Annotated in this window: 70 protein-coding genes and 3 pseudogenes (2 of these 73 cut by a window edge); 16 read left to right on the top strand and 57 right to left on the bottom strand. The window is 39.1% G+C overall.

Annotation, left to right across the window (positions count from 1 at the left end; translation table 11 throughout):
- The 4 genes in view from C6347_RS16000 to C6347_RS15990 are tightly spaced (at most 23 nt apart) and all read right to left on the bottom strand, a layout consistent with a single transcriptional unit that may run on beyond the window.
- Window positions 1-341, bottom strand: the 5' portion of a protein-coding gene (locus C6347_RS16000; RefSeq protein WP_106071831.1) for a LysM peptidoglycan-binding domain-containing protein. Its footprint begins 322 nt before the window's first position; the window shows 341 of its 663 coding nt (coding positions 1-341); it begins with the start codon at window positions 339-341; its stop codon lies beyond the left edge, outside the window.
- Entirely contained in the window at window positions 334-5310 is a 4977-nt protein-coding gene (locus C6347_RS15995) for a transglycosylase SLT domain-containing protein (protein ID WP_106071830.1), read from the bottom strand. Before C6347_RS15995 ends, C6347_RS16000 begins: the two co-directional genes overlap by 8 nt.
- 3 nt (window positions 5311-5313) lie before the next feature.
- Entirely contained in the window at window positions 5314-5466 is a 153-nt protein-coding gene (locus C6347_RS19510; RefSeq protein ID WP_008361258.1) for a hypothetical protein, read from the bottom strand.
- Window positions 5467-5489: 23 nt separating this feature from the next.
- A complete protein-coding gene (locus tag C6347_RS15990; RefSeq protein WP_106071829.1) occupies window positions 5490-5939 on the bottom strand; it encodes a phage tail assembly chaperone in 450 nt (149 codons plus the stop codon).
- A gap of 79 nt (window positions 5940-6018) precedes the next feature.
- Between C6347_RS15990 and C6347_RS19565 the strand changes: the two genes are divergently transcribed.
- The gene (locus C6347_RS19565) at window positions 6019-6180 is read left to right on the top strand and encodes a putative holin-like toxin (protein WP_106048466.1); all 162 of its coding nucleotides are present in this window, start codon (window positions 6019-6021) and stop codon (window positions 6178-6180) included.
- A 283-nt stretch (window positions 6181-6463) separates the two neighbouring features.
- On the opposite strand, the gene C6347_RS15980 is transcribed toward C6347_RS19565, so the two are convergent.
- The 15 genes and pseudogenes from C6347_RS15980 to terS form a co-directional block, all read right to left on the bottom strand.
- Complete coding sequence (locus tag C6347_RS15980) at window positions 6464-6907, bottom strand: phage tail tube protein (protein ID WP_106071828.1); 444 nt, start codon at window positions 6905-6907, stop codon at window positions 6464-6466.
- A 1-nt stretch (window position 6908) separates the two neighbouring features.
- A complete protein-coding gene (locus C6347_RS15975) occupies window positions 6909-8255 on the bottom strand; it encodes a phage tail sheath family protein (RefSeq protein WP_106071827.1) in 1347 nt (448 codons plus the stop codon).
- Window positions 8256-8257: 2 nt separating this feature from the next.
- Window positions 8258-8482 carry a YqzN/YkzM domain-containing protein gene (locus tag C6347_RS15970; protein WP_106071826.1) on the bottom strand — a complete coding sequence of 75 codons (225 nt, stop codon included), beginning with the start codon at window positions 8480-8482 and terminating at the stop codon, window positions 8258-8260.
- Window positions 8469-8924, bottom strand: a complete 456-nt coding sequence (locus C6347_RS15965) for a phage tail terminator family protein (protein ID WP_106071825.1) — start codon at window positions 8922-8924, stop codon at window positions 8469-8471. Before C6347_RS15965 ends, C6347_RS15970 begins: the two co-directional genes overlap by 14 nt.
- A gap of 4 nt (window positions 8925-8928) precedes the next feature.
- Window positions 8929-9435, bottom strand: coding sequence for an HK97 gp10 family phage protein (locus C6347_RS15960; protein WP_106071824.1), 507 nt, complete (start codon window positions 9433-9435; stop codon window positions 8929-8931).
- Window positions 9432-9788, bottom strand: coding sequence for a DUF3599 family protein (locus C6347_RS15955; RefSeq protein WP_106071823.1), 357 nt, complete (start codon window positions 9786-9788; stop codon window positions 9432-9434). The genes C6347_RS15960 and C6347_RS15955 overlap by 4 nt, the downstream gene beginning before the upstream one ends.
- The gene (gene yqbG / locus C6347_RS15950; protein ID WP_106071822.1) at window positions 9785-10177 is read right to left on the bottom strand and encodes a protein YqbG; all 393 of its coding nucleotides are present in this window, start codon (window positions 10175-10177) and stop codon (window positions 9785-9787) included. Before yqbG ends, C6347_RS15955 begins: the two co-directional genes overlap by 4 nt.
- Window positions 10178-10182: 5 nt before the next feature.
- Entirely contained in the window at window positions 10183-10560 is a 378-nt protein-coding gene (locus C6347_RS15945; RefSeq protein WP_106071821.1) for a YqbF domain-containing protein, read from the bottom strand.
- 5 nt (window positions 10561-10565) lie between these two features.
- Window positions 10566-11494 (bottom strand): annotated as a pseudogene (locus tag C6347_RS15940) (phage major capsid protein).
- Window positions 11495-11517: 23 nt separating this feature from the next.
- On the bottom strand, window positions 11518-12684 hold the full coding sequence (locus tag C6347_RS15935) for an XkdF-like putative serine protease domain-containing protein (protein ID WP_106071820.1): 1167 nt from the start codon (window positions 12682-12684) through the stop codon (window positions 11518-11520).
- 19 nt (window positions 12685-12703) lie between these two features.
- Window positions 12704-13582, bottom strand: a complete 879-nt coding sequence (locus C6347_RS15930) for a hypothetical protein (RefSeq protein WP_106071819.1) — start codon at window positions 13580-13582, stop codon at window positions 12704-12706.
- Window positions 13583-13624: 42 nt separating this feature from the next.
- Window positions 13625-14542 carry a phage minor head protein gene (locus C6347_RS15925; RefSeq protein ID WP_106071818.1) on the bottom strand — a complete coding sequence of 306 codons (918 nt, stop codon included), beginning with the start codon at window positions 14540-14542 and terminating at the stop codon, window positions 13625-13627.
- Window positions 14539-16059, bottom strand: coding sequence for a phage portal protein (locus tag C6347_RS15920; RefSeq protein WP_106071817.1), 1521 nt, complete (start codon window positions 16057-16059; stop codon window positions 14539-14541). The genes C6347_RS15925 and C6347_RS15920 overlap by 4 nt, the downstream gene beginning before the upstream one ends.
- A gap of 5 nt (window positions 16060-16064) precedes the next feature.
- Window positions 16065-17357 (bottom strand): PBSX family phage terminase large subunit, encoded by a 1293-nt coding sequence (locus tag C6347_RS15915; RefSeq protein WP_106071855.1) that lies wholly within the window; start codon window positions 17355-17357, stop codon window positions 16065-16067.
- An 11-nt stretch (window positions 17358-17368) separates the two neighbouring features.
- Window positions 17369-18256: a phage terminase small subunit gene (terS, locus tag C6347_RS15910; protein WP_106071816.1), complete on the bottom strand. Its 888-nt coding sequence runs from the start codon at window positions 18254-18256 to the stop codon at window positions 17369-17371.
- A 124-nt stretch (window positions 18257-18380) separates the two neighbouring features.
- Here terS and C6347_RS15905 point away from each other — a divergent pair, with 124 nt between their 5' ends.
- Entirely contained in the window at window positions 18381-18656 is a 276-nt protein-coding gene (locus C6347_RS15905; protein WP_106071815.1) for a hypothetical protein, read from the top strand.
- A gap of 4 nt (window positions 18657-18660) precedes the next feature.
- Here C6347_RS15905 and C6347_RS15900 read toward each other — a convergent pair whose 3' ends face one another.
- The gene (locus C6347_RS15900; RefSeq protein ID WP_106071814.1) at window positions 18661-18909 is read right to left on the bottom strand and encodes a hypothetical protein; all 249 of its coding nucleotides are present in this window, start codon (window positions 18907-18909) and stop codon (window positions 18661-18663) included.
- 201 nt (window positions 18910-19110) lie between these two features.
- Here C6347_RS15900 and C6347_RS15895 point away from each other — a divergent pair, with 201 nt between their 5' ends.
- Window positions 19111-19665: a hypothetical protein gene (locus C6347_RS15895; RefSeq protein ID WP_106071813.1), complete on the top strand. Its 555-nt coding sequence runs from the start codon at window positions 19111-19113 to the stop codon at window positions 19663-19665.
- Between the two features lie 22 nt (window positions 19666-19687).
- Here C6347_RS15895 and C6347_RS15890 read toward each other — a convergent pair.
- The 6 genes and pseudogenes from C6347_RS15890 to C6347_RS15865 all read right to left on the bottom strand — a co-directional run.
- A pseudogene (locus C6347_RS15890) lies at window positions 19688-19990 on the bottom strand (DNA (cytosine-5-)-methyltransferase); the annotation flags it as partial.
- 22 nt (window positions 19991-20012) lie between these two features.
- Complete coding sequence (locus C6347_RS15885; RefSeq protein ID WP_041506882.1) at window positions 20013-20357, bottom strand: hypothetical protein; 345 nt, start codon at window positions 20355-20357, stop codon at window positions 20013-20015.
- Window positions 20358-20448: 91 nt separating this feature from the next.
- The gene (locus C6347_RS15880) at window positions 20449-20631 is read right to left on the bottom strand and encodes a hypothetical protein (protein ID WP_106071812.1); all 183 of its coding nucleotides are present in this window, start codon (window positions 20629-20631) and stop codon (window positions 20449-20451) included.
- A 465-nt stretch (window positions 20632-21096) separates the two neighbouring features.
- Window positions 21097-21501 carry a hypothetical protein gene (locus C6347_RS15875; RefSeq protein WP_106071811.1) on the bottom strand — a complete coding sequence of 135 codons (405 nt, stop codon included), beginning with the start codon at window positions 21499-21501 and terminating at the stop codon, window positions 21097-21099.
- Between the two features lie 73 nt (window positions 21502-21574).
- A complete protein-coding gene (locus C6347_RS15870) occupies window positions 21575-21958 on the bottom strand; it encodes an immunity 22 family protein (protein ID WP_106071810.1) in 384 nt (127 codons plus the stop codon).
- Between the two features lie 4 nt (window positions 21959-21962).
- Window positions 21963-23585 carry a ribonuclease YeeF family protein gene (locus C6347_RS15865; protein WP_374955742.1) on the bottom strand — a complete coding sequence of 541 codons (1623 nt, stop codon included), beginning with the start codon at window positions 23583-23585 and terminating at the stop codon, window positions 21963-21965.
- Between the two features lie 346 nt (window positions 23586-23931).
- Here C6347_RS15865 and C6347_RS15860 point away from each other — a divergent pair, with 346 nt between their 5' ends.
- Complete coding sequence (locus C6347_RS15860; RefSeq protein ID WP_258182079.1) at window positions 23932-24912, top strand: hypothetical protein; 981 nt, start codon at window positions 23932-23934, stop codon at window positions 24910-24912.
- 24 nt (window positions 24913-24936) lie between these two features.
- On the opposite strand, the gene C6347_RS15855 is transcribed toward C6347_RS15860, so the two are convergent.
- The 17 genes from C6347_RS15855 to C6347_RS15780 all read right to left on the bottom strand — a co-directional run bounded on the left by C6347_RS15855 (window position 24937) and on the right by C6347_RS15780 (window position 34321).
- Window positions 24937-25464, bottom strand: a complete 528-nt coding sequence (locus C6347_RS15855) for an SMI1/KNR4 family protein (protein ID WP_106071853.1) — start codon at window positions 25462-25464, stop codon at window positions 24937-24939.
- 102 nt (window positions 25465-25566) lie between these two features.
- The gene (locus C6347_RS15850; RefSeq protein WP_106071809.1) at window positions 25567-25950 is read right to left on the bottom strand and encodes an ArpU family phage packaging/lysis transcriptional regulator; all 384 of its coding nucleotides are present in this window, start codon (window positions 25948-25950) and stop codon (window positions 25567-25569) included.
- Window positions 25951-25974: 24 nt separating this feature from the next.
- Window positions 25975-27210, bottom strand: a complete 1236-nt coding sequence (locus C6347_RS15845) for a putative phage abortive infection protein (protein ID WP_106071808.1) — start codon at window positions 27208-27210, stop codon at window positions 25975-25977.
- Window positions 27211-27275: 65 nt separating this feature from the next.
- Window positions 27276-27476: an XtrA/YqaO family protein gene (locus tag C6347_RS15840; protein ID WP_075623131.1), complete on the bottom strand. Its 201-nt coding sequence runs from the start codon at window positions 27474-27476 to the stop codon at window positions 27276-27278.
- A 71-nt stretch (window positions 27477-27547) separates the two neighbouring features.
- Window positions 27548-27832: an HIT family protein gene (locus C6347_RS15835; protein ID WP_106071807.1), complete on the bottom strand. Its 285-nt coding sequence runs from the start codon at window positions 27830-27832 to the stop codon at window positions 27548-27550.
- A 132-nt stretch (window positions 27833-27964) separates the two neighbouring features.
- Complete coding sequence (locus tag C6347_RS15830; RefSeq protein ID WP_106071806.1) at window positions 27965-28405, bottom strand: RusA family crossover junction endodeoxyribonuclease; 441 nt, start codon at window positions 28403-28405, stop codon at window positions 27965-27967.
- Between the two features lie 378 nt (window positions 28406-28783).
- Window positions 28784-29587: an ATP-binding protein gene (locus tag C6347_RS15820; protein WP_181185476.1), complete on the bottom strand. Its 804-nt coding sequence runs from the start codon at window positions 29585-29587 to the stop codon at window positions 28784-28786.
- Complete coding sequence (locus C6347_RS19300; protein WP_181185475.1) at window positions 29577-30530, bottom strand: hypothetical protein; 954 nt, start codon at window positions 30528-30530, stop codon at window positions 29577-29579. The genes C6347_RS15820 and C6347_RS19300 overlap by 11 nt, the downstream gene beginning before the upstream one ends.
- Window positions 30531-30743: 213 nt before the next feature.
- Entirely contained in the window at window positions 30744-31544 is an 801-nt protein-coding gene (locus tag C6347_RS15810; protein ID WP_106071802.1) for a PD-(D/E)XK nuclease-like domain-containing protein, read from the bottom strand.
- Window positions 31504-32424 carry a hypothetical protein gene (locus C6347_RS15805; RefSeq protein WP_106071801.1) on the bottom strand — a complete coding sequence of 307 codons (921 nt, stop codon included), beginning with the start codon at window positions 32422-32424 and terminating at the stop codon, window positions 31504-31506. The genes C6347_RS15810 and C6347_RS15805 overlap by 41 nt, the downstream gene beginning before the upstream one ends.
- Before the next feature lie 107 nt (window positions 32425-32531).
- Complete coding sequence (locus C6347_RS15800; protein ID WP_106025170.1) at window positions 32532-32753, bottom strand: YqaI family protein; 222 nt, start codon at window positions 32751-32753, stop codon at window positions 32532-32534.
- Window positions 32754-32785: 32 nt separating this feature from the next.
- Window positions 32786-32977: a hypothetical protein gene (locus tag C6347_RS15795; protein WP_025092874.1), complete on the bottom strand. Its 192-nt coding sequence runs from the start codon at window positions 32975-32977 to the stop codon at window positions 32786-32788.
- Between the two features lie 189 nt (window positions 32978-33166).
- The gene (locus C6347_RS19295) at window positions 33167-33337 is read right to left on the bottom strand and encodes a hypothetical protein (RefSeq protein WP_181185474.1); all 171 of its coding nucleotides are present in this window, start codon (window positions 33335-33337) and stop codon (window positions 33167-33169) included.
- The gene (locus tag C6347_RS15790) at window positions 33338-33607 is read right to left on the bottom strand and encodes a hypothetical protein (protein WP_106071800.1); all 270 of its coding nucleotides are present in this window, start codon (window positions 33605-33607) and stop codon (window positions 33338-33340) included. It lies immediately after the preceding gene.
- A 2-nt stretch (window positions 33608-33609) separates the two neighbouring features.
- Window positions 33610-33876, bottom strand: a complete 267-nt coding sequence (locus C6347_RS15785; protein WP_223253298.1) for a helix-turn-helix domain-containing protein — start codon at window positions 33874-33876, stop codon at window positions 33610-33612.
- A gap of 63 nt (window positions 33877-33939) precedes the next feature.
- On the bottom strand, window positions 33940-34089 hold the full coding sequence (locus tag C6347_RS19290) for a hypothetical protein (protein WP_181185473.1): 150 nt from the start codon (window positions 34087-34089) through the stop codon (window positions 33940-33942).
- 13 nt (window positions 34090-34102) lie between these two features.
- On the bottom strand, window positions 34103-34321 hold the full coding sequence (locus C6347_RS15780) for a helix-turn-helix transcriptional regulator (protein WP_041506867.1): 219 nt from the start codon (window positions 34319-34321) through the stop codon (window positions 34103-34105).
- 173 nt (window positions 34322-34494) lie between these two features.
- Here C6347_RS15780 and C6347_RS15775 point away from each other — a divergent pair, with 173 nt between their 5' ends.
- The 4 genes and pseudogenes from C6347_RS15775 to C6347_RS15760 all read left to right on the top strand — a co-directional run.
- Window positions 34495-34842: a helix-turn-helix domain-containing protein gene (locus C6347_RS15775; RefSeq protein WP_047947373.1), complete on the top strand. Its 348-nt coding sequence runs from the start codon at window positions 34495-34497 to the stop codon at window positions 34840-34842.
- 96 nt (window positions 34843-34938) lie between these two features.
- Complete coding sequence (locus tag C6347_RS15770; RefSeq protein ID WP_181185472.1) at window positions 34939-35409, top strand: ImmA/IrrE family metallo-endopeptidase; 471 nt, start codon at window positions 34939-34941, stop codon at window positions 35407-35409.
- A gap of 99 nt (window positions 35410-35508) precedes the next feature.
- Window positions 35509-36168, top strand: coding sequence for a hypothetical protein (locus C6347_RS15765; RefSeq protein WP_073979761.1), 660 nt, complete (start codon window positions 35509-35511; stop codon window positions 36166-36168).
- Window positions 36169-36189: 21 nt separating this feature from the next.
- Window positions 36190-36588 (top strand): annotated as a pseudogene (locus C6347_RS15760) (sigma-70 family RNA polymerase sigma factor); the annotation flags it as partial.
- Window positions 36589-37038: 450 nt separating this feature from the next.
- On the opposite strand, the gene C6347_RS15755 reads toward C6347_RS15760, so the two are convergent.
- The 7 genes from C6347_RS15755 to C6347_RS15725 all read right to left on the bottom strand — a co-directional run bounded on the left by C6347_RS15755 (window position 37039) and on the right by C6347_RS15725 (window position 44405).
- Window positions 37039-38052 carry an NADP-dependent oxidoreductase gene (locus tag C6347_RS15755; RefSeq protein WP_106061271.1) on the bottom strand — a complete coding sequence of 338 codons (1014 nt, stop codon included), beginning with the start codon at window positions 38050-38052 and terminating at the stop codon, window positions 37039-37041.
- Between the two features lie 373 nt (window positions 38053-38425).
- Window positions 38426-39178 (bottom strand): SDR family NAD(P)-dependent oxidoreductase, encoded by a 753-nt coding sequence (locus C6347_RS15750; protein ID WP_060596636.1) that lies wholly within the window; start codon window positions 39176-39178, stop codon window positions 38426-38428.
- A 186-nt stretch (window positions 39179-39364) separates the two neighbouring features.
- Window positions 39365-40150: an SDR family NAD(P)-dependent oxidoreductase gene (locus C6347_RS15745; protein ID WP_106071799.1), complete on the bottom strand. Its 786-nt coding sequence runs from the start codon at window positions 40148-40150 to the stop codon at window positions 39365-39367.
- A 338-nt stretch (window positions 40151-40488) separates the two neighbouring features.
- Window positions 40489-41547 (bottom strand): alkene reductase, encoded by a 1059-nt coding sequence (locus C6347_RS15740; RefSeq protein WP_060596634.1) that lies wholly within the window; start codon window positions 41545-41547, stop codon window positions 40489-40491.
- A gap of 14 nt (window positions 41548-41561) precedes the next feature.
- A complete protein-coding gene (locus C6347_RS15735) occupies window positions 41562-42410 on the bottom strand; it encodes an alpha/beta fold hydrolase (protein ID WP_106039706.1) in 849 nt (282 codons plus the stop codon).
- 109 nt (window positions 42411-42519) lie between these two features.
- The gene (locus C6347_RS15730; RefSeq protein ID WP_060596632.1) at window positions 42520-43095 is read right to left on the bottom strand and encodes a TetR/AcrR family transcriptional regulator; all 576 of its coding nucleotides are present in this window, start codon (window positions 43093-43095) and stop codon (window positions 42520-42522) included.
- A gap of 473 nt (window positions 43096-43568) precedes the next feature.
- Complete coding sequence (locus C6347_RS15725; RefSeq protein ID WP_034661397.1) at window positions 43569-44405, bottom strand: helix-turn-helix transcriptional regulator; 837 nt, start codon at window positions 44403-44405, stop codon at window positions 43569-43571.
- A 104-nt stretch (window positions 44406-44509) separates the two neighbouring features.
- Between C6347_RS15725 and fabF the strand changes: the two genes are divergently transcribed.
- Window positions 44510-45742 (top strand): beta-ketoacyl-ACP synthase II, encoded by a 1233-nt coding sequence (gene fabF, locus C6347_RS15720; protein ID WP_003217365.1) that lies wholly within the window; start codon window positions 44510-44512, stop codon window positions 45740-45742.
- Between the two features lie 701 nt (window positions 45743-46443).
- On the opposite strand, the gene C6347_RS15715 is transcribed toward fabF, so the two are convergent.
- A complete protein-coding gene (locus C6347_RS15715) occupies window positions 46444-46869 on the bottom strand; it encodes an NUDIX hydrolase (protein WP_106036891.1) in 426 nt (141 codons plus the stop codon).
- A 152-nt stretch (window positions 46870-47021) separates the two neighbouring features.
- Here C6347_RS15715 and C6347_RS19505 point away from each other — a divergent pair, with 152 nt between their 5' ends.
- Window positions 47022-47153: a hypothetical protein gene (locus tag C6347_RS19505; RefSeq protein WP_003217310.1), complete on the top strand. Its 132-nt coding sequence runs from the start codon at window positions 47022-47024 to the stop codon at window positions 47151-47153.
- Window positions 47154-47199: 46 nt separating this feature from the next.
- Here the strand turns inward: C6347_RS19505 and C6347_RS15710 are convergent, their stop codons facing one another.
- The 4 genes from C6347_RS15710 to C6347_RS19500 form a co-directional block, all read right to left on the bottom strand.
- Window positions 47200-47391 (bottom strand): hypothetical protein, encoded by a 192-nt coding sequence (locus C6347_RS15710; protein ID WP_060596631.1) that lies wholly within the window; start codon window positions 47389-47391, stop codon window positions 47200-47202.
- Window positions 47392-47492: 101 nt separating this feature from the next.
- Window positions 47493-48905 (bottom strand): polysaccharide deacetylase family protein, encoded by a 1413-nt coding sequence (locus C6347_RS15705; RefSeq protein WP_106071798.1) that lies wholly within the window; start codon window positions 48903-48905, stop codon window positions 47493-47495.
- A gap of 158 nt (window positions 48906-49063) precedes the next feature.
- Window positions 49064-49618 carry a hypothetical protein gene (locus C6347_RS15700; protein WP_034661402.1) on the bottom strand — a complete coding sequence of 185 codons (555 nt, stop codon included), beginning with the start codon at window positions 49616-49618 and terminating at the stop codon, window positions 49064-49066.
- A 137-nt stretch (window positions 49619-49755) separates the two neighbouring features.
- Window positions 49756-49974 (bottom strand): GNAT family N-acetyltransferase, encoded by a 219-nt coding sequence (locus C6347_RS19500; RefSeq protein WP_258182077.1) that lies wholly within the window; start codon window positions 49972-49974, stop codon window positions 49756-49758.
- 411 nt (window positions 49975-50385) lie between these two features.
- On the opposite strand from C6347_RS19500, the gene C6347_RS15690 reads away from it, so the two are divergent.
- The 5 genes from C6347_RS15690 (at window position 50386) to C6347_RS15670 (ending at window position 54281) form a co-directional block, all read left to right on the top strand.
- Window positions 50386-50712, top strand: a complete 327-nt coding sequence (locus tag C6347_RS15690) for an uberolysin/carnocyclin family circular bacteriocin (protein WP_034661404.1) — start codon at window positions 50386-50388, stop codon at window positions 50710-50712.
- 297 nt (window positions 50713-51009) lie between these two features.
- Window positions 51010-52551, top strand: coding sequence for a hypothetical protein (locus tag C6347_RS15685; RefSeq protein ID WP_258182076.1), 1542 nt, complete (start codon window positions 51010-51012; stop codon window positions 52549-52551).
- Window positions 52514-53053 (top strand): stage II sporulation protein M, encoded by a 540-nt coding sequence (locus tag C6347_RS15680; protein ID WP_223249893.1) that lies wholly within the window; start codon window positions 52514-52516, stop codon window positions 53051-53053. Before C6347_RS15685 ends, C6347_RS15680 begins: the two co-directional genes overlap by 38 nt.
- A 21-nt stretch (window positions 53054-53074) precedes the next feature.
- Window positions 53075-53620 carry a hypothetical protein gene (locus C6347_RS15675; RefSeq protein ID WP_066030632.1) on the top strand — a complete coding sequence of 182 codons (546 nt, stop codon included), beginning with the start codon at window positions 53075-53077 and terminating at the stop codon, window positions 53618-53620.
- Window positions 53613-54281 carry an ATP-binding cassette domain-containing protein gene (locus C6347_RS15670; RefSeq protein ID WP_106071797.1) on the top strand — a complete coding sequence of 223 codons (669 nt, stop codon included), beginning with the start codon at window positions 53613-53615 and terminating at the stop codon, window positions 54279-54281. Before C6347_RS15675 ends, C6347_RS15670 begins: the two co-directional genes overlap by 8 nt.
- A gap of 53 nt (window positions 54282-54334) precedes the next feature.
- Here the strand turns inward: C6347_RS15670 and C6347_RS15665 are convergent, their stop codons facing one another.
- The gene (locus tag C6347_RS15665) at window positions 54335-54628 is read right to left on the bottom strand and encodes a spore coat protein (protein WP_034661411.1); all 294 of its coding nucleotides are present in this window, start codon (window positions 54626-54628) and stop codon (window positions 54335-54337) included.
- A 220-nt stretch (window positions 54629-54848) separates the two neighbouring features.
- Here C6347_RS15665 and C6347_RS15660 point away from each other — a divergent pair, with 220 nt between their 5' ends.
- Window positions 54849-55061: a hypothetical protein gene (locus tag C6347_RS15660; protein ID WP_060596628.1), complete on the top strand. Its 213-nt coding sequence runs from the start codon at window positions 54849-54851 to the stop codon at window positions 55059-55061.
- A gap of 36 nt (window positions 55062-55097) precedes the next feature.
- Here the strand turns inward: C6347_RS15660 and C6347_RS15655 are convergent, their stop codons facing one another.
- Window positions 55098-55653, bottom strand: the end of a protein-coding gene (locus tag C6347_RS15655) for a sugar porter family MFS transporter (RefSeq protein WP_066030630.1). The gene runs 785 nt beyond the window's last position; 556 of the gene's 1341 nt are visible here — the last part of the coding sequence; its start codon lies off the right edge, out of view; it ends in the stop codon at window positions 55098-55100.

Genomic DNA, 55653 nt, shown 5'->3' with positions numbered 1-55653 from the left:
TTAAAGTTTTCTATGCTGCATTGCATATTGATTTTGGTTCCAGTAACGATAAAGCGTACAGGCTTTTTTGACTTCATGAATCGCTCTATTTTGGCAATTGCATTCTCTGGTGATGGAATGCTTTTATATTCAGCGATCGGTGTATACTTCTTCGGAAAAAAGGCTGTAAATGAAATTTGGCGAGCCCCTGGTACATCCAAGAATGTGAGCTCGCCAAATTTTGATACTTTGATAGATTCATTTTGTACGTTGTTGTTCAGTTCAAGTTTTTCAGGAAGAACAGGGAATCGCAGTTTGTCCTTCCCTTGCGAAATCCACAATTGATATTTTGATTTAGCCATCGATCACGACTCCCTTCGTTCCAGTGTTGATTTCATTTTCTAATTCATCAACCAACATCTGTTTGATCTTTTCAACAAGTGAATCTGCATCTTGGCCATTATGATAATGCTGCTCACCATTAAAATTAATGATGATCTGTTTTGATCCACCAGAAGCAGACGGTGTATTTGCTGTACCTGCTGTTACTGTTTGCACCTGCCCTTGTGAAAGCTCAGATGATGTAGCAGTGGCCGGATCGTAAACATTCATTCCTAAAGCCTGTGCAGCTTGAGCCAACAAGTAGCGGCCACGAATACCACGCTCTTCAGGAATAATCCATTCACGCTTGTTTCCTTCACCAACTCTGGCGATTTGTTCTTGCGTAATTAGACCACCGTTTGCATAACCCTTATATGGTCCACCGTTTCTGATACTTCTCAACCCAGGCGTATTATAGACACTTCCATATCTGCCTTTAATGTAATTGATAGCAGCTGCAGCATTATGAATCGGGTTCCAGATGTCGTTCATGCCGCTTGCCTTATTAGAATTAAAGGTCGGATCAATGGTTTGCATTAATCCTTTAGACGGCGTTCCTCTCTTGGCGTTGGAATCCCATAAATTGATCGCTTTCGGGTTTCCACGTGACTCATTCTGTGCGATCGTCATCAAACCAGGTAGCCAGCTCATCGAAGTGCCGGTTGCCATTAGAGCAGCCATAAGCCATTGTTGAACACTCAGGTTAGATGCACCCATTCCACTAAATGCAGCGATCAAGGAACCGGCTTGATTCTCTGCAAATTTCTTCACGTCAACTGAGTCGAGCCCTTTAACAACACCAATCGATGCAAATTTCCCGAGACTCATCATGACACGTGAAGGAGAATGAATGTCTAATTCTTCGCGGAAAGCTTGCTCCACTTTCTTGGCCATGTCCTTGGCTGCTTGTGTCACTTCACTTCCTTTTGACCTCATACCGCTATTAAATGCGTCAATTAGTCCAGCGCCCCAGGTAGGTGATACTTGTCGAGCGGATAAGAAAGGTTGTCTTACATTTTGATCTAAGAATTGACCTGTGCCAGTTGGTGTCATGTTTTGACCTGCAGCAAAGCCGGTGACAGTTTGAGCTCCATAAAGCGGTGTTGATGCTTGAATTTGAGAAAATGGTTGATTAATATTGGCCTGTTTCCACTGATCAAGTGAAACGACTTTGCTGTTTAACCCTTTTTCAAAGTCAGTGCTAAACTGTTCCCCGTATTTAGATGCGTTGGCCGCGTCTCCAATTGATACCGATCCACTTGCAGATGTGGAAACTGATGAAGCGGCTGCCGGTCTCATAGGAGATGATGAGCTTGCTGGAGAGGTTGGTGATGCACCGTTTGGCACAACAGACATTCCAAGGTGAGAAGCAGCCTGAGCAAGCAGCATCTTTCCGCGTCCTCGGTTATTTTGAGTTGGAATAACAAATTCGTTACCTGCTTCACCGACCCATGATAAGGTTGGCTGGGTGATATAGCCGCCTGTGGCTTTCTGATCTGGCTTTTTCCCCTTAGTAGGGATTTTTTTATACCCTGTCTTTTCTTCACCTTTTTTTTCAAAGATGGTAAATACCTTTCCGCTTACTCCCTTGACTTTATCAACCACATTGCCAACAACACCAAAGATGCCATCCCACGTATTTTTTAGATTCTCAGCATGTTTTTTTAATGGATTAAAAACATATTTTTCAAACCACCCACTCACTGTTTTCCAAATACCCTTGATGATTCTCCATGCATCCTGAAATTTCTCCCACACGAAGGTAATCGCTGGCTCTGCATACTTTTTATATGGTTGCCACACATACTCATCAAACCATTTCGCAAGTATAATCCAAGTGGTTTTAATCCAATTCCACGTGCTTTTAAACAGGTTCCAAATAAACATGATAGCTGGCAATCCAACATTGATGAAAGGCTGCCATACGAAGGTATCAAACCATACCGCAAATGTGCCCCATACGAATTGAATCCAATTCCAGAACTCCGTCAACTTAGTCCACACCCAGACAATGGCTTCAATTGCCACTGATCCAAATGGTTCCCAGACATATGTCATAAACCATGCCGAGAAAACAGACCAGGTGATTTGTATCCAGTTCCATAATTCAACGATCTTGTTCCAGACAAGGGTGATCGCAGCGACCGCCACTTGTCCGTAAGGAGTCCATACATTGTCCATGAACCATGTTGATGCAGCTCCCCATACGGTACTAATCACTTCCCACGCAACGACAAAAACACCAACTACAAAGTTGATGATTGGAACTGCAAAGTTATAAATAGGCAGCCACACGTTATTCATGAACCACGAAGAAAGCTGACCCCATTTCTCTGTGATCCATGTCCATGTGTCACTGAAGAACGTTGTAATAGGTGTTAGAACATTATCATTGAACCAACCGGAAACAGTGCTCCATGTTTCTTTAATCCATTGGACTGCATTTTCTGCACCTTTGACAATCTCATCCCATTTCTTTTGGATGGTTCCGTTGTCGAACATCTTTCCAATCCATTTGCCAAGATCACCGCCAAAGATGCTGCCTAATACTCCACCGATAGCTGTTCCGATACCAGGGGCGATCATTGTTCCGATTGCCGCTCCACCGATACCGCCACCTAGATTCCCGACAAATCCACCGATCTTCTCGCCTTTATTGTCATTATTCATGCCTAGCAGTTCTGTAGCTGCTATAGCTGTCCCGAGAATAGGAATACGTTTCCCGATGCTCTTTGCGCCCTTACCGACTTTACCTAAGAATCCACCGCCACGCCCTTGGTTTGGTGTCGTTGGTCTTACTGGCTCACCTCTATTGATCCAAGGCTGACGATATTCAGGAGTTCGTGGGTTCCTTGGAGGACGCCCTGCTCTTCCAGCTCCGCTGATTACACCACCGCTTGTTCCTGATCCCATTCCTCCTCTTAAACCTTTGCCCCATTTATAGACAGCAAAAGCTCCGGAAAGAATGGATTTGAGCGGCTTTAACAACGTGGCCACTTTTCCAAGGAATGCGAGTGCAAATGCATTGGCAATCAAAGCACCAGCAATTGAGCCTTCTCCTGTGAGAGCATTCAAGTTGATCTCACCGATCTTCTTGGTGATACGAATTCCTAATTGCGCTGGATCAAGAGCTTCTAAAAATGATTCGATGAATATCCTTCCTGCTTTTGCACCAGCGTCTACGAAAGAATCATCCGTCGATTTATCATCAATACCAAGTAGACCATTAATCACACCGTTTATGATGCCACCATAGGTCTTACCAACATTCTCGGCCATTTTGAAAAGACCAGGTTTCCCCGTCTTCTCCCACCACGCTCCGAAAACATCTTTCGTGTTATCAAGGACGAGCTTCCAGCGAGTTTCAAAGTCCATTTTTCTGTATTTTTCTAACTGTTCAAAGTGCTTCTTCAGCTTAGGGTTGTCTTTAAACTTAACCTTCAGTTCTTGCGTCTGCTTTTTGGTTAATTTCTCACCAGGAAACAAGATTTTGAACTGATCACCAATAAATCCGAATACGCTTTTGGTCGGATCAAGGAAACTGTTAGCAAATTTCTTGCCCGCCTTTTCAGCTTTATTGGAAAGATCGGTCAGTACAAAGGAGTATTCCCCACGCCACGTTCTAAATGCTTCTAGTGCAGGTTGGAACGCAGCTGCAAGTCCTTTACCCCAAGGCATCAAAATAGAGTTGTTGATGAATGATTTGACACCAAGGAATAAGTTGGCCAAGTTATCGGACATTTTGATCATCATGTCGTTGTATTTGCCAAATTCCTTCGTTACTTCTGGCCAAGTTTTATTTATGTCCTTGCCGCTCTTTGCAAGTTTTTCGAGCTTACCTCTGGCATCACCAGAGATCGCCCCCATTTCTTGAAAAGCAGCCGTTGCGTCACCGATAGGACGCCCCGATTTAATGCCGTCATATAAACGTCCCATCCATAACGCAACTTCGGAAAATGGCCGTTGAACACCTGCAGCAACATCCCCAACTAGCTTCATGCCTTCTGTGGTCGATAGAGCATTCCCTGTAAATACTTGGAGAACACGACTTGACTCAAATATCTCGTCACGTGTAAATGGCGTTTGACCAGCAAAAGCTGTCAATTCATCCAGTCGTGCATCTGCTTTTCCTCTGCTACCTAGCAATGTTTCAAACGCAGTGGTCATGTTTTGGCGATCTGCGACCATTTTGAGCGGCACAACAATACCGCCTGTTGCACCGGCACCGACTCCAAGCAAACCAAGTGTGCTGGTGACAGCTGACACGATCCCCCGTAATGGCTTTGTGATTAGGTCAAGGACCTTAATTGTGGTTGTGTAAGTCCGTCCCAAATGGGTATTCGCAAATGAGACAGCCCCACGTACTGGAGCGGTGAAACGATCAATAGCGTTGATCGCCACCCTGTATTCTGTACCCAAGGTATTCCGAGTATAAGACGCTATACGGCTGACTGTACGCCGGACCATATCAACGGCTCTGATTGTATAGCTGTAGCCTCGGCCAAGCTGACGCGCTGCATATGAAGCAATACGTCTGATCCCTGCGGTTGCACGATCATGAACCGTTATGGCAAACCGCTCTACTTTCCCAAAGTTACGGTTGATATAACGGCGCAGCCGAACAAGACCTGGTGTTGCCTGATCTTTAATGCGCATCAGCACACTATGAGTACGCGGCATCTTGCGTTGTAAGAAGCCATTGAACTTTCGTAGTGCTTTTGTTGCCAGATCATTTACTTCAATCGTCAGCTGATAAGTTCGAGCAAGATCACGCAATACAAACCGCTGCACACGTCTTAATGCAATTGTGGCATTGTCCCTGATTCTTAAAGTGATTGGCCGCTCTGATCTGCGGCGCAATCTATCAAGTCGTTCTAGGTCCCCTCTGATCAAACGCAATTTACGCGTGATCCGGTCTTGTAATTCAAACCGAGCGGTTAAACGGGCCATGTCTTATCCTCCTTTCTTCGATTCCTTTTCAAGCACTTCTAATTTATGGGCTATTAACCCAAACAAAAAGCCCTTGAAACGCCTTGGCGCTTCATAGACCTCTAAGAGTTCAGACGGGGAGTAATGAAGCTCATGCATGCAGTAATACAGATACACAGCCTCTTTGTTCCCGTCCTTTATTAGTTTTTTGCTTCTGTTTCAAGGTCCTCAATTTCATCTTCAAAACCGTTAACCTCAATGGCTTTGTTTAACCAGTTCGCATATTCACCACCGACAGACAGGACACGCTTTGCCACTTCAACTGGATCTTGTGTGCTGTATGCCTCACGCAATTCCTTTGATTTGAAATCAGGGTAAATGGTTGATTCAACCGCAATACGTGCATAGAAGCGTTGAGAATCCAAGTCTTTCACACGTCCACGCCCTTTAACATTTTTGAACGTTGTGTTTTCCTTCTCCAATTCGTCAATACGTTCAGTTGTAATGGCTTTGAATACGAATGGGATCACTTTACCTTCTTTATCAACGAAACGCTTTGAGATAATGGATTTGACTTCTTCCGCTTCTGTTGTTTGTCCTGGCATAAAGAATGAAAGATCATATGTGTTCTTTGTTTGTTTTTCGCTCATGTTTAAAAACTCCCTTTGATTTGTTTTTTTGAATACAAAAAAGCACATCCATTTTTTGAATGTGCTTTCCAATCTTTTCATGTATAATATAGATCGTACATATGAACGGCTTATAAGGGCGGCCTGGCTCACCCCAGATCGAAAGGGGGTGATGCTCATGTCAACGTTCCAAGCGATTTCCCTAATGCTTTTGTTCGGGATGTTTATCCTTGCCTTGTTGACGTATATAAACAAAAAATAGGCCTCCCTTGATCCTGGTAAGTTCGTAGGGATAACCTATTTCCTGTTTAGCTTCACCATGTAAATAAGCCAGCCCTCTTGTGGGCCTCATTGTACATTGCCGGGATGTTAGAGCATCCTGGCTTCTTTTTATTTTATGCAAATTGCTTTGCATGTAAACATAGTATCATTACTGTTATTAAATTTAAAATCAAATTTGATAACAATATTAATAACATTATTGTTTTCAGTATAACATAACGATAATTTTTTAAACAAAAAAGTGTTACTTTTTTTATCTCATTTTAGAATGTATCCTTCAGCTTTTCAGGAAGATCAAAGTCCTCAAACGTGAAAGGAACCTCTTCTTCCAGTGCTTCCGAATCCACATCAAGACCCGCGATCTTTGCAGAATCAAAGTTCACATCAAACAATGTGACACGCTCTGTGCCTCGGCCTGATGATTTGTCATCCAGTACAGCTTGAATCGTAAAGTACGGGTCTTGCCCTTTCTTTACATAGTTCGACATTAATTGAACGAAACGTGATGTGACTTTATAGAAAGTCGCTGTGCCAGTGCCATTCGCACCGGTTGTCTTGTGACCGGTCATACGACGGCCCATAACGTTAACTTCTGATTTATTCTTCTCCACGTTTGCTTCAAACGTTTTGATGAAAGCCAATTCCTCACCATCGAGGAAAAGACGCCCTTCCTTACCTGAAATGGTATTCTGCGCTTTAAAAGCCATCTTATTTCACCTCTACATTGAAATAGAATTTTTCAGCTGCATCAACAGGTTGAACAGCTAGATCAATTAAGAAACCGTCACGATCTTCATTTAAAGCGATCGTAATATCCATTTCAGAATCAAAGCCAGTGATTCCAGATCCATCTTGGAGCTGCGTGAGATATTGTGTGATGAGTGTTTTCACCAGCTGCAGCCCATCATCAGATGCAGGAATGTCATTGCCGTTGGCTTTGCGTAACTTAATCAAATCCTTCAATTCACGTGTCAGATCGTTGTTAATCGCATCGAGCACACGAATGATCTTGTTTTTACCGAATGTCTTGTTTTTCTCCGTTGTATAGCTTGTCAGAGAGTTGATGTCCTTCTCAACGCTTACTGTTCGATCTCTCGCATCAAACGTGAACAAGAATTCCCCTTGTGATAAGCGGTATTCCACTTGGTCATTATCAAGACGTTCTAACGTATCCACAGCCCCTTCATATTCAACAAAGGTTAATGACTGATTGAAGTTGGCTCCTGCAGATGCACCGGCCACCCATGCAGTTGCTTTGGCTGGCGTGATCTCTGTGCCATCTTCCAGCACGACACCGCTTGTGACATTGATAATTCCTTCATGATCAGCTGCATAGTTAGCCACAACGCCTTGCACCTTACGCCCTTGATCATCACGCAGCCGCTTGATGAAAGCCACAAATGTCGCTTTTAGCTGCTCGCTAGTGTTATTAGGCAGCGCGATCACGTCAAAGTATTCTGTTTCAGCTGCTTCAAGGAATGCTGTGTAATCTGCCACGCTTGGAACACCGTTTTTCCCACCGCTCAGTGTTACACCAGCAGTGATTGTCACTTCACCTTCACCAGAGAATGAAACATATTTGTTTTGCTTCAGCTCTTTGACATCAGTGACAACCTGCTTATCAACAATGTCTGTACCAACGTAAGTCACAACATCACGCTTGGAGCTGTCCAATACGTTTTCAGTGACTTGGATCGTGACCTCATTGCCCTTTTGTCCGCCATAATTGGCAAGCACGTTGAAATTCTCGCTGATCTGAGCCTTTGCAGGTTCACCCTCATTCAATCGATAAAGCAAGACTGTTTGTGCTTTTTTCTTGGCTTCTCGGAAAAGAAGCAGTGATTTGTCATCGATGTTTAATCCGACTTTTTTATTTAAGTCCTCGATGCCTGAGATAGAGATAAACGTCTTCGGCTCTCCCCAGCTCATTGTGATTGGAAGTGCAACGGTGCCGCGATCACCTAACGTGATACGCTGCTGTGCTGTGGTTTTGAAATTGAAGTAGATACCAGGACGCTTTTTCTCTGTACCTGGTGTAAAAGTACCTCCATTCATGCTTAAACCTCCTTAGACAAAAAAGCATCAATCTGCTTCTTTGCTTCTGTTTTTGTAATTGGTTGATCTTTGATATAAAAAAGAGCATCCTCAAGGATTTCAGGCTTTACGCCAAACAATTCCTTGCTGTGCTCTTTCAAGGCTTCAAATGAGAACCCTGGTTCCTTTGGAATAACCGGAGCGGCTTTCTCTTCTTTCACCTGTGATTCATTTTTAGTCTTGCTCACGTTTGATCACCCCGTCTGAAAAATTTATGTCATCAAGGCTTGGCTGCTCGTCTCGGTTGTACCAATAGGCACTATCCCAAGTCAGCACGATTGTTGCCACACCTTGATCAGCAATCCTTGTTTCTGCTCTCTTAATGCGGACATATTGATCGAGCGGTTCACCTTCCTCACTGACCATCTGAATGATATTCCGATCAGCTGATAGGGCATCAACGATTGTTTCTGCCGCATCATGAGCCTGTCCAGAATCTTTATGAAACACTTTAATATGCAGCGTATAGGTTTTAAGGAACGTTGAAACAGTATCGTTTCTTGTATTGACCCATGCTGCTGGAAAGTACATGGATGGGACCTGAAATTGTTCAGGAATTTTCTTTTCGTAAACCTTCACCGGAAACTGCTTGTAACAATAATTCATGATGGCGCCGACTTCTTGATTCATCTAATCACCGCCCAAATTGTTCATCGATCCATTGCTGCAACTTGCGATCTAGTGATTGTTCAAACATCTGCCCGAAGATGCTTAGAGCATTATCCCAATAGCCGCTGCCCTCAACCCACTGGAACTTTAAAAGCATTCCTGTTTCAGCGTTTGGATCGTATTCAAAGCGGTCACCAACCCATCTGCCAGGAACCCATCGTCTATCCTGATTTTTACTAGGATCAATTGTAAAGTGTCCATCGTTTGTGTAAGATGCATATTCCAAGTTGGTCCCTACATCCAAGGTAAGACCACCGCTGCTCATAGAAAATACGTTTTCTTGGTCTCCCTTTTGGAATGAGTTGAGCAAACGGCGAGCATCCACCGTTTTTGTTCGGATAACTTCATCTTGAACGATGTCTAGGAACTCATAACCCATCGCTTCCAACCATTCTTCATATTCAGCTTGCAAGCAGCCATTAACAGCTGCATTCAAGTCCTCAATGAATTGATCAAGACCATCAATCCTCATAGGCTTTCACTCCTCATCGCTACCACCTCAATGTGGTGATTTTTGATCTGTCTGGGCTTTTGGAGTTTCAATGTCACGCCTTCCCATACCACTTTGTCATTTACTCGGACATCAGCGGTAATAGGAAAATGAACAAGGTACGATTGATGAATGGTTACGTTTGGCTCCTGCTGTGTGATGGATTGGTTTTTCTCCGTAAAATAACATGGCTGCGCAACTTGATCAGGCTCATCAGGATATGAAAAGACCGGCTGCGCATCTTGGACAGGTATTCCATAGAGATTGCCTGTTTTTTGTTCTTCCTGCAGGTGATATATGTCGCATCGATCCGTTAATAATGATTGATAGCTCATAGCGATCTCAACCTTAATTTGACGCTGCCTGGATCTTCTGGCGGTTCTCCCGGCTCAATGAAATCTATCAACAGGTTATACACATCTGGCTTTGAAACGGCGTTCCCATCTGCCAAGGTATATGAATAGTCACCAATCTTTTCAGATTTATAACCCTTTATGATTGATTCATCCCCGTTGATCAGCGCGAAGAACTGTGCCATTTTAATCAATGCGATTCTTGCTTTTTCATGGAGCGGCTGATATTTTTCATTTGTGAAATCATGACCTACGATCTTAAATACCTCAGCTTCAGCCTCGATGATGTCACTTTCCAATAGTTCATCTGAGCGGTTTTTAACAGATTCAAAGACTGTATATGCCCTAACATCTTCAAGAGATATCAGCATCAGCCTTACTCTCCTGCTTTTTCTTGTTGCTTGAGGATGAAGACAATTCTCTCACTCTTATCTTTGAGCTGAGTCGGATCGCCGCCAAGATCAATAACAATGGCTTCTTGTTCAGTTTTGTTCATGCCCTTCAGTTCTGATTCAGTGTAGATTTTTTGTTCTTGTTGTGGTTCTTCTTCCTCTTCCACAGGCTTATCATCTTCTTTTGGTTGATCATCCGTTTTTGAATCATCAACAGGAGCATTCACTTCCTTACAAGCGAAAAAATCATTGCCATTGAGATAATGAAAAACCTTATTCTCGATCTCCTTAACTTGATTAAGAAGAAAGACATGCCCCATCACAGCGTATGTCTTTCCCTTGATCAATTCAGCTGTATACATATTGATCACTCCTTGACCTTGATGATCTTAGCAACAGCATCCTCTTCCTCAAATTTGCTGTCGAGCTTCGCAGTCAACACAATGATGAATTTACGTCTGCGAATATCCTTATCAACCTCGATACGAATATTGCGAGAGAAGCCAAGGATAATGTTTTTCGGATGAGTAAGTAAGATGTCCGAAACATCTGTGCCGTCCTCTCCCATTTCATATGGCTGCATGTTTGCAATACCTTTGACCGGCACACCAAATGCAGAAGAAAGTCCACCTTGTACAGCTGCATCCCCTAGATTCGTTTGGCGATCGCTACTTTGTCTTTCCATTCGACCTCTTGTCCTGGGGAAGTATAGAAGCGGAATTCTTGTGGAATACGCAAATATTTAGATGGAACTGCTTTGTATCCTTGTTTGAATACTTGGCGTGTAAGTGGTTCGCCAGCTACATCTACGATATGAGATGTTGCTTGCTTACGAATACCATCTAGCTGCGCAAGGTAAGCATCAGATGACGCTGTATTACCATTAAGAATTAATTCTTCAATGTCTACTGCCGCTCGTTCCGCCAACATTTGCATGATGGTATTTTGTAAATTATCACCCTCGATGTTATTTTCAAGCGTGTCATATGTGATATTTACTTCAGCGATGACTTCTTTTGCATTAAGTTCCACAGTGCTTGTTGTTGGCGCAACACGGTCTTTTGCCTCAAGCGCTTTGCCTTCTTCTCCTGCACGCAAGATACGTTGGCCAAAACCGATTTTTTCAATTTTTTGCGAATCGCTTTCCATTGGAATGACACGTGCATCTTGCAGCAGGGTTGGTGTGTTTTGCACCATACGAATAAATGTAGATGCTTGCGTCGGATTCATGAGACCGCCTGTCTTTAATGTACCAAGCGTCACTTCCGCTTTGTTAATTACCTCTTGATTTCTCACTCTAGTTCCTCCTTTTTCTCGGCTTAAAGCAAGCCGTTCCATAACGCTTCTGATTTTTGTACGTCTTGTTGTTGTGCATCCTCTACACCATTACCTTGCGGACGTGCTTTTTCAAGCGCTTCGACTCTTTCAACAACTGGAGCCAACGCCTTTTCTACAACTGCGGCCATTTCTTTTGCGACAGCTTCATCTGGTTGATTTTCTTGCGGATCAGTTTGCTGCTCGCCTTCTCCTTTTTCAAGGTCTTCCAGTCGTTTTACAACCGGTGCAATTGTGTCATCTAGCATCTTTTGCAGATCTTCTTTTTTCACTTCTTCGTTCTCCTCCTTCTCTTCCGCTTGACTCAACAGATTGTCGATAGCGGCTCTTGCATTTTTCAATTCAGTTAAGTTAGCAGCTGAAAACTTTCGGCCAGCTTTTGCGACTTCTTCAGGTGGATCAGTTTGGATCCCCGCTAAGTCATCAGTAAGCAAAATCTCTTGTGTAATTTCCACAAAGTCTTCCAGTGCTGCTCTTACTTTTTCAGGATCAGTTTCTAAACCATCATCCTCGTAAGAATCCCATTTATACAAAACGGAATTCAGCGCATCTTGTGCCGCCCAAAACTCACGACGCATGCGGCCTTTGTCGTATCTGTTCTTTACTTCTCCTTTTGATAAAAAGAAGTTTTTGAGCAAAGAAAAAAGCCCCTTCTCATCAGAAGCTGGCTTGTGATCCTCTTGTTTTCCTATATCCGCTGTTCCGGCCATTGAATATCCGGTGATCTCGCCCTTTTGAATCTGTTCCCAGATATCATCAGATGCTTTTGTCACAAGGACCCACGATCCTTTCTTGATAACTTCACCGCCCATTTCAAAGTCAGACGGTGCAATGTACGATTCAACGACTTCCCCGACACCGCCTTGGAAATCATGCTGCTTGTCGATCTCACGTGCATCCTTCAAGAATCCGTGAGCCGCTTTCTCAATTTCTTCTGGTGTCATAAAGTCTCCATGTGCATCAGCTACGTTTGGTTCGTATACAATTCCATACACAAGACGTTGCACATCATCAGCCTTTGCAATAACCTTGATCTCTTTTTGAAAGTCATTTTCTTTTTCTGACTTAACGAAAAAAAACTGCTTTTGATTAGCAGCTTTATCTACGTATGAAACGTGTGTGATTTTTGCATTTATCAATTCGCGTGGCAATTCATTCACCTCCTTTCAGTTAGTCATTTTCTTCTATACTGGTTGCTCGTGCTCTTTCTTCTTTACGAATAGCTTTCTCCATTTTTTTCTCTCGCAATTTCACAGCAACTTTTTTCCATAAATAAGTTGCACCTAGCGTTAAATGATCGCTAATGGTTTTCTTTTGTTTTGTATCATCTGCAATGATACGGTTAAAAAATATAAAGATATTTAAGAAGAGAAGTGAAATAAAGAAAGGGCCAACTGTATAGCGTAATTTGTCTTTAAAATCTGCATTTATTAATGTAACCTTAGGATTAAGTTCATCACCTATTACAAAAAACACAAAAACGAATATTATACATGTAACTGCATAAAACGTATTTTCAAAAAAAGCAGAGATTCTAGCAAAAAATCGAAATATATAATTCATACCCACAGTTCTTTTAAACCAATTGTGATCCTTATATATAGCTTCAAATAGCATCCAATACTCTTCTTTTAGATAATATTCTAGGCTATCGAATTTACTTAATAATATTCTCAAACTTTTTTCATCAAATTCTATTAGATATTGTCTAAAGGCTTCATGAGAATCAATAAATCTGTTAATCAAACGTCTATTCCCAAGTTTTGAAACATTTATTGTTTCAGGATTATAAGTGTCAAAAAACTTCTTGATATTCTCCATTTTATGATAGGTATCTTTTAAATTTTTAATATTTTCCATCTTATAAAACATAGGTTCTATCAAATTATATAAATTACTTTCAGCATTTTTATAGAACCTATCTAAATCTTTATGTTTAATAGTGTAAAAATAAGCAATAGTAGCAGATAAAATTGCAGTAATTAAGGATAATATAGCTGCAATTACTGCTATATTATCTTTTACGATCTCCCACAGTTCTGAAATCATTTTATAACCCCATTTTTTAAATAATGAGGATATTATACTATTTCATTCCATGTTTTGTAAGACCCTTCTTCTAATCTCTTCTTTTTCCTCAGCTGACAAACCCAAAATGACTGGGTCAACCACAGGACCAACCGCACAATGACAGTTCACTCGCTCTTTTGGAGAAAGCTTGGTATCTCTCGGAAACATGCACCGCTCTCCGCTGCCTGGTATCTCAAATTCTTCATCGAGAGGGATGATTGTTCCATCCAGCTGCACATGACTTTCTCTCGACTGATTCTTCTTCCCACCGCTATGCTTCCATCGCTTTGCCGTAACCGCCGGTGATTGTACATATGACTCATGTTGAGCGACGGAAGAAGCAGTCAACACTTCAGTTACAGCTGTGACACGTGCACGCTTCCGGCTGAATTCAGGAAGGTCCTTCAGCTCCAGTTCGATCTCCTGGATGGAGCGGCCTTCTTTTATCCCCTCTTTCAGCGTTTGCTCAATGGACGTATGAGTCTTCAGCTGCATCAGCTGCGCCAATTCCTGTGACCATGATTCAATCCACTGTTCAGTTTTCTCAGAAAGCACCTTGAATGGAATATCTGCATCGATTGAATGCATGATTTTCTCGGCCAGCTGCGTGACAGTCAAAGTCAAGAATATGGCCGTTTCTTTTCCGAACAGCTCCGCAAATTCATCAGCTGCAAACAAGTCATTTTGAAAGAACGCTAGAATTGATTCTAACGTCTCTGAATCGTCCTTGGATATAAAACCATTCAGTGCATTCAAAAACGTCCTGCGTTGCAATCTGAACAATCTAGCGATAGTTTTCTCGTACTCTTCCACCAAAGAGGGTATATCCTTCAACTCAGGAAAATCAGCCACTACCGCTTTGAGTTCCTCGACCTCATCTGCCTCCGCTTTTTGTACAAAGGTATTGATGTTTTTTATCAGCTGATCGATTCTGCTCATTTGCGGATCTCCTCTAGTTCATCCCTAAGGTCTTTGAGGATAGATACCAATTCATTGTTAGTACCCGCAGACTTTTGAAGAACCGTATCAAGCAAGCTAGTTGATGCCTTTGGCTTCGCCTCAATTGGTCGGTGGTATTCTTCCTCTGGCCATTCTTCTAATGTTTTTCCTAGAATACGGCCAGCTAGATCACGCAGATCATTCGGTGAAACCGCTCCTGCTTGAATAAACGGTGTAAGAACCTTTGCAATTTCGAGCGGATCACGAAAATCAGGACCATTTAATATGAGTCGCACATGCCAGAGATCGAGATCAGGAAGGAAGAGTGTATTGAGCTTGCCAGTGATGATCATTCGCTCCGGCTGAAATACCTGTTCTTCAGTTGTCTTACGAGCGGTGTCAGCTGTCGCTTTGTTATAATCCTGTGACTCGCCTGTGTAGATCGGCGGCAGACGGAATGAGGAACGTATCTTGTTTCTCGTCTTCTCATCATATTCAAGGAACAGCGCATCCTCTTGGAGAATCTCGGCCAGTGATTTTATATCCACCTTTACATTAGCCGGCTCTTCATCGTTTGATAGCTCATCCTTCTTCGGAATCCCTTCCACTTCGAGTAACAGGAATTTATGTGCATTATCTGATCCCTCAATGCCGTTCATGTATTCCTGCAGCTGCTCATACGAAGATTCAGAAAGCATTCCATTCTCTACAGTAATTGCAGCCGGCACATGCCGCCCTTGTTTAAAGTACAGATAGTTCAGCTCTTCAGCTTTGCGGGCTCCATACATATTGACGATGTTACCAATCCAACGAGGAACACCATATGTACCGCTGCCAATCTTGAAGTGAATGACTTCGCTTGCTACAAGTTCAGGGGGAGTTTTTTCGCTATATTCTCCCGTAGCAGCGTTCATTGTCCTTGGATCGCCGTACTCCTTAAAGAAAACTTTTTTAGTGTTGACCTGTTGCACATACTTCCTGAATCTTTTCTTCCGTTGCAATGACTTCACTTGTCCGCTTTCTGTGTATCGGAATTCGACATCAACAGGATCACTCAGCTTACAAACTCGTAAGTATTGTGCATCCAGGTACTCAATACCTGCAGGCTTCCCTGTACCTTCTCGAAGCACTTCGACAAATCCATTACCTGTTTTCTCTCGATCTTCAATCACATAACCAAGAATCACGTCAGCAGACTCATCATAGTTCATGTATTTCGTAAACTCTTCGAGTCTTGTCCATTCCTTCTCGGCTGTCTTCTTTTTGACCGGTTTCACATCTTCCGCATTAAAATCAAAGGCGTATTCCACCCCAAATCCAAAACCTAAAATGTTTGTTCGATACGCATCGATACATTGCTGAAGAATGGTAGAATACTCCGCTATTTGTTTGAGCTCCTTGATATTGTATGGCGGCTCAATAACACCATCAGCCTCATAATTAAAGCCATCCTCATGAATTTGTTTGGTCGTTTCAGAAACAGTTGACTTAATCACAGTCGCTTTCACTTTATTCATCAGCGTTACCTCCTTTCTCTGTTCGGGCGTGTCCGCTCTTTTGGTTTCTCTTTCAGATCGGTGACCTCATAATCATCTAGCGCATACCAGATGGCCGATAACGTATGAGGGTCAATCTTAAATTCATCTTCTATGATGTTACCGTTCTTGTCTGTCTTGTATGTGAGCGGCTGAAGCTCATAGATCGTGTTTTTACATGAATCGGAACAAATGATTTTTTTGAAACGCTTGATCTTCTTGGTGTACTGCAAGCGTGATCCCTGGAACTTGCGAGCAGCCACCATGTTGTATCCCATCTTCCTGAAGTATGCGATTGTTTTCGGTTCAGCTGCATCCGCTTTGATCAGCTCTTTTGTTTTGGTAAATTCGATGAGCTCTTGTACAGTTTCATCATCGGTTGTGCCCTTTTGGTAATACTCCCAATAGATGTATAGATATTTCTTCTCGTGATCGACAGCCAGTCGAATCAAAGCGTTATATGACTCTACGAAACCAAAGTCCATGCCCGCTCTAAGCAAAGGACGATTAATATTTGAGATGGCCAACATCACATCTTCATGCGGCTGCACCTCAAATTGTGGCAGCACACGTATTCCGTTAATGCCAAAATGACCTTTTCGGGCTATGCGATAAAGGTCGGGATCGTATTCTTTTAGCTCGTCCAGCTGCTTCACATAGCTTTTAGGGAGAAATAGGTTATCTTCAGCTGTAGAATGATGATAGTACGTATCATTGATAGCGATGGTGCGCTCTTTGTATAAAGTCTCGTCATCCAGGATAAATCGGTTGTTCTGATCATTCTTAAAGAAATGACGGTATGTCCAATTATCCTGGCCGACAGGGTTCGTTGATAAGATCATGTGCAGCTGCAGCGTCGGATGACGCAAACGACCAAGCAGCTCCTTGAACCCCTCATACTTCACTTCTGAACATTCTTCAATCCATATGATTGAGATGTTGTTGATCGACTTCAGCTTGGCAGGCTTGTCCAAACCTTTGAAAATGATCCGGCTGCCATTGTGAAATTTAAGCATGAGAGGTGATGTCCGGCACTGAATGACATGATCGAGTCCAAGATCATTCACGATCTCTTCAAATAAAGAAAACGTAGAATCCCTGTGTGTGTCATAGACTTCACGAATCACAAGAGCGGTTCGCTTTTCATCTAGCATCTTCAGAATGAGCTTCAAGGCAATGTGATAGCTCTTAGATGAACCGTAACCCCCCACTAGGAACTGAAACTTCTGATCCCAATCAAAAAGGAAGTCCTCAAAATGTGGATTAACTTCCTTTTCCATCATTTGAACCATCAGCCATCACCTTTTTTCTTTGCTCGCTTAATCGTTATCTGTACAGAGTCATCAACAGGACGTGCGGTGATCCGCTCCAGTTCTGATTCTCTCGTTCGGTTTGCAAGATCAAGGCCACGTAGCCTCAATTCATATTCAGACATAGTTTTCATTATGTCGACTTTCTGCCTAATGGCTTTATCACGTTGTGCGGTCACACGTGTCAGAGCATCTTCTATGCTCAATATCTTCTCTAGCAGCGGTGAGTCTGTCTCCTCGATCTGAACCACAGCAAGACGTTCATTAGTTATTGGCACTGCTCTAATCAGGCCATTCTTATCTGGAGCCTGTACAACGTCTTTCATCTTCCGCATTTGCTGCAAGACTGTCCGCTGCTTATCAGTCAATCCATTCTCGTATTTAGTGATCAAGCGCATCATTCTTGTTTCACGAACGCTCAATAATCGTATTGATAGATCAATTTGGTACAGAGGATCAGTCTCAATCTCAGTAAAAAGCTTCTGTTCTTTTTCATCCATGTACTCAAACATGATCGTTTCATATTCACCGGTCTTGAATGAATTCTTGTTGCCTTTAGGAGCTGCGCCACCCCTATTGCCTTTAGCATTTTGGTTGCCAGGTGGCGCTTTACCTCCTTTGTTACCTCTGGCGTTTTTACTCCCTTTTGGAGCGCCAGGACGTTTAGTAACGTTACCATTAGATTTCTCTTTTTGTTTAGTAACGTTACCATTCAATTTCTCATCCCAAGAGTCTTGGTTCTTCCATTTGCGAATAAGCGTTTGAGAACACTCTAATTCTTCAGCAATGTCTTTCAGTAAGCGGGTTCCATTGCTTTCCTTCCACAATTGGAATGCCTGATCTCTTTTAGGATTTCTCGGTCTAGCCATTACATATCACCCACCTCCGAGCTGCTGAATTAAGTTTGAGTTTGTTTTATAAAAAAGGGAAATTTGCATAAAAAATTTCTATTACACAAAGCCTATGTTAAATCACAAAAAGGAGTGTTTCATTTTGAACAACCTAAACAATCAAATTCTTTCGGGTAAACAATTTAAGCAAGTAGAAACTGTAAAGCCCAACGAGGAGAAACCTATTATTTTAGAAGCTGACGGAAAACCGATAATTGGGTACATTTATAAAGTAGTAAATCCCAAAAAGAAAGTTATAATACGTCAGGCATTCCCTACAGCATCAGATCTTAATCTAAAAAAATGGACAGTCACTTTTTACAACTTTGATACTTCAGATGAGACAGTAGAAATCTACCCTATATTTTGGAATGCCTGATTAACTATATCTCTTCACCTTTCTGAAGCTCTATATCAAGCTCAATGAGTTTTTTCAGATCTTCCACAGTAGACAATTTTATGTTTCCTGCTTTGAAATCCCTCACCCATTGAGCAATAGCCGCCTGCGTGATTTTTCTTAAATTCGCAGTGGCTCCCTCTATGTCTTCAGCTTGTTCAGCCTGTAATAAAAGCAGCATTTCTTCTCTTTCTTCATCATAACGAGAACAAACGTTCTTATTAACTGTTGTCATTCTCCCTGTCCTACATTACAATATGGTTTGAGAGCGTGATATTTTCCCACAAACGCGGCCGCGTCTTGATCACGCTCTTAGGCAGGGAGTTTCTTTCTGTCTTTGAAGGGAGGGTGTTGTCAGCACCCTCTTTTTTTTATGAATAATTTCATTGACTTCCTCAAACATTAATCCAGAACACATTGAAAAGGAGAGTTTTAAATGGAAGTCAAATATTTATCGGATAATCTGGAATTAAAAACACTTGAGGTTTCAGATGTATTCTCTTCACCTCCAAATGGTGATGCCGCTGGTGATGCCATAGAGTCAAAACCGACTGGCATCTCAACAGAAGAAGAAACTTCCGCTAAAAAAGTTTGGAAATACCCTCTTGTCACTTTAAGTGGAGTTCCAGAAGTAAAGGTAGAGACTCGTTATAGACGTGTTGATGTACCTTTTGACGGGCACATTGATGTTCCGTATCCAGTTACCTGTACAAGAAAAGGGAAACATTGGTTAGAGGCGAAAGTTTTCTATCCCTCTGACTTAGCTGGAGATACTGTTAAGATTATTGAAAAGTGTGCTGAAAAAGCAGCTATTAAAGCCGCTGCTGTTGTCGTAGTTGGTTGTATAGAACCAACTTTATTACCCCCAGCAATTCCGTCAGCTAAGGTTCTATTTATACAAGAGTTTAAAAGCTGTTTAGCGGAAGAAACTTTTAAATTAGTTAATTATGATATTACCTATGAGCATGAATCTGGAGATTGGTCCTGCTAAATAAAGGGGGGGTTCGCCCCCTTTATTTTAAAAACCATTGCAAATGTATCTGTTCCGCGATCCGCTTCATCATCACTGGAGGCACGCTCATACCGCAGACATACTGCACTGAAGCGTCCATAAAGTCATAATCCAGTGGGAAAGATTGCATCAGAATAATATCCCTTTCAGAGATATAATAAGGTTCATCGTATCTAATAAAGACAGAACCGCTTGCTAGTGTTGGCGGAACTAAACTGTTTTTAACTAATACTGTATTGAAATTCCGCTCTTTACCTTCTGTTCGTTTAGTGATGTCTCCAATGTTGCCATCGGACGGACGCCGCCCTAAAGGCGGCATCAACTGCTTACTTGATGTAAAATTCCGATGTGTAGAATGTACCGACAGTTTCAACATGGTTGCCATGTTTGTCATATCGCTCTACATCCACCTTGAATCGATACGTACCTTTTTTGTTACCTAGTGATTCCTTGATATCGAATTCATCGTACTTTTTCTCTGCTGGGTTAAGTGGGTTAGGTGAATTCGTTTTGATTGTGACCCATTTCCCTTCAACCTTTCTTTGAGGAATAAGGTTTGGCCCACAAATGTAATCATTGTGATTCTGAATCGCAACAACCACAACCTTGTCCTTTCCTAAAGTATGATTCGCTTTTTTCGGATTAGCAGATACACCAAACTTTGATGCCATGCTCATCATCTCCCTTTTTATATTTTTGCGCTCCTATCCCTCACCAAAGCACCTGCAGCCATACACCCAAAAGACGACTGTTCCCATCAAATCAGCGTTTTCTTCGGACCCGGCCGCCTTGTCGTTGATACGTTTCGCGTCTCGTTCCCATGATTTCTTCCCAATCTCGCTTTGTTATCGGATCAGCATTGCTCTTCTTCTTTCGATTAGAACCAGGAGAAATGCGCTTTAATTGCTTCGTTGTTTCTACAAATAAAGAATCCCTGATCTTCATTTCACTCGCTCCTTGCCGAATAAGCACCGCCTTGCGCTACTCGCTTAAATAGATTTTGAAATGATGACTACACTCCGAGAGGATGCCAAGTACAGTCAATCATCAAATAAAATGAAAAACTGTCCTCGATACGGCCGCCGCAGACCAGCTGCTATCCAGGCTCAGAATGTCCCTCTCGTATGGCCACATTCCTCAACACCTTTGTTCCGTATCCAGATACGCCATTGATAAGGGAAAGACGCGTCTCCCAATAAAAAAACGGACACCAATCAAGGCACTTAAAGTGCTCAATGATCAGCGTCCGCAGGTTCTTCCTTCTGGACAAAATATTCACGTTCGTTTTGCTTGTCTCTATCATACGATGACCCACGCATGAAAAAAGGTCCCCATTTTATCCCCCTTTTTGTCGGCTTTTTCTCGGCAATGCAAATAAAAAAAGTGCCCATAAACATGGACACTCTAGTTTTAAAAATCATGTTCAAAATCAATGTCATATAAATCAACCCATTCAACAAAATCAGGCATAGTTTTTGTACTTAAAAAGTGTTGAACAATTCTATATGCTTCTTCTCGACTTACATAACTGCATGATGGTACTTTCATTGGTTCTCCACCAACCAAATGCTCTATTGTTTCTATTTCAACATCCTTATTCAATGGAACTAAATAATCAGGATGTCTCATGATAAAGAATCCATATGGCTCATCATAAAAGAAAATAAGCCATTCATCTTCTCCTTCTACCTCAAAACAAGAATCTCCACTTCCTTGTTTCCAATAATCCGCTTCTTTTTCAAAGAAAATATTTTTAATAAATTCTTCTTCTGGGTTTTCAACTGGTTCCTCAACTGGTCCATCGTATACAATCATGAGTTTTTCCCCCTAGAGAAAGAACGTCAAAAAGCACCCATTGCCATTTAAGCAAGTAAGTGCTTTATATTGATCAATCTACGTATTCTGCTGTACCAATAAATTGTAGTGTGTACTCATCTTTATCTACTGAATTAACAGCCAAGCCGTCTTTCTCATAATTATAATTATAAATTAAAATAATAGTATTATACTTAGAGTTTAATTGGATATCATTAAATTGTTTTATCAATTGACCATCATATGAGAAATCAACCAGAAGTTCTTTAAAATCATCTTCAGCTTCTGGAATCCAATCCTTTTCAATTAAACTCCTATCATAATAACCCAGTTTAAATTCTTTCTCAAAAATAGATGGAATGCTATCACCATCATCGTTATACATAACTTTTGTGTAATTTTCGACCTCATCAAAATCACTAAAGTTTCCCAACCACAAAGAAACATCATTTTTCATTGTATTACCTCCTTAGCCCTTCCGGTAAATCCTGAACTCCATTTTTCATTCGTTTACTCGCCCATTCATTTAACTCTCTAACAAAACTTTCATAATCAGGAGCATTATCAATAATTTTTAATATTTCATTATGTGCTTTAGTAGAGCCCCGTCCTCCATGCCGTCCAGGAGGATTAACAAATTCAACATCTTTAGTTAGCGTCCTCAATTCTTTTATGCGATCCATACTCACATCCCACTTTTTAAATTGAGGTGTTCTTGCTACAAGATGCCACTCGTGGTAGCCTCCTGGTTGTCTGATCCTATCCTCAATTTTACTTCTCAAAGCAGGAACATTCCACGCTTTCTCAAATTCATCGACTGATAATTTATCAAACCACTTATTAAATTCTTTATTTCTAACAGAAGGGATATCAGTGCTCTTGCCAGCACCCTTTACCCCCATTTTCCCCTGAAAACCTTTCGATCCAAACGGTAAAAGCATTGCAAGCGCCGCATTCATACTCGCCTCTTGTTGTTCTTTCGAGATTTTATTCCCAAACATATCTCTACCAGTAATCGCTTCGCTGAAGCCGTTGGTGGCGGTGAGTCCATATAAGCCTTTTTGAGATATTTTCAAGGCATCAAAAGATTTTTGTGACGTCTTGTAGATGTCGACCGCTCTGACTGCGGCTGACGTGGCTTGGGTGGTTTTATAGACGGCTTTCCCGCCTTTAAAAATGCGTCCTGCCCAGCCGACGATAGGGATATAACCGGCTGCTGCCATGCCACCTGCAGCGACTCGTTGGCCTGCCGTAAGCTCTTCGCCTGTGATTGGATCGACGCCCGTAGCTGCTCGTTTTGCATCATTCACACCGGTTAGCTCATTGACAATGTTTCCCCCATAATCAAGGGCTTTTTCATACCAAGGACGGTTGGCGAGCGCTTCTTGTTCCTTTGCGATCTCGCGGGCCTCTTCTTGTTCTTTTTTGATTTTGAGATATTCAGCAGTTTGCTTCTCAATATCGCTTTTTGCCTTATAGATTTCACTATCTTGAAATGCTTTTTTGTCAAAATTCATAGGTGAAATGGATTTCCCGTCATTCGTGGCATTGATCATTTCTGCATACAATGCCATTGTAGCTTGCTCCTCAGTCTCTGACAAAGCATATTCATCTTTTAAATTTTGATCAAGTTCTATTAAATCTTTAACCGTTTTCTTTCGCTCGTCTTCCGCATCTTCGATCTTTTCATCAAAGGTTTGGCTATCAAATACCTCCAGAGAAATGAGGTCATCAATATCTTCAAAAATCGTTTTAAGCGCATTTTTTTGTTCCTTCACAATGCTTTTGGCGTTTTTGATGCCCATATGTACTGCATTGTCTAAAAAGTGTTCTTCTACAAAGGTATCGCCGCCAAAGTTTGTATCATCAAGTGTCCCAGAAACACCTTCATGGAACGCTTTTTGCTTATCAATAAAGCTGATAAACATGTCCACATTACCCGCTAGTTCTTTATAAAAGCTTTTAATGTTATCCGCACCTTTTCCAGTGAAATCATCACCGATGTTTGCCACGCCTTGTAGTGCCTTTTTTAAATCAATCATTTGTTCGCGGAGTTCCTGATAATGTTTCGCCCTTGCGTCCATGGCACTGGTTAGTGCTTTTGCATCAAGTATCTTCCCCAGAAGAAGTCACTCCCTCCTATTCATTGACAAGGTCAATTTTACCAACACAAAGTTTGTCATTAAATAGGAATAAAGATACAAAACATCACTCAGAAGATTCAGAGTGATGTTGAAAGGGTTATATACTACTGAATCAGTCACTCTGGAGAAAAGAGGTATTTTATGAAGAAAAATGATAGATAGTAGACTGATTACCTGCTTTATATGAGTGCAAGAACCCTTTCTTTAGAAAAATTGGAAAAAATCTTGATTTAGATTTAACAATCTATTACTATTGTGAATATAAGGAAAATATAGGAGTGATTACATGATTAGAAAATTAAGTTTAACTATTTTTGTTTCATCTGTCGTTTTATTTTCTTTACTGTTCGCCCCTTCTTTGTCTTTGGCCACTACCAATGAAGATTCTAATTGGATTGATTTAACCACCAAAAATTCTATTGTTAATGGGAAAAAAGTAGAGAATCAAAAAGCAAAAGATTCTAGTACGGACGGGCCAACTAAATTGCAGAAAATCGCAAAGGAAAACGGACTAGAGGTTGAAGCTTCTTACGAGAGTTACATAACCTATGATGAAGATGGTAAACAAACTTCTTCCGGTGTAATTACTTCTAAAAGTCAGAAAAATTTATTAGAGAAAAAAGCAGCAAACATTGTGTATCTCGCCTATACTTTTCTTGGAGGAAAAGTGAATAAGGTCTTGCATGGTGTTGAAGTAACAAAAGTGGTAGGTACTCCTCCAGCTACACTTGAAGTACAACAAACATTGTGTCAAAGTGGATACTACAATAAACAATTCACCTGTCCGCATGTAATTAAAAAAACTTTTTTGGGCCTGCAAATTAAAAAAGGAGCAGAAGTCCATCAGTTTATTAAAGTAGATAAAACTAAGTTTTGGAAATATTCAGGGTGGGGAATTGCAACTTGGGCTGGTAAGCCACCTTCTATAAAAACATTAAAGTGGGATGAAGGCCTATATCTAACAAACAAGAAGGGTATGTTTTTTCCAAACTATACTGACAAACAGTCTGGTTTGAATTTGCAAGCTCCTCCGAACGCTTTTATAAAAAAAGTTCCAAAAGAGAAAAGAGTTAAATGGGGAAATAAAGAGCGCACAACTTATAGAAATTGGTATGAAAAGAAGTATGGCGGAAAAACATGGGTAAAATTTGAAATTCACCATCAACTTCCTAGAGAATATGGTGGAGGAAATATGACAAAGAATTTAATTCCGGTGGAAAAATCATTCCATCGTCAAGAAATTAATCCTTGGTGGGCTTCATATTAAAAAAGACTCCGTTTGGAGTCTTTTTTAAATATTTTCGTAGTATCCTTTGACATCTCGATTTATTTCCCAATATTTAACACCATTTGAGCTTAGCAGACGGTCAAACCATATTTCAAAATTCGATCCTAAATCCTCGGCTTCTTCAAATGAATCTATTGAATCTAAAAAGAACATATAATCTAATCCATTACTATATCTTTTTGTATCAATTACATATCGTCCATCAAAATGATATCCAATTAATATACACTCTTCAGGAAGATCTTGAGCCTCATTATATTTAATGACATCATTTGTACTAAGTATTTCAATACCATCAATTATGTCGATTCCATTATGTAATCTAAGAAATTCCTTATAATCATTAGGGAATTTAACCTTAAAGAAATTTTCTAAATCTGCAATTTCTTTCTCAGTTGCGGGATCATTAAAATGAAAGTAGGGGTCTTCTAAAACAAAACCACCAGGCTGTATCAATGGAAAAGCCCCATGACTGTCAAGAATTCTTTTTAATCCTTCAAGAGTCTGCTTAATCAAGTCACCCTCTCTAATTTTCGCCAACTCCCCTCATAATTGTTACATCTATTATATATGCTTTCTTGTAAAATGGATATTAATTTAAAATAAGGGAAGAATTTTTTTACTTACCAGCACTCAGATGATTCCAAGTGCTGTCGACAGTTTAAACGTAGCTTGCTTTTTCAATTTGTAATATCGATCTTTCTTTAATCCTAGTTCTTCGCATACCTCAAGATCTTTAATCATTCGTGATGTAAGGTACTTCATCCGAATAATGTCTTGTTCAATTTCATCCAAGCTGTACTCTAGTGCTCTTTCTATTTGTCGCACCTTCAGCTCCGAACAAACATTTTGATCTCTTAATTTTGGAAACAAAGTTAAGATGCCATTTGCTTTTTGCTCATCTAAATTTTCTTGTTTAACTTTTAATGCTTTATAAAGCTTCAATTCATTTATTAATGTCTGACGGACCTGCTTTTCATTTACCTCTGGTAAAAGGTGAAGTACTTCAACAGTCAAGGTTATTCACCACGCATATCACATCTATTTTAAAGCGGCTAACTCTTCTTTATCATTTGCCCATAGAAATTTTGACTCAATTATATGATCATCAAAAAAGTTTGTACCTTTTAAGATTTCTCTAAATTTCTCTCCTTTTTTTGAATACACGACATTATAGAAAAGCATTAATAATTCCATTGAAGATAGTTGTGCCCTTAATATACCTCTATATTTCTTTTTTTCATTTTCATTTTCTTCTTGATCAGTGCTAAAGTGTTCATCCTGTATAAACCTTACAATTCGATAAAGATTTCTATAATAATGTCCTATTTGTTCTTCTTTTAGATCATATACTTTTTCATAAACCAATCTTTTGAGAGGGAGTAATGGATTCAGGAATGTTTCTTTTCTTATTTGTTTAATATACTCAATGGTCCATTCATCATCAAAACTTTCAAAAAAACTAATGTTACTTATTAGATATTTAAGACCGTTTATATTTGAAAAGCTAAGTCTCATACTATTAATTCCTAAAAAATAATCCAATACATTAGTATCATCAATACAAGTAGTTATCCAATAATCTATACTTCGTTCTTCAAATTTAGCTTTAAAGTTTTCAATAGTACTAATATAATATTGCTCATTTTGAGATTCTATCTCTTTGAATAAATTATTCTCCATGAATTCCGAATATCTAGTTTCTTGAAGCAGATGCTCTAAATGATTAACTTTCCAATTATTCAAACAGAAGGCCCTTAATAAATGCTTAAGTTTATCTGGCTCATGATTTTCTAAATAAATTAAGTTATTTCCCCAATATTCCTTAACAGTGATCTTATACTCCGACTCTAGTAACTTATACGTCTCATTAAAATAACTGCGACCCTCTTCTAAATCTTTCAACAGATTATGATGTAGATTAATCATATTAAAAAAAGTACTCTCAAACTGTTGTTTAGTTAATGTCTTGTTTGTAAGTTCAAACTCTTCTCTCGTTTTAGCTAGCTCTTCTCTCTGCATTTTTAATTCATCTTGTTGCATATTAAGTTGCTTTCTTTGCATTGAAATACTGGCAATAACAAATAACATACTTGCCAAGGTTAAGAGGCCAACAGTTGTTCCACCAAAGAAATCTCCTACTGGCCCTAATGCTTCAAATGTTTTTTGATCTAAATGATTTCTCACAATGAATAATATAAGAGGAGTTAATATCGCTGCAACAATCACAATTCCCCCAACAAATATCCACTTGTTTTCTTTAAACCATTCTTTCATTAAATTATCTCCCATCATCCAAAAATCCTATAAATCGTAACATGTAATCCATAATATAACAATGCTCACATTATTTTATATCCATAATCATACTGGATCCTTATAGGTAAGCCGTTTTTTGAATGAATACTAGTCTTCCCGTAATCAGGAATATCTGATAAGTAGGCTTTGTGGTTCACTCCGTCTAGGATGAGTAGCTTTACTCTGCCAAACTCAATATGCTCTTCAATTTTCTTTGTAGTTATAATTTCAATAGGTAAGTTCATGCACAAGGCCTCCCATGTTATAATGAATTGTGCAGATTCAATAGAACTGGGGCCTTGTGCTTCGGTTCTTTTTATTTGCCCTGAAAAGCTTGCAAATCACGTACACACATTCTAAAGAGGTGTTCGTCCCTTAAATCTAAAGACAAATCAATCAAAGCCTTCAGATCATCCTCAGTAAGTGCCTCAGCCAAGTTTTCAGCCCAAGACTTAGGAACAACCAAGGTATTACCACTAAGGAACCTTACTAAAATGTCATCTTCAGCTACTTTAAGTACATAACCCGCTTTGTTAAGTATGTCTCTCTTTCCTTTCCTAGATGCTTTAATCCAGTCTCCTTCTAAGAATTTGTTTTTCATCTGATAATCCTCCATCCTTTCCTGATCCGACTGAGCAGTTCATATTTTTTAAGTGGTTCATAGAGGTGAACACGCTGTCCATCCTCTATGCGATAAAGCAGGAACCACCGTTTTGATCGTTTGCGTGTCACTTTAGACTACTCCGGTTTGCTGAGGTGGTATGAGAGTAGAGACTTCGACTTCAATTCTTGGTGAACTGCTGTAGAATTTGCTTACATGTAAATCAACTATCTGGCTATCATCTTGCCAAATGACTTTATTCAAGCCATCTTTAATTCCTTTGATGTAGTTATCAACATCTGGCTTTTTGGCTGGTCTCAACTCGCCTCTTTCAGCTTCTGCGGCCTTTTTCTTGCTGAAACTTTTTAATGTGGATTTGTAAACTTTAACCCTCAACTCCAGAGGGCCTGTAAGTAGTTGATCAGGACGGTGATCACTTGCTGCCAATTTCACGTATTGCTTGAAGTCTCGTGACTTCTTGGGATCGTATAATCTTGTCATACCATTCATGTGAGTAGCTCTTGGACGCCCCTGTGCAATTGGCTCTCCGTAGATGGTGAATGCTATCTTCATTCAGATGCCTCCATCCTAGCGTTATATGTTAACATCCTGCTGCCACGTTGGCTCTTGAGAGAGATGACGAGCATTTCAAGTTCATAGAGTGATAATTTTTTGGGGTTCTTGTCCAAACTAGCTAAATATCCAATACGAGTTAATTCGCTTAAAAGGTACTCACGACGCTGTTTGCTATTAATATTTGACATGTTCATTCCTCATTTCATAGTTCTGGCTTCGACTAACATTTGATTTAATTGCTCGATGATTGGTTTTAGGCTCTGTTTGCGCCCAGTATGGTTACATTCAGGGCAAGGGTAGTAGCCAGCCATAAATGACGTTTCACCTATGATGATTTTCTTGTCATTGCATGTAATGCACATCTTCCCTTCCCCTTTACTCATATAGTTCCAAAAGCAGTTCTTCATTTTCTTTTTGCGCTATCTTTTTACGAATCTTTTCATTTGGCATAATCACAGGGAAAGCCAGTTTTTCAACCCTGCTACTCACCCGACCACTTTTATAGATTGTGTCGAGATCCTCTATACTTAAATTGCTTGTAATGATCGTAGGCTTCTTGTATTGAAGTCGATAATCAAGAATACGGGTGAAGGTTTCTTCCACAAATTTTGTTACGTTTTCCACTCCGATATCATCTAGGACAACAAGATCAGCTGTCTTGACAGCATCCATAATGTCGGTGCTTTTCACCTTCGATTCACTATCAAACGTGCTTTTTATTTCTCCGATTAAATCAGCTGTAGACGAATAGGTGATTTTAAGTGGTTTGTACTTTTTGGTTTCTTTGTCATAAACCGTGTCATGAGTTTTGGTTATCGCATGAAGAATACTAGCAGCAAGCCTTGTTTTTCCGCTCCCTTTCTCTTTACTAAAGAAATACAAGCCTTTTCCTAGCTCACGCATCTTTTCGAATTTCAAAACATAGTTTTTAGCAACTCGTTTCGCATTGGCTGCTCGCTCTTTGGATTCGGGTTTGTCGTAAATATTGATATCAAAAGAGTTTAGAGAAGTGTCTTTAAACTCTTCGGGTAGTCTTGCGCTCATAAGCCTATTTGAGAGCTTTTTCACTTCTTTGCATGGACACTCTTCCATAAATTCTTTGTTTTCCTCATGATCAATAATCCATATCAACCCCGAGCCATCACATTTCCCATACATGCAATGTTGTTCAGAAATCACAGTGAGTGTCTCGTACCTGGCCGGATAGACCTTTTCTTCTTGCAATTTCTTGGAGTCTCTCAGTCTCTTCGCTAGTGCTGGATTTGCTTTCTCCAACGCCTTTAAGGTATCCCCCATACTCTGCATCTTTCTTCACTCCTTCGGGTCTCCAATTGCTATGCTTTTTCTCTTTTCGCTTAAATTCTGAAACATTATTAGGTGGCTTTTGTTTGGCATACCAACGATCAAGAATTGCTGATTCTAGGTATGCAAATGATTTAATACTGTCAGCTCTATGCTTTGGTTGATATTGATCGAATACCTCGTCGATCCACACCAATATGTCTTCAAGTGGAATTCGCTCCTTGAGAATCCTTTCAATGGCAGCTGAATCTTTTGGTGTTAACATCAACCCACCTTTTCGTGATAAGTACTTTTCTTCGATCTGCTGGAAAGGAGTTAAATCATTTTCTACTGAGGCTCTCTTTTCTTCTTCCTCTTCTTCTTTAATTCTTAAATTCTTTAATTCTTGATATAGTTCCGACTTCGTACCGCTTTCGTTCCGTCTTCGTTCTGCGATAGGTTCTTCTTCCGTTCTGGGTTCTGTTTCATGATCGCTTGAAAACTCTTGATACGACTCGTATTTCACAATGGTGAACAGTGTTCCTAGTTCCGTTTCGCTAACAGTGATGATGTTGTTCGTAACAAGTTTCTTAATTGAACGCATAATTGTACTTTTAGACAGCTTTTTTAGCCCTCTTCCTTCTTTATAAGCGAGGTCCTCACATAGTTTTGAGTACGATCTTATGTACTGGCCCTTATTTAATACAACTCCATTCATTTTGAAGCCATCTTGATGACTTGCTCTCATAACTAATAAAGTGAACAGTCTAAAAGTAGTCACGTCATTCCATAATTCGTGTTCTAATATTTTCCGATGCAGTTTTACCCATCCAGTAGACAAATAACTTCCTCCTCCCCAACATAGTCAATTAAGGCCTTTTAATCTCACATAAAGCGTACATTCCACTGATCCTAATAAAAGTAAGACCTGGCTCATTTCTTTGGATATAACTCTTTACATACGCTCTAAATAACGCAGCTTGATTACGACTTGATTTAGATAAAGACAAATACACAAATGGAATAGGAACTTTAATGATTAGCTTCTCCATCACTAGCTGTTTACCAGTTCGGAAAAATGGATGATGCGGTTAAGACGATTTGTAGAACGACAATACTTACACTTTTCACATCTTCTCGGTCTTTCTCCGCCATGCTTAACCTGAACGATCCGCTCCATGTTTTTTTCTATATCTTCTAACTCAATTTCCATTCTTGACTCATCAATATTGATAACTGCTTTATCTGGTGGATCTTCTTTTGATATGGCCACAATCAAAGGCTCTAACCATTCACTACGTCCTGCTTCCTGTCTTTCTATTTCCGCATAGAGAGCCATTTGAGCAATATATCCATAGGCTTCTACAAATGAACAATAGCCAAGTTCTTGATCCCATATCCTTTCCCTAAGCGAGCGAGTTGTTTTAAGATCAGCAAAACGCCCACCTGCTGGGTTGTACACATCGAGTTTTCCTTTCCAAGGCACTCCGAACAATTTAGCTGTGATGATCACTTCTTTATCTCCTTGAAGAACAAACATGCACAAATCGTCATTTTGTATAGCTTCAATCATGAGATCAGCCAATTGATATTGTTTATAAAGCTGGCCCTTTTGTGTAAATAGAGCAGGTGTGTTCATCTTAAATTCATCAAAGGCCTGCTCTCCTTCAAGCCAAGCATGAACATATTGTCCAAATAGAAGAGCCTCAGAGGACGGCGGCTGCCATTCACCGTTGAGTTTTGCCATTGTAGCCGCCTCACACTCTAAGAAACTCTTATATTGAGAATTTGACATATAAACTCGGTCTATCTCGTTAGAGTAATAATTCTCCTTGTTGATTGTCGGAATCATCATTTGCTGGCTCACCAGCCTTTTCAGCACTTTCTTTTTGTTCCTGTTGCTTTAGAAACTCTTCTTCGATTTTGGATTTTGTGGCATTAGTAGCACCTGAAGTTTTGACGTTGAAATAATCCTCTTTCTTTGCCATTCCATCACGAAGTGAAGTATAGATGCGTCCTATTTTTAGATAATCTTGCTCAGTAAAGGCATCTAATTTGCTACCGACATATTCCTCGACCATTTCCTTCGTAACACCAAAATCAGCTTTAAATGTTGTTAATGCTTTTCTTAAACGGTCTTCTAAAGGCTCTTTATGACCACTAATCAGCGTTCTTTGACACATATCAACTGCAGCATCAACAATGTCTCCTGGTATCACTCCGAGAATGCACGCACGAACGCGACGTGCACCTTGGTTTGCAACCAGTTCATAAATATCTCTTGGATCGTTGAGCTTTGTAATTGATCCTTTTGCTTTTCGTTCATGCTTCACCGTAAATATTTTGGTCTGACGAGTATTGGTTTCAAGATCCCATGCATAAGCCATAACAGAAGATTCTCCTGCTTTTTGTTCGAGTTCCATGATTCCGTAATCGATGTTTCCCCAATTCTGTGCCAGAGCTTCAGCGAGTCGAATTGAAGGACCTGATACCTTTGTGCCACCTCGTGGATATTCGTAGACAGCATTCTCAGCTAATAGCCTACGCTCACATGCTTTCTTGATTCGTTCAAAGGCAGCATAAACGTCTCTTGGAAACTTCTTTGCTATGACCATAGCTGCTTGTACTTCCTGTGCCTGCCGACTAACCATCGCTTCGGTTGTTACTGAAGTTCCTGCTGATTGTTGTGAAGCTGCCATATAGTTTGAGTAATCAACATTTGACAATCCATTCATATAAGAAACCCCCATTGAATTTAGGTGCCAACCTGCTTATAATAGTGGTTGACACCATATTCTGTGTCTGGTTATTTAGATGAGTTCACTTGTGGGAGTGAGCTCTTTTATTTTGCTGTTTTAAACTCAAAATCAAGCTCCTCTGCAAGATATCGTTCTAGATTTTCTCGCAAGATCAATTCACCCGAATTTTTATCCTCAACATAGTCATCTTCTAGCAAAATTTCTGACCCATAAAAATCAATTCCAAAGTGTTCCTCTTGCCTCACCACATCTTTTGGATAGCCATATCTATTAATCTCTGTGATGATCGGATGCTCAATATGCATCTTCTTCCCCCCTTTTCTGTTTGTTGTGAGCATCAAGAAATCTCTAATTTTGAGCGGATCGCATCTGCCTTTAGTTGTTGAAATTTCTCAAAGGCTTGTTTATCAGGAAATTGGAACATTGGCTTACCTTTGTTAGTCATCACAATTGATCCATTCACTTGTGATAAATAGAACTGATCAGACTGTCTCTCACTGAAAGGTTTTATAACTGGTTTAGTTCTCAAGACTTCTTTCCTCCCTAACACATTATTTGATGCTTATTCGCATCGTCCGACCGCGGATGGAGCATGATTTGAGGGGGTAGGTGTGCACTGTCCCATCCGCAAGCCGGACGACAAGAATAAGCCTTGTCGTGATCTCTAAATAACGCTATAATGAGATCGATCATTTTGTTATTCATGGTTTGAAATGATTTAAGCAGTAAGTGTCGGAGCTTGCTGCTTTTTTCTGTTTTCTATTTCCTTTCTGATCTGTAATTCCAGAGCGGCTAATAAAATGAGCCCTTCCTCTGTATGACGCATCTGACATTGTTTCACGATATCTTTCGCCTTCATTAAGCGACTTGCTGTGAGCAAATACTTCATCTAGATCAATCCTCTCAATCTATTTTTTAGTGATTTTGGATATTTGATTTTTGTAATCCTCGCAGCCTGTTTTAATAAATGAACCTTAGCTTGACTTTCGTAACGCTGAATTTGGTTTAATGATTTAGCAATATCTTTGTGAGCTGCTAATGCAGTATTTGTATCAGCATTCTCTAATGCTTTCATTAATCTTTTTTGTAGTTGTTCAATACAGATCATTTCAGCTGTTATCCCTTCATGATCAATACTCTTGAAAATCGCTTTTCTCATCTTCATCCTCCAAACAAAGCCATAATGGCTGTAATTTGCTGCGTGACCGCAAGTGGATCGACACCACATAAGGTTGCGATCATGGCTTCTTTTGCATTTGTCGCCTCCATCCACCGTACATATGTAGGAACATCAAGCACCTTTTGATCGTTCTCAAATTTTGATATACAGCTCCTTGAGCGACTTAACAATTCAGCCAGCTTCTCTTGGGACATCCCAGCTCTTTTCCTTGCTTGTCGGAGCACTACCCCCAACCTCAACTTCCTCACCCCCTTTGTTCTGGTTAAGAACTTTTTCCAAGTTAGAACAGCTAGAAAATTTTTAAATGGGTATCATGATGAAGAAGCAACTAATTCTTTCTTTTCTCTTTCAACTTTTTCTTGATGCTCTTTCATTCGTTTAATTAAGATGCCGCTTAGGTACTTGTAAGCCCTGGCTTCTGCTTGATGAAATAGAGGGCCTTTTGTGACGGTTATTTTCAATTGGCTACATCTCCTATTCATTTTGTGATGTATCATCACAATTATGATTAAAAAATTTTGTCCATTCAAAATCTAGAATATTGCCTAAAACCTTGGCAACTCTAACACTTGGGGTTTGACCATTCTCAATCTTGGTATAATAAGACCTATCAATACCTGCTTCCCTTGCCACTTCATACTGTTTGAGACTTTTATTCGCTCTGAAATCTTTTAACCATTGATTGGACTTCACTAAATCACCTCCACATTGTGATCTTTCATCACAATTATAATGTGTTATATCATCACAATCAACCCTTTTTGTGTTTTTTTATCACAAAAATTTAATTGTGACCTATTATCACTTATAATGAACTAAACAACAAATTACATATAAACTAAGATTTTTATGTCAGGGGTTTTAATATGACTGGATTAAGTGAGCGGTTAAAAAAACTAAGAAATAATCATAGACCTAAGCTCTCTCAACAAGCTCTTTCGGAAAGATTAGGTATCAATAGAGCAACTTATGCAAGATATGAAACGGGAGATAATGAACCTGATTATGATACATTAGAAAAAATAGCTCAGTTCTACAATGTGAGTATAGATTTCTTAATAACAGGGAGAGAATTTGAGGCATCAGATGAGGAGATGTGGAAAGAGCTCTTAAACCCAAAAACACAACTTTTCTTTAAAGATCTTAAAGATGCACCCGATGATAAGATTGAGGAATTAATTCAGTTTTGGGAGTTCATTAAAAACAAAAAATAATACATTAAACACTTTTATAGAAGCCTGCATAAAGGCTTTTTTTATTAACCCAAAACAGAACATTAGTTCTGAAATTTTTATAAGGAGTTGCTTAAGTTGGAACGTATTTTGCCAAAAAACACAACACACTTAGATGACTGGATCGAAGCATTCTATCATCAAATCAACATTAAAAATCCATCAGAACTTGATCTATTAGACATTGCCTACCGCTCCAATTTAAAAGTCGAATTCTTAAACATCAGCAGCCGGTACTATGCTGGAACTATTATCATTGATAATCGCCTCAGCCCTCAAGAACAGTGGCAAGATTTTGGTCATGAACTTTGTCATGCGCTTAGACATGAAGGAAATCAATTAATCATGCCCCCACTGTTTAGAGAGCTGCAGGAAATGCAGGCGAAGCGTTTTGCATATAAGTTTTGTATCCCAACATTTATGCTTAGAAAAATAAAAGCAATTCAGCCTTATAATAGTTTTACAAATGAAATAGCAGCACTTTTTAATGTTACATATGAATTCGCTACAGAACGATTCATGACTTTAAACCTATGCCATATGTCATAATTTTTTTGTCTAATTTTGTCGAAAATCAACATTTCAATATTCTTTATATTATAATGTTTCCTGTATTACTAAAATGTGTATATAGAAGGGTGCAGACTAATGAAAAAAGCTAAACTAATTTTATTCTTATGCTTTATGGCAGTTCTAACTGCTTGTGGTAACACTAACAGCTCAACTGAGCCGGCAAAAAAAGAAGAAACCAGTAAAGAGGCTTCAAAAGAATCAGCACAAAAAGAGAATAAACCAACGTCAGGACGCTTATCAAAGATTGGGGAGTGGAAGAAAGATAAAAATGGTTCTACACTGACTTTGAAAAAGATAAACGACAAACAAAAAGAAATAGATTTAAGTCCTATTAAGATGAAAATACAAGATGTTAAAGTTTTTGAATACAGTAATTTAGGTGAAGACGATAAAGAGCTTCTTTCTGATAATCAATATGAAAAAGATAAATATCATAGAATACAAATTACTTATACGACTGAAAACACTTCTGATAAAGATGTTTTGTTTTCTGGTGTTGATGTTATTACCACTAATACAAAAAAACAAATCCAAGTCAATACGGCTAATTTGTATACGGATAAAGGTGTTGGTTCTTTTTATGGTAAAGTCGAAAATGAAGGTATGGTTGTAGTTCCTTTACTGGTAGATGATGTTTCGGATTTGAGTTCAATCACACTTCACTTAAGTGATGTATATCTAAATGACGAACCTGAATTATTGCATGATGGGGCAAAAGTTAAATTCGATTTTTAAATTCTGCACCCCCCTTTTGACATTAATAATGAAATTCTGATGCATTTACGCGCACTCAAAAAAACTAAAAAGGATGTCTCCTTACATGACCCCATCGGTCAAGATAAAGAAGGCAACGAAATTTCTTTAATTGATGTCTTAAAATCAGAAAGTGAAGATGTGATCGATACCATTCAGCTCAACATGGAGCTTGAAAAAGTAAAGGAGTATATCGACATTCTCGACGGCCGAGAAAAAGAAGTCATCGTCGGCCGGTTCGGTCTTGATTTAAAGAAAGAAAAAACGCAGCGGGAAATAGCAAAGGAGCTCGGGATTTCGCGAAGCTATGTATCCCGTATTGAGAAGCGGGCGCTGATGAAGATGTTTCATGAGTTTTACCGGGCGGAGAAGGAGAAACGGAAGCGAGAGAAGGGGAAATAATATCAAAGAAGCCGGTCTAAATTCCGGCTTCTTTTCATTCCACTAAGCACTCAACATAATAAAACCATATCATTGGTTATGGAGCTTATTTCCATTACACTCCTTATATTCATTTGCCATCGTTTCTATACGTTTATGTGAATTATGGTTAAAAATGGTAAGTTAAAACAAGGATCGTTCCTTACTTTTTCATCTTATTGATTAAGAATTTTAATCTCTAGTCTATATATAGTGTTTTTTATAAACATATAGTAATTACCATGTCGTGGCATGTCTGTTAAAGTAACCACCTGTCTTAAATCCCACTTTTTTATAGGAAAAATTGGATAGCTAGTTCTCCATGTTTTATAATTACTGATACAGAACTCCGGCTTGCAGAAGTTTTTCTATCCTTTCAAAATCCTTTACATAAATGATCTCAACTTTTTGACTGCTTTCTTCATATTCCCCTTAAAAATTAATAATCACTTTCCCTTTTGGTCGTCCATTTGCGACTAGTTCTAGCGCTTCATTTACGTTGTCTATAGTAAATAGTATTGGATGAATTGCTGGAACAATGTTGTTTTCTTCAATGATTTTGGTAATCTCTTTAAGTTGTGCGCCGTCAGAACGAACGAAAATAAAATGATATTCCACGTTTTGTTTCTTAGCTTTGCGGTCATAATTTGCGCCTGCAAGGGAAAATAACATTCGTTTCCACAATGGGGAATTTAGGTATTTCCCGAAACGTCTATTTGGTCCTGTACGGAGAGAGAGCAATCTTCCGCCCGGTTTGATGATACTCAATTCACTGTCAAATTCTTTAGGTCCCAGTGTATCAATCACGTAATCCACATTCGACAACAAGTCAACATAGTTTTCTATTGCATAATCCAAATATTGGTCTGCACCCATTTCCAAAGTGCGTTCGCGCGCTTCTGAGTTGCCACTAACAATGACATTTAGGCCCATATCCTTTGCTATTGGTACAGCCATTTGACCAAAGCTGCCTGATCCACCTGGAATGAAGACAGATTTACCTGACTGTGCCTCAAGTTCTTCATGTAGACCTTGATACGCTGTGAGTCCAGCCAGTGGTACAGCAGCGGCTTCCACGTAAGACAAATTTTTTGGCATGGGTGCAATTGCGGCAGCATCAATTGCGGCATATTCCGCAAAAGCACCAATTTTTTTAAGGGGAAGACGTGTATAGATGGCATCTCCTACGTGAAATTCTGTCACATTTTTTCCGATTTTTTCGATAACTCCTGTCAATTCATTACCAAGCGTTAATGGGAATTCATAATCTTGAATCAGTTTCACGCTGCCTGTAATAATTAACATTTCGAGTGGATTGACTGCCGCAGCTTTGACCTTTACCAAGACTTCGTTTTCATCGATTTCTGGAATTGGAAGGTCATTGACTTTGGCATGGATATTTTTTGAATACTTGGTGATCTGAGCTGCTTTCATGAGTGTTTTCATTTTTTCATTAGCATCCTTCCTTGAGATTATTACAGCTGGTGTTCCCACACTCAATCAGTAGAACAGATGTTAGAGTTCATCAGCCCATAGCGTTCGAATGCAGTACACGTCAGCCAGTGTAGCGCAATTCATGCGTCAAGCATTTTTCAGTTGTATGCCATTTTTAAGCATTACTGTCCATTTTGCAGGTTCAATTTAAAAACTACTTTTCATTCCCTTTTTTTTGTTACAAAAATAGAGAGTCACTTCCCAGTTCCAAACTGTTTGTGGAACCTTGATATTTGCCATAAGTTATACTTATCTCTTGCGCTCTGCTACGTGTCATTGGTGCCATCGCTAAACGATTATGTTACCATATATATAAAAATTAGATTTAAAGGCTTTCTAGTATTGGAAAGATCGGCTTTCTCAACTTAAATTCATAGTTTTCATCTACAACCCCCACCACTTCATCTTTGTCATAAACCTCCATCATAAAACCTGCCATTTGCTTAGCTGTGTGGTATATAGGGAGATTTGCTTTGTAATCAAACTCTTTTATATCATTTGCATGTTTTGCGAATTCTGTTTCCGTCATTGCTGGTGCTAAAACTTTTGCCTTCATTTTCGCACCTTTCAGTTCAAGTTCTTTTGCAAGCCCTTCGGTGAAGGCACTAACATAATATTTAGAAGCAGAATAAGCAACACTGCCAACAGCAATTACATATCCAAGTGCTGAGGATACGTTAATTAATTGAGTCCCCTCTACATCAGCATATTCTCTTACAAATAGTGTAGAAAGGATTGTCAAGGATTCTATGTTCACGCGTAACATGGTTTCTACTTTATCTAAATTCTGATCTATGACAGAAGAGGTTTCACCAAGACCAGCATTATTAATCCAAGTCTCAATTTGATACTCCTTTAAACTGTTATACAGTGTATATGCCTGATCTTTGACAGATAGGTCACTTGTCCGAATAATAACATCTAAACCAGGATTTAGATTCTGAATGGTTGATTTAAGTTCTTCTAATTTATCTAATCTTCTAGCTGCAATAATTAAGTTTTTGCCACGAGCAGCAAATGCTAATGCTGTCTCATATCCGATACCTGAGCTTGCTCCTGTAATAACTGTGTACTTCATATTATTCTCTCCTTAAAAATATTTCTCATAGTTCTTGACCATGTTTCAGTAGATCAAATAAGAAGGTTTCCGTCTTTATAAAAATCTCTGTAACTTTTTTAGTAAACGATTTATTCCAATACGAGATCTTGGCTAGATGGCAGATCATAATCAACTGCCACTCCCCCCTGGTCACCCTCAATTAGGTCAATGCCCTGTTCTTTGCTGTGTGGAACTGACCATACGGGTCACCATTTTGCGCGGCATCAGTCGTGGAAGGAATGCCATGAACCGGTTTCGAGCCCCTGGCATTATGAACGTCTTGCCGCGTAAGAAGCCTCGGTACCCTTCCTCAGCCACCTGCCCGGCCTCCATGATAGCACCACTCTGGAACAACTTCGATTCCCCAATACCCGAACGTTCAACAAAGCCGGTTGACGTCAGTCCCGGACATAGTGCCGTCACAGTCACCCCTGTACCGCTCAGTTCGTTCTCCAAAGCCTCAGTGAACGACAGCACGTACGCCTTCGTTGCGTAGTAAACCGACATCATAGGTCCCGGGAAGAAAGCCACCAACGAAGCCACATTCATCACGCCTCCTTGGCCCCGTTTGACCATATCCGGCAAGAACAGTTTCGTCATAACAGTCAGAGCCTTGATATTGACGTCAATCATATTCGTCTCTTGTTCTAACTGCGTCTCCAAGAACGTCCCGTACAAACCGAAGCCGGCATTATTGACAAGATAGTCGACGACGATCCCCTTCTCCTTGAGCTCCGCAAAAATCTCTTTCGGCACACCGGGTGAAGCCACATCCTTTGCGATGACCGTCGCTTGACTGCCATATCTTTTCCGATATTCCTTTGCGAGCTCCAAAAGCTTACCCTCGCTACGCGCCACCAGCACCAAATTATATCCTCCCTTGGCGAAACGATCCGCCAACTCTTTGCCAATTCCACCCGATACCCCGGTGATAAGAACAGTTTTTTTCATTTTACAGCACACCTCCATTTTTAGTTTAATTAAACCTTTAAAACGTTTTACTGCGTTTCTTACTGCGAGTTGTTACTATGGATGTAGGTTATCGGTAATTGTAATTTTTGTATAAAAGGATTTATACTTGCCGCATATACCTCAACTAAGACCTCGCCATTATTTATTTTGGGCTTAGGGAAGTCTAAAAAAATTTGGTTTTTCACCGTAGTTTTCAATCGTTAAAACTTTCATGACAATCCTTCACATTTTTAATTAACGCACATGTATCTATTTATAAAGAATCTAAGAAAAAAAGATATGAATATCCCTAGATGGGATATTCATAATTAATTAAATTATTTTAAGAAAGGATAATCTGTATAGCCTTCTTTTCCTCCTGCATAGAGCGTGTTTTTATCAGGTTCGTTTAGAGGAGCACCTGAATGAATCCGTTCTACAAAGTCTGGATTAGCTAGTACCCAAGTGCCTACTGTGACAACATCTGCAAGATTATTATCTACATCAGACGAAAGTTGATCTAGAGGACGACCTGGACGGTTAACAAGAAGTGCTTGGTCCCAAAGTTGACGAACATCTTTTAGGAATTGCTCGTTTCCAAAGTGCATTAAATGCAGATAAGCAAGGTTAAGCTTATTTAATTCACTTATTAAATAGCGATACATCTCAAGGCTATTCTCCCCCTCATCAATGCCTTGCAGTGTTCCTTGAGGAGAAAAACGAATGCCTGTTCTTTCTGCTCCTATTTCATCAACAACTGCTTTAGCTACTTCAATTGCGAATCGAGAACGCCCCTCAATCGTACGACCGTATGCACCTTGACGATGATTGGAGTTTTCACTAAGGAATTGTTGGATCAGATAACCATTCGCTCCGTGAATTTCAACTCCGTCTGCACCAGCTTCAATTGCTGAACGTGCTGCTAAACGAAACTCATTGATAACATCTTTTATCTCAAGCTCACTCAGTTCTCTTGGTGTTGGAATTTCTTTCATTCCTTCTGCCGTGAAAATTTCTATACCAGGTGCAATAGCTGACGGTGCAACTGCTTGGCGGTGGTGAGGTGTGTTATCAGGATGTGATACTCGTCCCACATGCATAAGTTGAATAAAAATATGACCGCCTTCACTATGAACTTTAGAAGTGACTTTTTCCCATCCTCTAATATGATTTTCTGTATAAATACCAGGTGTATTAGTATAACCTTGCCCATCATCCGAAGGTTGGGTTCCTTCACTTATAATTAAACCGACTGAAGCACGCTGACCATAGTACTCTGCTACTAATTCGCTCGGCGTACCATCTGGTAAAGCTCTATTTCTAGTCATCGGAGCCATGCCTATGCGGTTTTTTAAGTCAATGTTTCCGATACGAACTTTTTCAAATAATCTGCTCATATGAATACTCCTTTTTAATAAGAATTAGAATCAAGAAATAAATTTACGTGTTCTGCAAATAGTTCTGGAAATTGAAACAGATGCCCGTGACCAGAATCAGGATATATAATCAACTGTGCTTTGGGTAATTTCTCTGTTAAGATATAGCTGTTTTTAGTCGGTACCATCACATCATTAACACCATTAGTGACAAGTACAGGGTGTTTGATGTTTTGTAACCATTCATAATCATGATTAGATTTTTGTTTAGCCCATTTTGCAATAGCTTGTAATTGTGCCTCTTTTACTTGTTCCGAACTATTTACTTTTTTCTGATTAAAAATTCTTTGTAGTGAAGCTATTCCTGCTGATTTACTTGTTTCGGTTTGTTCGTAGAAAAAGAACATAAAATCATTTATTCCATCTTCTTCCGTTCCGCCGTGACGATTCATTCTTTCAAGAATTTCTGGATTTGGATTAATACCAGATTCAGGTGAAGTACCTGCCATAATAATTTTTCTTACTAAATCTCCTTCTTGTAAAGCTAACTCTTGTGCAACCATGCCACCAATGGAAAAACCAAGAATGTCAACTTGTTCTAATCCAAGAGCTCTTATAAATGTTGCTGTATCTTTTGCCATATCAGTAATTGTAGTAGGTGTTAGTCCATCGGTCTCACCAACCCCTTTATTGTCAAATAAGATTACTGGGCGTTTATTTGCAATAGGTTCAAGCATGTCTGGATCCCAGTTTTCCATCGTTCCTCTAAAGTGAACAAGAAATACTACTGGTATACCATCTTTTGTACCAAATCTCCTATATGCGTAACGAGTTCCTTCTACTTCAATAAATTCTGATTCTGTTGGTATTTTAAAATTTCTCATTTTTGTGTTCCTCCTTAGAAATTAAAAAACGATTTATAACTATGCATTATGATGGTGTGTTTCATGCTTATTTTAGAATGAACATTCTAAAAAGGGTAAAAAAAGAAAGCTAGTCCAACACTGAAAGTGCTAGAGAAATGATGCCTTCTAATTCTTTTTTACTGTAATCAGTTTTTATTAGTACTCTTATACCTACCAAATTGTTGTGTAAGAAACGAGATATGTTATCAGAATCGATTTCTTTTGATAGCTCTCCATTAGTTTGACCCTGTTTTATAAGGTGATTAAACATATCTTCAGTACGATTAAACATTTTTGTAACGATGCGCCCAATTTCTTTGTCCAACAAAGATAATTCAATGGCTGCATTTACTGATAGACATCCTTTTGGGTATTGTTTAATGGAATTCAGTACGAAAATAAAAACATCACGTATCGCCTGTTTAATGGATGAAGTGCTGCTGATTATGCTTTCCATCTCATTAACGATGAGCTCTTCATAATGATGAAGGGAAGCTAAAAACAATGAACGCTTGTCGCCAAATGTGTCATATATACTCCTACGGTGTATCCCCATATGATCCACCAAATCTTGCATGGATGTTTTTTCATAGCCTTGTTCCCAAAATAACTCCATTGCTTTTCTTAATACTTCTTTTTCGTCAAACTCTTTACTTCTAGCCATTTTAATTCTCCTTAAAAAAATCCATGAACCAATACTAACAAAAACAAAAGTCATCATCCATTATAGAATGAACATTCTAAAATAAACACATGAATTACAAACCATGATTACATAATACCCTTTTTAGAACGATAAGTAAAGAATTATACTTCTGCGATGAACACCCATATGTCACCAAGTCTTGCATGAATGTTTTTTTCATAACCCTGTTCCCAGAAAAGCCCCATTGTTTTCTTAATGCTCTTTTTTATCAAATTTATTTCTAGACATAATCCCACCTTACAACGTATTACCTCTTAATTCTGAGAAAGGACTAAGAATCATTGATGCATTCACCCCTCCCTCATTCTAAAATAATAAAGAATGATCACTCTCGTTTGAGTAGCAAAACAGTTAGATCTAACGTGTTTCAAGCATAGCAAATTCAAGAACGATCGGTAAAGAATTTGGAATTCATCATATGTTTTATATGGTTAGCTTTCAATTAAACGTTTTAACTTAAGCTCAGTTTCAGTATTCTCAACTGGAGTATAGACGCTGCATCTTAAATCAGTATCTCCATGCACTTGTAAAGAAGTAAGATTAAACAACATTTTACCTACCTTAGCATGACGAAACTCAATTAATACTTCAGGAGCAGAGCTTATCTCATTTTCATTCCAAATTTTATGAAACTCAGGATATGCCTGTTCCATTTCTTGTATAAATTGCTCATACCAGTCATCAGCCACATACTGTCCATAATACGTTCTAAATATTGCGATATATCCTCTAACAAAATGCTCCCAATTCACTGCTAAACTTTTAAATTCCTTTCTTGCGAATAGTAAGCGTATGATATTCCTTTCTGCTGGGGTGATTTGTTCAAAATCCAAAAATACATTAGCTGCTGCTTGATTCCACCCAACAATCTGACTTCTTCTATCTGATATAATTGTTGGACAATAACGAAGTTCCTGCAAAATTTTCACTAAAGCTGGACTGATTTCTTTCTCCTTCTCATTTATAAAGGGTTGTTTCACTCCTTCCTCTAACGCTAGAGCATACAAATATCTCCTTTCATCGTTATTTAATTGTAATGCTCGAGAAATAGCATCTAATACCGAAGTAGACACTTTTATATCTCTACCTTGTTCTAACCATGTATACCATGTAAGACTTACACCGGCTAGTTGAGCCACTTCCTCTCTTCTTAGTCCTGGTGTTCTTCTGCGGGTTCCTACTGGTAAACCAACCATTTGAGGAGTAATTTTCGAACGTTGATTCTTTAGAAATTCTGATAAAGCTTGAAGTCTTGTTTCAGGTTTCATTAAAATCTCCTTTTTAAATAGTGCTAATTATACTAGGATAAACAACAACTTGTAATAGGATAACACAAAAGTTAAAGTTAATAAAAAATAGGGAGGGAATTATTATGAAAAGAGTTGTCATTACTGGAATGGGAATTATTTCGCCTCTAGGAAATGATGTAAATAGCTTTTGGAATCAACTAGTTAAAGGTCAATCGGGAATATCTCTAATTGATTCTTTTGATACTATTGATTATAAAACAAAGATAGCTGGAATGGTTCGTGATTTCGATGTAGATGGAATATTTGGGAGGAAAGAAGCCAAACGATTAGATCGATTTAGTCAGTTTGCTTTAGCAGCAGCCGAACAAGCATTAGAAAAATCACAATTACAGTTAGATAAGGTTGATCTTGAACGTTTAGGGGTATACGTTGGTTCAGGGATCGGAGGTATACAATCACTTGTTGATAATGTGAATGTATTAAATAAACGAGGTCCCGCAAGAGTAAGCCCTAGCCTTGTACCAATGATGATTTCAAATGCAGCTGCGGCTCAAATAAGTATTAGATTAGGGGCACAAGGCCCGTCATTATCACCAGTAACGGCCTGCTCAATCGGGAACACCTCTATTGGTGAAGCTTTCAATGCTATCCGAAATGATGAGGCAGATATTATATTTGCCGGTGGAGCAGAAGCTGCAATCACACAGTTATCTTTGGCTAGTTTTGGAAACGCCCATGCACTATCTACAAAAAACCAAGATCCAAGTCGAGCCAGCCGTCCGTTCGATACAGATAGAGATGGCTTTGTTATGAGTGAAGGCGCAGGTATTTTAGTATTAGAATCATTAGAAAACGCTATTCTTAGAGATGCGCCGATATTATGTGAAGTAGTGGGATACGGAGCTAGTTCAGATGCTCATCATATGGTAGCATCACACCCAGAAGGTAAGGGTGCCTACTTAGCAATGAAAAAAGCATTGAGAAGTGCAAATATATCAACAGGTGAAATTGATGTTATTAGTGCTCATGCAACAAGTACACAAATAGGTGATCGTTCAGAAATTCTAGCTATTAAGAAATTGTTTGGTGAACATTCCCGCAAAATTCCAACAACTGCAAACAAATCAATGACTGGTCACATGCTTGGTGCTGCTGGTGGAGTAGAAGCAATTGCTTTAGTGGAAAGTTTGAGACAAGGAATTATTCCTCCAACTATTAATGTAGAGAATTTAGATCCAGATTGCGACTTAGATGTTGTCTCAAAAACGCGAAATCTTCCAATGAAATATGGACTATCAAATTCTTTTGGCTTTGGCGGACATAATTCAGCAATCGTGTTAAAGAATTATGATTGAAGATCCACCTTTATAATTCAGAGGTGAAATAAATGCATCTACCAAGGGTTGATCACCCTTGGTTTCAATTTTAGACTTGAAATCTATCCGGCTCTGAGAGCGTACAAATAAAAAGCTCTATGAAGAGAGGACAATTTTGAGTGATACAGAAAGTATATTAAACGACTAATACTACTAACGATTTGAAATCTAATGAATGAATGGTGAATATATTGAACCACCACTTAGACGGTTTAAAGAAAATGATGACTGATGAAATACCTGACTCTCCAGTTAGGCAAATCCCTGGTTTTAAAGTATGAAGCTGTAGAAGGTAGAATAGTTATTGAGTTGAAAGCTTCTAAAAGAACTTCATAATCCGATGGGTACGTTACACGGTGGAATATTGTGTGACATCGCTAATGCCGCTATGGGTCGGTCTGCTTTTGCCAACACTCAAAAGGAACAATGGCAGAAGCAAAGTCATATGTGTATTTAGAGCTTTTCTTGCGGCAGGGGGAAATCCTACCATTCAATCAGCGGTTGTATACAGCCTCCTTCAATCTCAATAGAAAATTCGCCATTCCTTTGTTTCCAATAATCTTCGCGCTTTTGAAAGATAATATCTTTCATTATACTTCTCCCGGATTTTCCACTGGAGCTCCTGTGGGGCCATAATACAAAAACATAAAATCTCTCCTTCGGACCTATTCACCAACAACTTAATCAATTGTTCTATTTCCTTCAAATTTATAAAATGCATGTGTCTGTTGTTTTAATTTTAGCATGCTGAATAGCTTTGGGTTTAGCTTTTGAGCAGCTTCAGTGCTTACCCATTTTACTTCTTCAATATCATGATCCGGATCTAGAATGTTCATCTGCCCGCCGATGATTTCCGCAAAGAAGGTCACGATGAGTGCATGATGCATTTTATCGTGAAAGAATACTTCTCGAACCGAATGAAGTTCATTTACTTTGCAAACATACCCTGTCTCTTCTTTCACCTCACGGACCACGGCCTGCTGCAGGTGTTCACCTTTTTCTACAGTACCGCCTGGAAGTTCCCAATATCCCTTTACATTTTTGACCATTAACATATTTTCTTCCTCATCATAAATAATAGCTGATACTACGTCTACTCGTTTCAAAGAAATCCCCCCAACCATTCTCTGTTTACATCAATTGTCGAATAAATAGAACGAACTGTTCATTTCAATACATTCATTATACTGTATCCTTGATACAAGATAATGGATACAGAAACTAAATAGGAATTAGTCAGCAGATTGGAGGCCACAGCATGTGGATCATCATCATTTTACTTATTGTCCTCATTGGATTTACAGGGAATATCGTTTCTTTATTAAGACAAATGAAAGAGTCAAACGAGAAAATCATACAACTGTTAGAACATCAAAAACCGAAAAAATAAAAACCTCACCCTTTTAGAGAGAGGTTTTTAGAGTAAGCAATTATTCTTATCGTTTCTCATGAAGCAACATATATCTGATTCGACGAATATAATGCAGCGCAATATGACCGAGACATAAAATGAGCCCGATCATCGCAAGAATATAGATGGGCAGCATCAAACCAGGTACATAGTTGACGATAAAACCCAAACAAAACGCTGTCAGCATATATAGACTGATCAACCTCATCAATACCATCCGAAGCCCTCCCTTTCTACATTCACTTTAACATATTTTCCCTTTATTTTCATGATTGGCTTTTAAAAAAAGATGCGAATCCACTAAGATTCGCATGATCATTACGTATTCAATTCACCTTTCTTCGCGCGCGCTTCCTTCCACTGCTCAAGCTCTGAAACTGTTAATAATTGATATCCTTGTTTGGTCAATTCCTTGATAATCGTGACAGCTGCGTTTGCCGAGGTGTCATAGATGTCGTGCATTAAGACCGTTTCTCCGCTAGACGCATGTGTGAGAATGTAGTTGGCGACGTATTGGCTGTTGCGATATTTCCAGTCTTCGGGATCTACGTCCCAAAGCGTGACTTTCATGTTGACAGCTTCGTTGATCTGCCCATTTGTTCCACCATATGGCGGTCTAAAGTGAGTCGGTGTGAATCCGCCTGCTTTTTCAATAATTTGCTGCGTATCTTCTACTTGTTTGATAGCTTGTTTTAACGGCAGTCTTGTGAGTAAAGGATGGCTATAGGAATGATTTCCGATTTCATTCCCACCCTTTCTGATCTCACCCAGCATATCGGGGTAATATTGAACCCTGCTGCCTAATACAAAAAATGTCGCATGTCCTTTGTTTTCTTTTAAGGCTTTTAAGATTTTTGAGGTCGTGGATGGATTTGGTCCATCGTCAAATGTCAGAGCAATGGCTTTTTGATTTGGGTTGAATGTTGCCTGTTTTGGCAGTTTTACAAGCTTTCTTTTTGAGATCGGTTCTTTTTTCTCATTTTTGTTCTTTTCTTTATGAATGTATTCAGGCTTTAACATTCCTTTAAGCACTGTTTTTTTAATCGCCAGCACTTGAGGGCCTTTTTTGTCTGGTGCGATTTGCCCTGCTGGAAAGTAGAATTCTATAAAACGATCCTTGATGGCAAAATACTGATAATGCTCTGCCGCAGGAGATGTTCCTTGCTTGAGCAAATGCTCGTTTTCAGCAAGAGTGCGATCTTTCTTTAATTCCTCAAATGTCATTTGAGACAGTTTTTGCAGACTTTCTTTCTTTGATAAAAATAAATCATCTATTGATAAAAAATGCTGTTTCTTGAAATCAAAATTGAATATCTTCGTTTCATGTGCGCCTTTTACTCCGCCTTTCAATTCATATGTATTGAATTTGATCGCAGCAGTTTGTTTGGCATAATGAGTAATCTCGTAATCTATGTTTAATTCGTATCGATGATCTTCATCGACATCGCTTGCTTCACTAAATGATGTTTTGAATTTGTCGAGCGCTGTTTCTGCAAATCTTTTCATCTCTTGATCTAGCTTTTTTTGATGAAACACTGGATAGTTCACAGCATATCTCAAGTATCTCCCGTCATTCACGAGAGTGACAATTTCAACTTCTTTATAGCTCGAATCTGGTTCTACCTTCTTCTTCTCTGTCCCGCTTGCCTGCTGATTATGATAAAACGCAGCGATTCCGATGATGATTGCAAGTCCGCATAGGACGAGACTAATTTTCCATTTCATTGACACAATGATTCCCCTCTCGTGATGGCGTCATGTCTTGATGACGTGTGTTTGTAGGATAGACTTTGCGTGAACTCGATTTAGTTTTCAAAAAACACATTTGTCACATTTTCGTCACAATTAAGAGAGGTTGAAAAAAAGGGCTTGATCTCTCAGCCCTTTGATTATTTTTGCATATATAGTTGAAATAATTTCGTTTCTTCATCAATAGAACTCGCTCGATCAAAAGCCGCTCTAACCGTCTTCGTATTGTTCATGAGCTCATACAGCATTGTCAGGACAAAGATAAATGCCGCATCTCCATCAATGTAATCATCAGGCGCTGTATAGGACAAAGCACCTGCTTCTAAAAAGGCTTCTGCAAGTTTTTTCTCACCTAGTGTGCAGCCGGTTGATATGACGTGAACCCCTTTTAATGAAGCATACCGCTTGATTTCATCCGCTCCAAAAGTTACACCTCTAGGCTCCCCATCTTCGTATACATCTTCCCCTAACTCCGGCATGAGAAACGCTCCTTCTTCCCCATGAAAAGATAAAAGAAAGTAGTCCGTCTCCCTTCTATTTCTCCCAGATAACACATCAATCAGATCATTGGGTCTGCCTATCCAATGCATATCGACTTTTGCACCAAAGTTCTCAAATGCTGCACGCAGGGCAAAAGATTCTAGCTCACTATTTGGTCCTGTTGCTAATGTAATGCGCATGGTCTGTTGTTCCACTTGTATCTCCTCCAAACGATGATAAAAATAAACCCATTTTTTCTTCATCTGCATATGTATCCGTCCATTTTAGTGCACTGATCAATACATTTGCTCGATGTCCTGTCGTTCTCGTGCGAAGGAAAGAGCTTCCGTCATCAAGCCTTGCCTACTCCCTTTCCGCGGGCACCAGCCGTTACATACATCGCTGCTACATTCGCTCGGTGCTTTAATTTCTGTAAGGTTTCTTGGATGAGCGTGACCGTCCCCACAAGCTGCCCTTGATAAAAGGTGCCAAAGATCCACATAGATTGTGCCGAAGCAAAACGAGCCGCATATTTGTCTTTTGTATCTATTTGTTCTTCTTCATAGCTCATTGCAAAGCCCTCTGGATGTAATCGCAGTGCTTCTAGTCTTAATGCTGTATATTCTTCAGATCACCTGCGTTAACAATTGAATATTCAGACAACCACCTCCAACAGAATGATTGATACTTCCAATTTTATCTTGAAAGGAGGTTTTGATCAAAGGATATTGATCTCTTAGCACCAATCTCTTTTCCTATATGCAATTAGACTTGCTTATCCATCTGTGAAAACAAGGTATTTCCGATCATGTTTACTCGTTTTATCCTAGCAAAAACGATTCTTTTCTCACTTATCTTTTCACCTTTTTTATATTAATCTATAACTAATTCATGAAAAAAAAGAAAAAAAAGGATTGCTATGAATGAAAAGATATCATAAGATAGAATAGTAATAAAAATACAAAAAAGGGAGGAATTTGATATGACAGAAACAAGAAACGAAATCAAACTACATGTTCTTTTTGGTGCTTTAGCAGTAGGTTTCCTTATGCTAGCTCTTTTTTCCTTCTCGCTACAGATGCTGCCAGTTGCTGATCTAGCAAAAGAATTTGGTATTCCAGGCAGTGTTGCAGCTGTTGTTTTGAACGTTGTTGAAGCGGGCGGAGCTGTTACAACAATCGTCTCCATTTTAACTGCTGTAGGATCAGGTGGTCTTTCACTTATTGCAGCGGCTGGTAAAGAGACCATTCGTCAGTACCTTAAAGCCCAAATTAAGAAAAAAGGCCGTAAAGCCGTTATTGCTTGGTAATTCATTTTTATGACTCAATAGAAGGAGACTTTGTTCTCCTTCTATTTAAATTTTGATGCAGGTGAGAAGATGTTATATCCATTATTATCACTACTTCTATCAATTAGAATTCAACAACAATATTCAAATCTAGCTCAGTTTATAATACGTAAGGTTCCATTTTTCACATCGTTTTCTTCTAAACAGTACATATTATTTTCTTGTATCCTTGATACTTTATTCGGATGTATGATTGTAATCGTTATTTCTTCATTTCTTTACTCTCCGATCTATCAAATAGAATGGGAAAGTGCTTTTGTGATATTTTTGTTTCTTTTCTCTATCGTCAAAGGGATTGAATCTTATAGAAGAACTCATATTCTTCCTTTTGAAGAATTGATACAGCTTGCACCTGTTTCCTCAAGACACCTTTTCCAAACGCTTTTGTTTTCAGAACTGATCTGGTTGATGTTGACCAGTTTGAGTACTTATTTAATCTATTTTCTGTTTCAATATTCTATTGCTCCAACACATGATTGGATATTCTGGTTAAAGCATCTCAATGTCATGTTGACAGGTTTCTTCCTATTTATCGTCAGCAATAAGATATTTGGTGCTTACATCTATAATATTGTCGTGAAAAAAATCGGGATCATTCGTGTTCTTTTTTTCGCAAGCATCTCTTTACTTTTTTTCTTATTTGGAAGAGTCCTGATATTGAACATTATTTTCCCTTTTTATCACACCTTCCAACAACTTTTTCAGTCGATTTCATCGCTTGCAGAGGATTCGTTTTGGATTACACTTTCCAACAATTTGGTGGCTTTATATCAAAATGATCTTCAGCATATCCATCATGCTTTATTCTCAAAGGATTCTGTATTTCTACAATTTCAAGCGCTTTTCACTTCACCTGTCACATTTTTCGTGGTGATATTAGCAGCTATACTCGTCATGAAGAGTCCTGTACGCTGGATTCCAACTGGGAAAGATCATGATCAAAACTCAACACATTTTCGAGATTTATTTTATTGGTACTTTCAAGTACTTAATAAAATTCAAGGCTCGCTGTTTCAAAAGAATATGTTGATCCAAAAAGACCTCAAGGTGTTAAAAGAAAAAAGATGGCTGCTGTCTAAAGAGTTTTTTAATTATATGTTTATGTCATATGAAGCCTTCTTTTATATCGGGGTTATGACTAGTTTGATCTCCATTATTAATCATCCGGCTTTGCAGATTCAGCTGCTTTTTACATTAAATGTGATGATTTTAGCAAATCAAACGTATGAGATGAGAATGCTGACCCCTTCTATTTTTTCTTTAAGTGCTGAAAAAAAGAATATTTGGCTTTTTGAGCTTTCTCAAACATCTCTTATTCAGTTTTTCTTATCAAAAATCCAGTTATTTTATTGTTTATTTTCCATACCAGCTCTCTTTCTGCTATTCATTAATCTATCAATCATGGGTGTATATCAGCTTTTTGATATTCAGATGCTCATTCAATTTGTGGCATTAGGGATTGGTTTTTTCATTTTCCCTTTGATTCAGCTTTACTTGTTTCCATTTACAACGAAATTCAATTTTATTCATGAGCATGAAATAGGGACAACCAATGAGGAAATAGAAGTTATCGATAAAGGGCAGGCTTTTGCAAGAAACTTTCTTGTATTACCTTTTATGTACTACATGATCTTGACCTCTTTTCTACCTATTTTGCAGCAATCCTCAGGTCTCATAAACTTTCTGTTTGCTTTATATTTTGTGATCGTTTCATTGATCTGCTGGGTGTTATGCCGCAAGACCATCTATAAAGGGATTGAGTATGTTGAAAAAAATAAGATATTTTCTATCGGAGAATAGACTGATTTTACGCCTCGGCTACATTTATGCTGCTATCTTTATTGCAGCAGTGCTGATTGGTAGCCTTCTTCCTTATGATCAGATTCCTTATTTAAAAAAGGATGAAGAGATGTTTTTTCTATCTATTTTCTTAAACAATTTGCAAGTTGGGATGGCGATATTAGGGATCGGAGCTTTTACAGGCGGCATCATGGCTGCTGGCATTCTTTTTTACAACGGATACATTATTGGCAAACTAGTTCAGTATTTGATTGTCAATCAAGAAGTGCAGCAGATATTCACAGGATTACTGCCTCATGCTTTCGTAGAGATTCTTGGTTTCATCCTGTTTTCAATTGTCAGCTCTTTTCCTTTTATTTATCTTTATCGATTTATAAAAGGAGAAACAATTGATTTAAAAAAGTTGACTGTGACTGTGCTTCAATTGATTTTTGCAGCAATTGTTCTCTTATTCGCAGCATCTCTTTTAGAGGAATACGTTAGCCATGTACATCTACCATAGAAGAAAGGGGAATGTGGTTCCATGGAGCTACTTCTACGACCTAAGGAATTTTTCAATCAGAATCAATCGATTAAAACCATTGTAGGCCTTGTCTTACTATCATTATTTGTTTCGACTGTCTTTTTAACATTTTTTATTATTGATTTGTTAGTAGATGAACCGTTACCTGCTGGAAAACAAGTAGCCAGCATTGTTTTTATTTTTTTGCTGACGATCCCGCTTTATTTCATTTTGAATTTTCTCAGTACTGTTCTCACTTCAATTTATATGTATTTTTTTCATAAAGCTTTTATTTTACGCAAAATGTATCTTGTCATTTTGGTTTATAATGCATTTCTTTTATTAGTGAATAGTGCAGCGATCTATTGTGTGATGGTGTTACAATTAGACCACTATTTTATCTTGATCCAAGCAATTTCCTTCTTCATCAACTTATATCTTTTGCGCATCCTTTATGATGGCATCATTTACTATGCAGAAGGGTCGAAAAAGGCTGCCCTTGCGACAGTGATCTTGTATATGCTGGTGACCACTGTGTTTGTTATTGGAGGATTCATCAATGGCTAGTCTTCAAGTGTCTCAGCTATCTTTTCGCTATGAAACAACAGAAGAAAGCTCTCTCCTTCTCGATCAAGTTTCGTTTGATCTGAAAGGAAGTGATCGAGCTTGTATCATTGGAAAGAACGGCAGCGGTAAATCGACTCTTTTAAAGATCATCGCTGGTCTGCTTCCATCTGTATCAGAAACGATTTTACTCAACAAACAGCTTCACCCCAGGACCACTCAATATAAAAGTCTGGTGGCGTACATCCCTGATAAGCCTTTAGTCTATGATACGCTCACTGGTCTTGAGCACATGGAGCTTGTTCAGTCTTTATGGAAAATGAACAAGTCAGAAAAAGAGTTATACAAAGAGACCTTTCTAACGCTTTGTGATGCATTTGATTTAACGCATGCCCTAAAGATGCCAGTCAAACAGTATTCATTGGGCATGAGATATAAACTTTTCTTTAATTGTATGGTGGCAAGATCTCCAGAGCTGATCATTCTTGATGAGCCTTTTACCTCTCTTGATGAGGCCTCACAGATACAATCGATTTCTTTATTAAAAAAAGAATTCTCACATCGATGTGTTTTATTTACCAGCCATCAGCGCTACCTTTATTCAGAATTAGGAAATCGTTTCTTCCAGCTGGATCAAGGACAATTAAACGAAGTGGAACGTTAGACATACAAAAGGCATCCCATAAAAGGATGCCTCTCTTCTTTTTCTCGATCACATTACCACTTACAGCGTTTCACTGGACGGCAGCAAGGTTTTTTGATATCCCTGCCGCAATCGTATTCTTCCACAATGTACTCGTTATGAGTAGATTGAGTGACAGGGTAGTAGTTTTCAATTCTTTTGATGTTTTTATTGACGTTTGTGATATGCGTTGGATGAATTTTTCTGATGGTTTGTTCATTCGTTGTCGTGTTGACAATTTGACGTGTGGGGAAAACAACCGTTTCATCTCCTCCTTGGTTTCCTCTGCGAGGACCAAAGAAAAAGTCATCTAATCGATTTCGGCTCATCTCAACACCCCTTCAAGTTGTCTTTCACTTACACTCTATCGTATGTAAGAAGCGCATCTCGTGACTAGATGCTTGTCTATTTTTAAAAAAATCCACTATTTATCTCGTTTTCTCTTTCTTTACAAAAGGGCAATTTTAACATATTATACAATATGATATATTGTGGTAGAAGAAATTGTGGCCCATAACCTTCCCACTTATCAAATACGAGGTGAACGATATGATCAATACGACACAACCAATCGAACGAAACAAGCTAGACATTGCACTTGAACTGACTCAATTGCATTTGAATCGATATGAAACGAATCATCCTGATCAGTTGAGTGAGGTTTATGCGAAATATTATGCGCTGCTTGAAGTGCTGGATTTATCTTCTTATGATCAATTGATTGATTTATTGCCCGCTGAGCTAAAACAGACGCTTGAGTAAAAAACCCCTCTATCCACATGGGATAGAGGGGTTTCTTTATACTCGTGCTGCCATATCTGTTTCGATTTGTTCTAAGCTTCTTCCTTTTGTTTCAACTAGCACAAAACGGGTGAATAATAGTCCGATTAAGCAGATGACACCAAATGAGGAGAAAATGACACCAAAGCTGAACTTATCAGCTAAGATAGGGAAAACGAGTCCAACTGCTAACGATCCCGTCCAGTTAAAGGCAGATGAGATACCTGCTCCGATACCTCTGACAGAAAGCGGGAAAATTTCGCCGATGATGATCCACGTGATCGGTGCCCATGAGAAGGCGTAGCACAAGATAAAGCAGCAAAGTGAAATTAAGGTCACCCAGTTTAAAATCCCTTCACTAACGCCAAGTGCACCTAATGCAGCTGGTGCAAAGAAAGAAAGAGCCATGCCCGTTCCCCCTACGGTGAGAATCGTTCGGCGGTCGAATCGGTCGACAAATTGTAAAAAAATCACGGTGGTGACGACAAAAATGACACCGACAATCACTGTAAAACCTGCGGCAACTTGAGGTGCAAGCCCTACATTTCGAGCAATACTTGTTGCATAGTACACA

The organism is Bacillus sp. NMTD17 (assembly GCF_002998735.1).
Taxonomy (GTDB): domain Bacteria; phylum Bacillota; class Bacilli; order Bacillales; family Bacillaceae; genus Bacillus.
Note: the sequence above shows the minus strand (reverse complement) of the source record. Positions and strands in the feature narration are given on the sequence as shown.

What these genes read in the sequence shown, in the direction of transcription:
- C6347_RS15930 (WP_106071819.1), bottom strand. Translation starts at nt 13,582, where the DNA reads ATGATTTCAGAACTGTGGGAGATCGTAAAAGATAATATAGCAGTAATT.
- yqbG (WP_106071822.1), bottom strand. Translation starts at nt 10,177, where the DNA reads ATGCTGATATCTCTTGAAGATGTTAGGGCATATACAGTCTTTGAATCT.
- C6347_RS15875 (WP_106071811.1), bottom strand. Translation starts at nt 21,501, where the DNA reads ATGATTGTATACGATGGACCAGTTGAGGAACCAGTTGAAAACCCAGAA.
- C6347_RS19295 (WP_181185474.1), bottom strand. Translation starts at nt 33,337, where the DNA reads ATGAAGTATTTGCTCACAGCAAGTCGCTTAATGAAGGCGAAAGATATC.
- C6347_RS15775 (WP_047947373.1), top strand. Translation starts at nt 34,495, where the DNA reads ATGACTGGATTAAGTGAGCGGTTAAAAAAACTAAGAAATAATCATAGA.
- C6347_RS15680 (WP_223249893.1), top strand. Translation starts at nt 52,514, where the DNA reads ATGTTGAAAAAAATAAGATATTTTCTATCGGAGAATAGACTGATTTTA.
- C6347_RS15745 (WP_106071799.1), bottom strand. Translation starts at nt 40,150, where the DNA reads ATGAAAAAAACTGTTCTTATCACCGGGGTATCGGGTGGAATTGGCAAA.
- C6347_RS19565 (WP_106048466.1), top strand. Translation starts at nt 6,019, where the DNA reads ATGTATAATATAGATCGTACATATGAACGGCTTATAAGGGCGGCCTGG.
- C6347_RS15790 (WP_106071800.1), bottom strand. Translation starts at nt 33,607, where the DNA reads ATGAGAAAAGCGATTTTCAAGAGTATTGATCATGAAGGGATAACAGCT.
- C6347_RS15665 (WP_034661411.1), bottom strand. Translation starts at nt 54,628, where the DNA reads ATGAGCCGAAATCGATTAGATGACTTTTTCTTTGGTCCTCGCAGAGGA.
- C6347_RS15670 (WP_106071797.1), top strand. Translation starts at nt 53,613, where the DNA reads ATGGCTAGTCTTCAAGTGTCTCAGCTATCTTTTCGCTATGAAACAACA.
- C6347_RS15920 (WP_106071817.1), bottom strand. Translation starts at nt 16,059, where the DNA reads ATGAATAAAGTGAAAGCGACTGTGATTAAGTCAACTGTTTCTGAAACG.
- C6347_RS15865 (WP_374955742.1), bottom strand. Translation starts at nt 23,585, where the DNA reads ATGGACGCAAGGGCGAAACATTATCAGGAACTCCGCGAACAAATGATT.
- fabF (WP_003217365.1), top strand. Translation starts at nt 44,510, where the DNA reads ATGAAAAGAGTTGTCATTACTGGAATGGGAATTATTTCGCCTCTAGGA.
- C6347_RS15960 (WP_106071824.1), bottom strand. Translation starts at nt 9,435, where the DNA reads ATGAGGATTGATGGTCTTGATCAATTCATTGAGGACTTGAATGCAGCT.
- C6347_RS15995 (WP_106071830.1), bottom strand. Translation starts at nt 5,310, where the DNA reads ATGGCCCGTTTAACCGCTCGGTTTGAATTACAAGACCGGATCACGCGT.
- C6347_RS15710 (WP_060596631.1), bottom strand. Translation starts at nt 47,391, where the DNA reads ATGGTATTGATGAGGTTGATCAGTCTATATATGCTGACAGCGTTTTGT.
- C6347_RS15860 (WP_258182079.1), top strand. Translation starts at nt 23,932, where the DNA reads ATGATTAGAAAATTAAGTTTAACTATTTTTGTTTCATCTGTCGTTTTA.
- C6347_RS15900 (WP_106071814.1), bottom strand. Translation starts at nt 18,909, where the DNA reads ATGACAACAGTTAATAAGAACGTTTGTTCTCGTTATGATGAAGAAAGA.
- C6347_RS15675 (WP_066030632.1), top strand. Translation starts at nt 53,075, where the DNA reads ATGGAGCTACTTCTACGACCTAAGGAATTTTTCAATCAGAATCAATCG.
- C6347_RS15800 (WP_106025170.1), bottom strand. Translation starts at nt 32,753, where the DNA reads ATGCATATTGAGCATCCGATCATCACAGAGATTAATAGATATGGCTAT.
- C6347_RS15830 (WP_106071806.1), bottom strand. Translation starts at nt 28,405, where the DNA reads ATGAAGATAGCATTCACCATCTACGGAGAGCCAATTGCACAGGGGCGT.
- C6347_RS15835 (WP_106071807.1), bottom strand. Translation starts at nt 27,832, where the DNA reads ATGAAAAACAAATTCTTAGAAGGAGACTGGATTAAAGCATCTAGGAAA.
- C6347_RS15945 (WP_106071821.1), bottom strand. Translation starts at nt 10,560, where the DNA reads ATGTATACAGCTGAATTGATCAAGGGAAAGACATACGCTGTGATGGGG.
- C6347_RS15810 (WP_106071802.1), bottom strand. Translation starts at nt 31,544, where the DNA reads ATGATGATTCCGACAATCAACAAGGAGAATTATTACTCTAACGAGATA.
- C6347_RS15765 (WP_073979761.1), top strand. Translation starts at nt 35,509, where the DNA reads ATGAAAAAAGCTAAACTAATTTTATTCTTATGCTTTATGGCAGTTCTA.
- C6347_RS15990 (WP_106071829.1), bottom strand. Translation starts at nt 5,939, where the DNA reads ATGAGCGAAAAACAAACAAAGAACACATATGATCTTTCATTCTTTATG.
- C6347_RS15725 (WP_034661397.1), bottom strand. Translation starts at nt 44,405, where the DNA reads ATGAAACCTGAAACAAGACTTCAAGCTTTATCAGAATTTCTAAAGAAT.
- C6347_RS15925 (WP_106071818.1), bottom strand. Translation starts at nt 14,542, where the DNA reads ATGAGCAGAATCGATCAGCTGATAAAAAACATCAATACCTTTGTACAA.
- C6347_RS15805 (WP_106071801.1), bottom strand. Translation starts at nt 32,424, where the DNA reads ATGAATGGATTGTCAAATGTTGATTACTCAAACTATATGGCAGCTTCA.
- C6347_RS15660 (WP_060596628.1), top strand. Translation starts at nt 54,849, where the DNA reads ATGATCAATACGACACAACCAATCGAACGAAACAAGCTAGACATTGCA.
- C6347_RS15750 (WP_060596636.1), bottom strand. Translation starts at nt 39,178, where the DNA reads ATGAAGTACACAGTTATTACAGGAGCAAGCTCAGGTATCGGATATGAG.
- C6347_RS15965 (WP_106071825.1), bottom strand. Translation starts at nt 8,924, where the DNA reads ATGAATCAAGAAGTCGGCGCCATCATGAATTATTGTTACAAGCAGTTT.
- C6347_RS15975 (WP_106071827.1), bottom strand. Translation starts at nt 8,255, where the DNA reads ATGAATGGAGGTACTTTTACACCAGGTACAGAGAAAAAGCGTCCTGGT.
- C6347_RS15690 (WP_034661404.1), top strand. Translation starts at nt 50,386, where the DNA reads ATGACAGAAACAAGAAACGAAATCAAACTACATGTTCTTTTTGGTGCT.
- C6347_RS15740 (WP_060596634.1), bottom strand. Translation starts at nt 41,547, where the DNA reads ATGAGCAGATTATTTGAAAAAGTTCGTATCGGAAACATTGACTTAAAA.
- C6347_RS19500 (WP_258182077.1), bottom strand. Translation starts at nt 49,974, where the DNA reads ATGAGCTATGAAGAAGAACAAATAGATACAAAAGACAAATATGCGGCT.
- C6347_RS19505 (WP_003217310.1), top strand. Translation starts at nt 47,022, where the DNA reads ATGTGGATCATCATCATTTTACTTATTGTCCTCATTGGATTTACAGGG.
- terS (WP_106071816.1), bottom strand. Translation starts at nt 18,256, where the DNA reads ATGGCTAGACCGAGAAATCCTAAAAGAGATCAGGCATTCCAATTGTGG.
- C6347_RS15980 (WP_106071828.1), bottom strand. Translation starts at nt 6,907, where the DNA reads ATGGCTTTTAAAGCGCAGAATACCATTTCAGGTAAGGAAGGGCGTCTT.
- C6347_RS15895 (WP_106071813.1), top strand. Translation starts at nt 19,111, where the DNA reads ATGGAAGTCAAATATTTATCGGATAATCTGGAATTAAAAACACTTGAG.
- C6347_RS15735 (WP_106039706.1), bottom strand. Translation starts at nt 42,410, where the DNA reads ATGAGAAATTTTAAAATACCAACAGAATCAGAATTTATTGAAGTAGAA.
- C6347_RS15885 (WP_041506882.1), bottom strand. Translation starts at nt 20,357, where the DNA reads ATGGCATCAAAGTTTGGTGTATCTGCTAATCCGAAAAAAGCGAATCAT.
- C6347_RS15870 (WP_106071810.1), bottom strand. Translation starts at nt 21,958, where the DNA reads ATGAAAAATGATGTTTCTTTGTGGTTGGGAAACTTTAGTGATTTTGAT.
- C6347_RS15845 (WP_106071808.1), bottom strand. Translation starts at nt 27,210, where the DNA reads ATGAAAGAATGGTTTAAAGAAAACAAGTGGATATTTGTTGGGGGAATT.
- C6347_RS15955 (WP_106071823.1), bottom strand. Translation starts at nt 9,788, where the DNA reads ATGAGCTATCAATCATTATTAACGGATCGATGCGACATATATCACCTG.
- C6347_RS15840 (WP_075623131.1), bottom strand. Translation starts at nt 27,476, where the DNA reads ATGAACTTACCTATTGAAATTATAACTACAAAGAAAATTGAAGAGCAT.
- C6347_RS15755 (WP_106061271.1), bottom strand. Translation starts at nt 38,052, where the DNA reads ATGAAAACACTCATGAAAGCAGCTCAGATCACCAAGTATTCAAAAAAT.
- C6347_RS15915 (WP_106071855.1), bottom strand. Translation starts at nt 17,357, where the DNA reads ATGGAAAAGGAAGTTAATCCACATTTTGAGGACTTCCTTTTTGATTGG.
- C6347_RS15730 (WP_060596632.1), bottom strand. Translation starts at nt 43,095, where the DNA reads ATGGCTAGAAGTAAAGAGTTTGACGAAAAAGAAGTATTAAGAAAAGCA.
- C6347_RS15880 (WP_106071812.1), bottom strand. Translation starts at nt 20,631, where the DNA reads ATGAAGATCAGGGATTCTTTATTTGTAGAAACAACGAAGCAATTAAAG.